This is a genomic window from Rhodanobacter sp. FW104-R8 (assembly GCF_001617365.1).
Lineage (GTDB): Bacteria > Pseudomonadota > Gammaproteobacteria > Xanthomonadales > Rhodanobacteraceae > Rhodanobacter.
This window is the reverse complement of the sequence record NZ_LVJR01000005.1, coordinates 1-54,691: the sequence shown is the minus strand read 5'-3', so window position 1 is coordinate 54,691 and position 54,691 is coordinate 1. Positions and strand designations below refer to the sequence as shown.

54 protein-coding genes, 1 tRNA gene and 1 other RNA gene (1 of these 56 cut by a window edge) are annotated in these 54,691 nt (G+C 69.4%); 35 read left to right on the top strand and 21 right to left on the bottom strand.

All coding sequences use genetic code 11. The annotated features are described in order from the left end of the window. From rplM to RHOFW104R8_RS00855, 4 genes are all read left to right on the top strand, one after another. On the top strand, positions 1–283 hold the 3' portion of the coding sequence (gene rplM / locus RHOFW104R8_RS00870; protein ID WP_068092522.1) for a 50S ribosomal protein L13. The gene continues 146 nt to the left of window position 1, outside the view; only the last 283 of its 429 coding nucleotides appear in the window; its start codon lies beyond the left edge, outside the window; its stop codon occupies positions 281–283. Between the two features lie 9 nt (positions 284–292). Beyond that, a complete protein-coding gene (gene rpsI, locus RHOFW104R8_RS00865; protein WP_068092527.1) occupies positions 293–685 on the top strand; it encodes a 30S ribosomal protein S9 in 393 nt (130 codons plus the stop codon). A 12-nt stretch (positions 686–697) separates the two neighbouring features. Further along, a tRNA-Gln gene (locus tag RHOFW104R8_RS00860) sits at positions 698–772 on the top strand. Positions 773–968: 196 nt separating this feature from the next. Further along, positions 969–2,864, top strand: coding sequence for a chloride channel protein (locus RHOFW104R8_RS00855; RefSeq protein ID WP_068092529.1), 1,896 nt, complete (start codon positions 969–971; stop codon positions 2,862–2,864). 65 nt (positions 2,865–2,929) lie between these two features. Here the strand turns inward: RHOFW104R8_RS00855 and rpiA are convergent, their stop codons facing one another. From rpiA to RHOFW104R8_RS00825, 6 genes are all read right to left on the bottom strand, one after another. Further along, complete coding sequence (gene rpiA, locus RHOFW104R8_RS00850; protein ID WP_068092530.1) at positions 2,930–3,571, bottom strand: ribose-5-phosphate isomerase RpiA; 642 nt, start codon at positions 3,569–3,571, stop codon at positions 2,930–2,932. Positions 3,572–3,605: 34 nt separating this feature from the next. Beyond that, positions 3,606–4,043 carry an EVE domain-containing protein gene (locus RHOFW104R8_RS00845; RefSeq protein ID WP_201028688.1) on the bottom strand — a complete coding sequence of 146 codons (438 nt, stop codon included), beginning with the start codon at positions 4,041–4,043 and terminating at the stop codon, positions 3,606–3,608. An 11-nt stretch (positions 4,044–4,054) separates the two neighbouring features. Beyond that, the gene (locus RHOFW104R8_RS00840) at positions 4,055–4,675 is read right to left on the bottom strand and encodes a 5-formyltetrahydrofolate cyclo-ligase (RefSeq protein WP_068092536.1); all 621 of its coding nucleotides are present in this window, start codon (positions 4,673–4,675) and stop codon (positions 4,055–4,057) included. A 67-nt stretch (positions 4,676–4,742) separates the two neighbouring features. Then, positions 4,743–4,929: non-coding RNA, 6S RNA (gene ssrS, locus RHOFW104R8_RS00835), on the bottom strand. A gap of 74 nt (positions 4,930–5,003) precedes the next feature. Next, entirely contained in the window at positions 5,004–5,312 is a 309-nt protein-coding gene (locus tag RHOFW104R8_RS00830; RefSeq protein ID WP_068092540.1) for a cell division protein ZapA, read from the bottom strand. An 8-nt stretch (positions 5,313–5,320) separates the two neighbouring features. Next, on the bottom strand, positions 5,321–5,560 hold the full coding sequence (locus RHOFW104R8_RS00825; RefSeq protein ID WP_068092543.1) for a TIGR02449 family protein: 240 nt from the start codon (positions 5,558–5,560) through the stop codon (positions 5,321–5,323). 98 nt (positions 5,561–5,658) lie between these two features. On the opposite strand from RHOFW104R8_RS00825, the gene RHOFW104R8_RS00820 reads away from it, so the two are divergent. Beyond that, positions 5,659–6,222, top strand: a complete 564-nt coding sequence (locus tag RHOFW104R8_RS00820; protein ID WP_068092546.1) for a UPF0149 family protein — start codon at positions 5,659–5,661, stop codon at positions 6,220–6,222. Then, positions 6,219–7,559 (top strand): aminopeptidase P N-terminal domain-containing protein, encoded by a 1,341-nt coding sequence (locus tag RHOFW104R8_RS00815; protein ID WP_068092706.1) that lies wholly within the window; start codon positions 6,219–6,221, stop codon positions 7,557–7,559. Before RHOFW104R8_RS00820 ends, RHOFW104R8_RS00815 begins: the two co-directional genes overlap by 4 nt. Positions 7,560–7,569: 10 nt before the next feature. On the opposite strand, the gene cydX is transcribed toward RHOFW104R8_RS00815, so the two are convergent. From cydX to rph, 10 genes are all read right to left on the bottom strand, one after another. Then, positions 7,570–7,710: a cytochrome bd-I oxidase subunit CydX gene (gene cydX / locus RHOFW104R8_RS00810; protein WP_063089446.1), complete on the bottom strand. Its 141-nt coding sequence runs from the start codon at positions 7,708–7,710 to the stop codon at positions 7,570–7,572. Positions 7,711–7,829: 119 nt separating this feature from the next. Then, positions 7,830–8,960: a cytochrome d ubiquinol oxidase subunit II gene (gene cydB, locus RHOFW104R8_RS00805; protein ID WP_068092548.1), complete on the bottom strand. Its 1,131-nt coding sequence runs from the start codon at positions 8,958–8,960 to the stop codon at positions 7,830–7,832. 10 nt (positions 8,961–8,970) lie between these two features. Beyond that, positions 8,971–10,542, bottom strand: a complete 1,572-nt coding sequence (locus tag RHOFW104R8_RS00800; protein ID WP_068092550.1) for a cytochrome ubiquinol oxidase subunit I — start codon at positions 10,540–10,542, stop codon at positions 8,971–8,973. Beyond that, entirely contained in the window at positions 10,539–10,769 is a 231-nt protein-coding gene (cydP, locus tag RHOFW104R8_RS00795) for a cytochrome oxidase putative small subunit CydP (RefSeq protein WP_068092552.1), read from the bottom strand. The genes RHOFW104R8_RS00800 and cydP overlap by 4 nt, the downstream gene beginning before the upstream one ends. Positions 10,770–10,977: 208 nt before the next feature. Beyond that, entirely contained in the window at positions 10,978–12,294 is a 1,317-nt protein-coding gene (gene pepQ, locus RHOFW104R8_RS00790) for a Xaa-Pro dipeptidase (RefSeq protein WP_068092559.1), read from the bottom strand. Between the two features lie 176 nt (positions 12,295–12,470). Next, the gene (locus RHOFW104R8_RS00785; protein ID WP_068092561.1) at positions 12,471–12,821 is read right to left on the bottom strand and encodes a PilZ domain-containing protein; all 351 of its coding nucleotides are present in this window, start codon (positions 12,819–12,821) and stop codon (positions 12,471–12,473) included. After that, positions 12,818–15,109, bottom strand: a complete 2,292-nt coding sequence (locus RHOFW104R8_RS00780; RefSeq protein WP_068092564.1) for a DUF1631 family protein — start codon at positions 15,107–15,109, stop codon at positions 12,818–12,820. The genes RHOFW104R8_RS00785 and RHOFW104R8_RS00780 overlap by 4 nt, the downstream gene beginning before the upstream one ends. Before the next feature lie 90 nt (positions 15,110–15,199). Then, positions 15,200–16,396, bottom strand: a complete 1,197-nt coding sequence (hemW, locus tag RHOFW104R8_RS00775) for a radical SAM family heme chaperone HemW (protein ID WP_068092567.1) — start codon at positions 16,394–16,396, stop codon at positions 15,200–15,202. Then, complete coding sequence (rdgB, locus tag RHOFW104R8_RS00770) at positions 16,393–16,992, bottom strand: RdgB/HAM1 family non-canonical purine NTP pyrophosphatase (RefSeq protein ID WP_068092710.1); 600 nt, start codon at positions 16,990–16,992, stop codon at positions 16,393–16,395. Before rdgB ends, hemW begins: the two co-directional genes overlap by 4 nt. Positions 16,993–17,018: 26 nt before the next feature. After that, positions 17,019–17,747: a ribonuclease PH gene (rph, locus tag RHOFW104R8_RS00765; protein WP_068092572.1), complete on the bottom strand. Its 729-nt coding sequence runs from the start codon at positions 17,745–17,747 to the stop codon at positions 17,019–17,021. 92 nt (positions 17,748–17,839) lie between these two features. Between rph and RHOFW104R8_RS00760 the strand changes: the two genes are divergently transcribed. The 7 genes from RHOFW104R8_RS00760 (at position 17,840) to RHOFW104R8_RS00730 (ending at position 23,023) form a co-directional block, all read left to right on the top strand. Continuing rightward, positions 17,840–18,697: a YicC/YloC family endoribonuclease gene (locus RHOFW104R8_RS00760; protein WP_068092577.1), complete on the top strand. Its 858-nt coding sequence runs from the start codon at positions 17,840–17,842 to the stop codon at positions 18,695–18,697. Positions 18,698–18,778: 81 nt separating this feature from the next. Next, complete coding sequence (gene gmk / locus RHOFW104R8_RS00755) at positions 18,779–19,408, top strand: guanylate kinase (RefSeq protein ID WP_068092580.1); 630 nt, start codon at positions 18,779–18,781, stop codon at positions 19,406–19,408. Positions 19,409–19,486: 78 nt separating this feature from the next. Further along, a complete protein-coding gene (locus RHOFW104R8_RS00750; protein ID WP_068092584.1) occupies positions 19,487–20,323 on the top strand; it encodes an ABC transporter ATP-binding protein in 837 nt (278 codons plus the stop codon). After that, the gene (mlaE, locus tag RHOFW104R8_RS00745) at positions 20,320–21,096 is read left to right on the top strand and encodes a lipid asymmetry maintenance ABC transporter permease subunit MlaE (RefSeq protein WP_068092586.1); all 777 of its coding nucleotides are present in this window, start codon (positions 20,320–20,322) and stop codon (positions 21,094–21,096) included. Before RHOFW104R8_RS00750 ends, mlaE begins: the two co-directional genes overlap by 4 nt. Before the next feature lie 48 nt (positions 21,097–21,144). After that, positions 21,145–21,996 carry an outer membrane lipid asymmetry maintenance protein MlaD gene (gene mlaD, locus RHOFW104R8_RS00740; protein WP_068092588.1) on the top strand — a complete coding sequence of 284 codons (852 nt, stop codon included), beginning with the start codon at positions 21,145–21,147 and terminating at the stop codon, positions 21,994–21,996. 50 nt (positions 21,997–22,046) lie between these two features. Then, entirely contained in the window at positions 22,047–22,718 is a 672-nt protein-coding gene (locus tag RHOFW104R8_RS00735) for a phospholipid-binding protein MlaC (RefSeq protein WP_068092590.1), read from the top strand. Next, the gene (locus RHOFW104R8_RS00730) at positions 22,715–23,023 is read left to right on the top strand and encodes a lipid asymmetry maintenance protein MlaB (RefSeq protein ID WP_068092593.1); all 309 of its coding nucleotides are present in this window, start codon (positions 22,715–22,717) and stop codon (positions 23,021–23,023) included. The genes RHOFW104R8_RS00735 and RHOFW104R8_RS00730 overlap by 4 nt, the downstream gene beginning before the upstream one ends. 80 nt (positions 23,024–23,103) lie before the next feature. Here the strand turns inward: RHOFW104R8_RS00730 and RHOFW104R8_RS00725 are convergent, their stop codons facing one another. Beyond that, the gene (locus RHOFW104R8_RS00725) at positions 23,104–23,934 is read right to left on the bottom strand and encodes a VacJ family lipoprotein (RefSeq protein ID WP_068092595.1); all 831 of its coding nucleotides are present in this window, start codon (positions 23,932–23,934) and stop codon (positions 23,104–23,106) included. A 199-nt stretch (positions 23,935–24,133) separates the two neighbouring features. Here RHOFW104R8_RS00725 and rpoZ point away from each other — a divergent pair, with 199 nt between their 5' ends. The 4 genes from rpoZ (at position 24,134) to recG (ending at position 29,432) form a co-directional block, all read left to right on the top strand. After that, positions 24,134–24,424, top strand: a complete 291-nt coding sequence (gene rpoZ, locus RHOFW104R8_RS00720; protein ID WP_068092597.1) for a DNA-directed RNA polymerase subunit omega — start codon at positions 24,134–24,136, stop codon at positions 24,422–24,424. Between the two features lie 127 nt (positions 24,425–24,551). Continuing rightward, complete coding sequence (locus RHOFW104R8_RS00715) at positions 24,552–26,717, top strand: bifunctional (p)ppGpp synthetase/guanosine-3',5'-bis(diphosphate) 3'-pyrophosphohydrolase (RefSeq protein WP_068092600.1); 2,166 nt, start codon at positions 24,552–24,554, stop codon at positions 26,715–26,717. A gap of 134 nt (positions 26,718–26,851) precedes the next feature. Continuing rightward, on the top strand, positions 26,852–27,235 hold the full coding sequence (locus RHOFW104R8_RS00710; protein ID WP_068092601.1) for a RidA family protein: 384 nt from the start codon (positions 26,852–26,854) through the stop codon (positions 27,233–27,235). Positions 27,236–27,317: 82 nt separating this feature from the next. Further along, on the top strand, positions 27,318–29,432 hold the full coding sequence (recG, locus tag RHOFW104R8_RS00705) for an ATP-dependent DNA helicase RecG (protein WP_068092604.1): 2,115 nt from the start codon (positions 27,318–27,320) through the stop codon (positions 29,430–29,432). Between the two features lie 9 nt (positions 29,433–29,441). On the opposite strand, the gene RHOFW104R8_RS17195 is transcribed toward recG, so the two are convergent. Continuing rightward, positions 29,442–29,696: a hypothetical protein gene (locus RHOFW104R8_RS17195; RefSeq protein ID WP_153021675.1), complete on the bottom strand. Its 255-nt coding sequence runs from the start codon at positions 29,694–29,696 to the stop codon at positions 29,442–29,444. A gap of 38 nt (positions 29,697–29,734) precedes the next feature. Between RHOFW104R8_RS17195 and RHOFW104R8_RS00700 the strand changes: the two genes are divergently transcribed. The 3 genes from RHOFW104R8_RS00700 (at position 29,735) to RHOFW104R8_RS00690 (ending at position 32,574) form a co-directional block, all read left to right on the top strand. Then, positions 29,735–30,670, top strand: a complete 936-nt coding sequence (locus RHOFW104R8_RS00700; protein WP_068092608.1) for a nucleoside hydrolase — start codon at positions 29,735–29,737, stop codon at positions 30,668–30,670. An 80-nt stretch (positions 30,671–30,750) separates the two neighbouring features. Further along, positions 30,751–31,005 carry a type B 50S ribosomal protein L31 gene (locus tag RHOFW104R8_RS00695; protein ID WP_068092612.1) on the top strand — a complete coding sequence of 85 codons (255 nt, stop codon included), beginning with the start codon at positions 30,751–30,753 and terminating at the stop codon, positions 31,003–31,005. A gap of 273 nt (positions 31,006–31,278) precedes the next feature. Continuing rightward, positions 31,279–32,574: a citrate synthase gene (locus tag RHOFW104R8_RS00690; RefSeq protein ID WP_068092616.1), complete on the top strand. Its 1,296-nt coding sequence runs from the start codon at positions 31,279–31,281 to the stop codon at positions 32,572–32,574. A gap of 78 nt (positions 32,575–32,652) precedes the next feature. Here the strand turns inward: RHOFW104R8_RS00690 and RHOFW104R8_RS00685 are convergent, their stop codons facing one another. Next, entirely contained in the window at positions 32,653–33,324 is a 672-nt protein-coding gene (locus tag RHOFW104R8_RS00685; protein ID WP_068092618.1) for a hypothetical protein, read from the bottom strand. A gap of 59 nt (positions 33,325–33,383) precedes the next feature. Next, the gene (locus RHOFW104R8_RS00680) at positions 33,384–35,912 is read right to left on the bottom strand and encodes a penicillin-binding protein 1A (RefSeq protein ID WP_068092621.1); all 2,529 of its coding nucleotides are present in this window, start codon (positions 35,910–35,912) and stop codon (positions 33,384–33,386) included. A 289-nt stretch (positions 35,913–36,201) separates the two neighbouring features. Between RHOFW104R8_RS00680 and RHOFW104R8_RS00675 the strand changes: the two genes are divergently transcribed. The 11 genes from RHOFW104R8_RS00675 (at position 36,202) to RHOFW104R8_RS00625 (ending at position 48,548) form a co-directional block, all read left to right on the top strand. Further along, complete coding sequence (locus tag RHOFW104R8_RS00675; RefSeq protein WP_201028757.1) at positions 36,202–37,227, top strand: pilus assembly protein PilM; 1,026 nt, start codon at positions 36,202–36,204, stop codon at positions 37,225–37,227. Further along, complete coding sequence (locus RHOFW104R8_RS00670) at positions 37,227–37,967, top strand: PilN domain-containing protein (RefSeq protein WP_068092626.1); 741 nt, start codon at positions 37,227–37,229, stop codon at positions 37,965–37,967. The genes RHOFW104R8_RS00675 and RHOFW104R8_RS00670 overlap by 1 nt, the downstream gene beginning before the upstream one ends. Beyond that, a complete protein-coding gene (locus tag RHOFW104R8_RS00665) occupies positions 37,964–38,617 on the top strand; it encodes a type 4a pilus biogenesis protein PilO (protein ID WP_068092630.1) in 654 nt (217 codons plus the stop codon). The genes RHOFW104R8_RS00670 and RHOFW104R8_RS00665 overlap by 4 nt, the downstream gene beginning before the upstream one ends. Further along, positions 38,617–39,162, top strand: coding sequence for a pilus assembly protein PilP (locus RHOFW104R8_RS00660; RefSeq protein ID WP_068092634.1), 546 nt, complete (start codon positions 38,617–38,619; stop codon positions 39,160–39,162). Before RHOFW104R8_RS00665 ends, RHOFW104R8_RS00660 begins: the two co-directional genes overlap by 1 nt. 56 nt (positions 39,163–39,218) lie before the next feature. Then, positions 39,219–41,366, top strand: coding sequence for a type IV pilus secretin PilQ (gene pilQ, locus RHOFW104R8_RS00655; RefSeq protein WP_068092638.1), 2,148 nt, complete (start codon positions 39,219–39,221; stop codon positions 41,364–41,366). Positions 41,367–41,546: 180 nt separating this feature from the next. After that, a complete protein-coding gene (locus RHOFW104R8_RS00650; RefSeq protein WP_068092641.1) occupies positions 41,547–42,542 on the top strand; it encodes a MoxR family ATPase in 996 nt (331 codons plus the stop codon). Then, the gene (locus RHOFW104R8_RS00645; protein WP_068092644.1) at positions 42,539–43,474 is read left to right on the top strand and encodes a DUF58 domain-containing protein; all 936 of its coding nucleotides are present in this window, start codon (positions 42,539–42,541) and stop codon (positions 43,472–43,474) included. Before RHOFW104R8_RS00650 ends, RHOFW104R8_RS00645 begins: the two co-directional genes overlap by 4 nt. Beyond that, the gene (locus RHOFW104R8_RS00640) at positions 43,471–43,989 is read left to right on the top strand and encodes a DUF4381 domain-containing protein (protein WP_068092646.1); all 519 of its coding nucleotides are present in this window, start codon (positions 43,471–43,473) and stop codon (positions 43,987–43,989) included. Before RHOFW104R8_RS00645 ends, RHOFW104R8_RS00640 begins: the two co-directional genes overlap by 4 nt. Next, the gene (locus RHOFW104R8_RS00635; protein WP_068092649.1) at positions 43,982–44,965 is read left to right on the top strand and encodes a VWA domain-containing protein; all 984 of its coding nucleotides are present in this window, start codon (positions 43,982–43,984) and stop codon (positions 44,963–44,965) included. Before RHOFW104R8_RS00640 ends, RHOFW104R8_RS00635 begins: the two co-directional genes overlap by 8 nt. Continuing rightward, positions 44,962–46,848: a tetratricopeptide repeat protein gene (locus RHOFW104R8_RS00630; protein ID WP_068092652.1), complete on the top strand. Its 1,887-nt coding sequence runs from the start codon at positions 44,962–44,964 to the stop codon at positions 46,846–46,848. Before RHOFW104R8_RS00635 ends, RHOFW104R8_RS00630 begins: the two co-directional genes overlap by 4 nt. A 32-nt stretch (positions 46,849–46,880) precedes the next feature. After that, positions 46,881–48,548: a BatD family protein gene (locus RHOFW104R8_RS00625; RefSeq protein ID WP_068092656.1), complete on the top strand. Its 1,668-nt coding sequence runs from the start codon at positions 46,881–46,883 to the stop codon at positions 48,546–48,548. Between the two features lie 78 nt (positions 48,549–48,626). On the opposite strand, the gene RHOFW104R8_RS00620 is transcribed toward RHOFW104R8_RS00625, so the two are convergent. Next, positions 48,627–49,145, bottom strand: coding sequence for an O-acetyl-ADP-ribose deacetylase (locus RHOFW104R8_RS00620; protein WP_068092657.1), 519 nt, complete (start codon positions 49,143–49,145; stop codon positions 48,627–48,629). 72 nt (positions 49,146–49,217) lie between these two features. Here RHOFW104R8_RS00620 and RHOFW104R8_RS00615 point away from each other — a divergent pair, with 72 nt between their 5' ends. The 4 genes from RHOFW104R8_RS00615 (at position 49,218) to RHOFW104R8_RS00600 (ending at position 54,573) form a co-directional block, all read left to right on the top strand. Next, positions 49,218–49,673, top strand: a complete 456-nt coding sequence (locus tag RHOFW104R8_RS00615) for a MarR family winged helix-turn-helix transcriptional regulator (RefSeq protein ID WP_068092660.1) — start codon at positions 49,218–49,220, stop codon at positions 49,671–49,673. 224 nt (positions 49,674–49,897) lie between these two features. Continuing rightward, the gene (locus tag RHOFW104R8_RS00610; protein ID WP_068092713.1) at positions 49,898–51,019 is read left to right on the top strand and encodes an efflux RND transporter periplasmic adaptor subunit; all 1,122 of its coding nucleotides are present in this window, start codon (positions 49,898–49,900) and stop codon (positions 51,017–51,019) included. Further along, positions 51,016–54,150 carry an efflux RND transporter permease subunit gene (locus tag RHOFW104R8_RS00605; protein ID WP_068092664.1) on the top strand — a complete coding sequence of 1,045 codons (3,135 nt, stop codon included), beginning with the start codon at positions 51,016–51,018 and terminating at the stop codon, positions 54,148–54,150. Before RHOFW104R8_RS00610 ends, RHOFW104R8_RS00605 begins: the two co-directional genes overlap by 4 nt. A 30-nt stretch (positions 54,151–54,180) precedes the next feature. Further along, complete coding sequence (locus RHOFW104R8_RS00600; RefSeq protein ID WP_068092665.1) at positions 54,181–54,573, top strand: hypothetical protein; 393 nt, start codon at positions 54,181–54,183, stop codon at positions 54,571–54,573. The last annotated feature ends 118 nt before the right edge of the window (positions 54,574–54,691 follow it).

The following is a 54,691-nucleotide window of genomic DNA, read 5'->3' as shown; positions in this document are numbered from 1 at the left end:
CACCGGCGATTATATCGTGGTGGTCAACGCGCAGAAGGTGGCGGTCACCGGCGCCAAGCTGGACGACAAGATGTACCACCGCTTCACCGGCTACGTGGGCAACCTGAAGACCACCAGCCTGAAGGACCTGCTGGCGACCTACCCGGAGCGCGTGATCGAGATCGCCGTCAAGGGCATGCTGCCGAAGAACCCGCTGGGCCGCGAGATGTACCGCAAGCTCAAGGTCTATGGTGGCGCCGAGCATCCGCATACCGCACAGCAGCCGCAGGCGCTGGAAATCTAAGGAACCCTCATGACGATCCAGCAGAATTACGGCACCGGCCGCCGCAAGACCTCCGCCGCTCGCGTGTTCCTGCGCAAGGGCAAGGGCGAAATCGTGGTCAACGGCAAGTCGCTCGAGCAGTTCTTCGGCCGCGAGACCTCGTGCATGATCGTGCGCCAGCCGCTCGAACTGACCCAGAGCACCGACAAGTTCGACATCAAGGTGACGGTCGCCGGCGGCGGTATCACCGGCCAGGCCGGCGCGATCCGCCTGGGCATCGCCCGCGCGCTGATCGAGTACGACGAAAGCCTGAAGTCGCCGCTGCGCAAGGCCGGCTTCGTGACCCGCGACGCCCGCGAGGTCGAGCGCAAGAAGGTCGGTCTGCACAAGGCACGTCGCGCCACGCAGTTCTCGAAGCGCTAAACTGAGCTTCCTAGCCCCGTCGCCAAGCGGTAAGGCACCTGACTCTGACTCAGGCATTCGGTGGTTCGAATCCATCCGGGGCTGCCAATCCAGACGCTGATGCCGCCGCAACTGCGGCGCTTCGGCACCAAAGCCCGCCTCATGGCGGGCTTTTTCGTTGCCTGCGGCCGGCACTGTCGTCGCGGATGGCGCATGAAATTACGAGTCAATTCATGGACTTCCGCCCTTCGGTTTTGCGCCGCCGCAGCGTAAAATTTGCGGCTTTGTCCCCGCGGGCTGATCCATGACTGCAAGCGAAAACGAGCCGGGTCGTCCGGCCGTGCAAACCGAAGGCAGCACCGACGCCCTGCCGCTTGCGCCGACGATGGGCATGAGCCTGGACGCGGCGAAGATGCCGCGCCGATCGACCCTGGTCGACCGGCGCGTCCTGCGGATCACCGCGGTGTCGATCGTGCTGGGCGTGCTGGCGGCGCTGATCGCCAAATTGCTGACCGCGCTGATCGGCGTGGTGACGAACCTGGCGTTCTACGGCCGCTGGTCCACCGCGTTTTCGTCGCCCGCCGACGCGGTGCCGCATCTGGGCTGGTGGGTGGTGCTGGTGCCGGTGGCCGGCGGGTTGATCGTCGGCGTGATGGCGCGCTGGGGCTCGCGCGCGATCCGTGGCCACGGCATTCCCGAGGCGATGGAGCAGGTGCTGCTGAACGAATCGAAGATCCCACCGCGGATCACGTTCCTGAAGCCGATCTCCTCGGCGATCGCGATCGGCACCGGCGGCCCGTTCGGCGCCGAGGGCCCGATCATCGCCACCGGCGGCGCGCTGGGCTCGTTCATCGGCCAGGTGCTCAAGGTCACCGGCAGCGAGCGCAAGGTGCTGCTGGCGGCGGGCGCGGCGGCCGGCATGGCGGCGGTGTTCTCCGCGCCGATCGCGGCGGTGGTGCTGGCGGTGGAACTGCTGCTGTTCGAACTGCGCCCGCGCTCGCTGATCCCGGTGGCGCTGGCCTGCGTCGCGGCCACCGGCATGCGTTACCTGCTGCAGGGCACCACCCCGGTGTTCCAGATGCCGGTGCTGGCCGCGCCCGGCGCGATGGCGCTGTTCCTGTACGTGCTGATCGGCGCACTGATCGGCGTGGTCAGCGTGTGGACCACGCGGCTCGTGTACGGCATCGAGGACTGGTTCGAGAAGCTGCCGATCCACTGGATGTGGTGGCCGGCGCTCGGCGGCGTGGTGGTCGGCGTGGTGGGCTACTTCGCGCCGCTGACGCTGGGCGTGGGCTATACCAACATCGAGAACATCCTCAACGGCCGGCTGACCCTGGCCGCGCTGGCGTTCCTGTGCGTGATGAAGTTCCTGTCCTGGTCGATCGCGCTGGGCAGCGGCACCTCCGGTGGCACGCTGGCGCCGCTGTTCACCATCGGCGGCGCGCTGGGCGCGTCGATCGGCATCGGCATCGCCGCGCTGGCGCCGCAGATCGGCATGGATCCGCGCATCGCCGCGCTGGTCGGCATGGCGGCGATCTTCGCCGGCGCCTCGCGCGCGCTGCTCACCGCGGTGGTGTTCGCGTTCGAGACCACCGGCCAGCCGGTCGGCCTGCTGCCGCTGCTGGGCGGCTGCACCGCGGCCTACCTGATCTCGGCGCTGATGATGCGCAACACCATCATGACCGAGAAGATCGTGCGCCGCGGCGTGCGCGTGCCGTCTGAATACGTGGCCGATTACCTCGACCAGGTCGGCGTGGACGAGGCCTGTTCGCGCAACGTGGTGACCCTCAAGGCCAGCCAGACGCTGGCCGAGGTACGCCGCTGGCTGGCCGAGGAGTTGCCGCAGGCGCAGCACCAGGGTTATCCGGTGGTGGACGAGCGCGGCCACGTGCAGGGCGTGCTGACCCGGCGCAGCCTGCTCGATCCGCAGTGGCACTACACGCTGACCTTGAGCGAACTCGTCACGCGGCCGCCGATCGCGGTCAGCGAAAGCCATTCGCTGCGCGAGGCGGCCGACCACATGGTCGCCGAGAGCGTGGGCCGGCTGGTGGTGGTGAGCAAGGACGACCCGCACAAGCTGGTCGGCATCATCACCCGCGGCGACATCCTCGCGGCGCACGCACGGCGCCTGCGCGAGGCGCGCCATTCCGCGCGGTACCTGCGTTTTCGCGACGGGCTGAAGCCGCGGCCGGCGCCATAAGGCGGCCGGCGCCGAAACAAAAAACGGCCCGTGCGGGCCGTTTTCATGGACGACGGCGCGGCGGATCACATCTCCCTGTCGCCGACCAGCACCACGTCGGCCGGCCGCCGCGCGAACAGGCCGACCGTGACGATGCCGGGCAGCTGGTTCAGCTCGCTTTCCAGCGCGGCCGGATCGGCGATCTGCCAGCCGTGCACGTCGATGATCCAGTTGCCGTTGTCGGTGACCACGCCGTCGCGCCACACCGGGTGGCCGCCGCGCTTGACGATTTCGCGGCCGATCAGGCTACGCGCCATCGGGATCACCTCGATCGGTACCGGGAACTTGCCGAGCAGCTCGACCCGCTTGCTGGCATCGATGATGCAGACGAACTTCTCGCTGGCCGCTGCCACGATCTTCTCGCGGGTCAGCGCGGCGCCGCCGCCCTTGATCAGGCGCTTGTACGGGTCGCATTCGTCGGCGCCGTCGACGTAGAGCGCCAACGGGCCGGTGGCGTTGAGGTCGAGCACCGGGATGCCCAGCTTCTTCAGCTGCGCGGTGGACTGTTCCGAGCTGGACACCGCGCCCTGGATGCGCTGCTTCAGGTCGGCCAGCGCGTCGATGAAGAACGCCACGGTGGAGCCGGTGCCGACGCCGACGACGGCACCGTCCTCGACGTAGCGGATCGCGGCTTCGCCAGCCAGCTTCTTCTCGTTTGCGTTGCTCATCGGTGGATTCCGGTGGAGGGTGGTCGGGCGGCGCTCATTCCAGCGCCAGGATGTACTTCCAGTGGGCGGCATCGACCGGCATCACCGACAGCCGGTTGCCCTTGCGCAGCAGCGGCATCTCGGCCAGCGCGGGATCGTTCTTCAGTTCGTCCAGGCTGATCGTGCGCTTGAGTTTCTTCACGAACTTCACGTCGACCAGCATCCAGCGCGGGTTGTCGCGCGAGCTGCCCGGGTCGAAATACTTGCTCTTCGGGTCGAACTGGCTGGGATCGGGGTAGGCGTCCGTGGCCACCTCGGCGATGCCGACGATGCCGGGCACGGCGCAGTTGGAGTGGTAGAAGAACACCTTGTCGCCAGGACGCATGCCGTCGCGCATGAAGTTGCGCGCCTGGTAGTTGCGCACGCCGTCCCAGGCTTCCCGCTTCTTGCGCTTCAGGTCGTCGATCGAGAACGCGTCCGGTTCGGACTTCATCAGCCAGTGGTTCACGCGGCGGTCTCCGGATGGGGGGCGGGCGCGTGGCAGTCGATCAGTTCGCGCTCGGTGGCGATGAAGTCGAGCGGGACGTCCCAGTGCTCCTCGTCAACCTCGGGCAATTCCTGGAACGCGTAGCCGATGCCGACCAGCAGCGGTTCGGTCGGGCGCACCTGCTCGTTGAGGAAGGCGAAGCTGCGGTCGTAGTAGCCGCCGCCGTGGCCGAGACGGTTGCCGCGGCGGTCGAAGCCCAGCAGCGGCACCAATACCAGGTCGAGCTGGAACGGCTCCAGCAGTTCGGTCGGCGCGACCGGCTCGGGGATGCCGTAGCGGTTCGGCTGCACCGCGTCGCCGGACTGCCAGGGCGCGAAGCGCAGGTGCTTGTTCTGGCCGATCACCGGCAGCAGGAACTGCTGGCCGCGACCAGCCAGCGGCGCGATCGCCAGGTTCAGCGGCAGCTCGCCGTGGCTGGCCCAGTAGCCGGCCACGCGCGTGTCGGTGAGGTACTCGGGCAACTGCTCGAGGCTGCGGCGCAGGCCCTGGGCGGCGGCGATGCGCTCGGTCGGCGGCAGGGCGCGGCGTTGATCGGCCAGGCGCTGGCGAAGCTCGCGTCGTCGGGCGAGGGCGTCCACGTTTCGCGCAGCTCCGTCGTGGTGCGCCCCGTTCGTCACGTGACGAACGGGGCGGCGGGAAGAGGTGGCGTCAACCGCGATGCCGCTGCCCACCGAACGACCTTGATCCACGATGGATCAGGTGGGAGGACTACATGGCCTCAAGGCTTTCCGCGCGCGGCGGACATGCACAACAGCCGATGTGAAGCCGACCCGGGGCCGTATTTAGGAACAAGGCAAATGTAAGAGTGTGCTGGCGCACATCGCAGAAAACGCCGTGGACGATTTTAGGCGCTTGTTCCGGAATGTGCCACTGCCGACGCCGGCCGGGTTCATGCGGGCGCAGCGGTCAGCGCCGGGTCGGCTCGCCGTCGAGCGCGGCATCAAGTTTGCTTCGCAGCGCGGCGAGGCCGTCGCTGAGGCGGCGTTCCTGGTTGTCGTGCTGCTTGCGCAGGCTGAGGAATTCGTGCGCCACGCTGATCGCGGTGAGCACCGCCAGCCGCTCGAAACTCGGCGCCTTCGCGTTCGCGCGCAGCTCGCGCATCTTGCGGTCGAGGAAGCCGGCGGCCTCGAGCAGCCCCTCGCGCTCTTCCGGCGCGCAGGCGATCAGGAATTCTCGGTCGATCAGTCGCAGCGCGACCGGTTCACTGCTGGACATGGTTTCTATCAGCCGTTGCTTTCAAGCGATTTGAGCCGCTGGATCATCGCCTCGACGCGGCTGCGTGCCTGTTCGTTGCGTGCCAGCAGGCCGGCGCGTTCGCCGGACAACTGTTCCTGGCTTTGGCGCAGGCTGCGATTTTCCTCGGTGAGACGACGCACCGTGTCGAGCAGCCGGTCAAGCTGCTGCGCCAGGGCGGCCAACTCTTGATGGACCGGATCGGTCTGGACGGACTCGGGCGTGCTCATGTCCAAAACTATAACAGGACGCCAGCGGAAATCAGCCGGGTCGGTGACGGGGTCGGTGCTGCATTAAACTGGCGGCCATTTCCTGATGGAGCAACGCCATGACGGCACCGGGGCTGGTGGGCCACGACGACATCGACGCGCTGGCCGGGCGCCTGCGCCTGGGCACCACGGCCAGCGAATTGCACGGCTCGCTGTGCGGCTACCTGGCCGGCGGCGGCTCGCTGCGCGGCACCACGGTGCTGGCCGCGTTGCAGCTCGACGGCGAGGCGACCGACGCCAGCGCGGATGACCTGGCCCTGCTGGACCGGCTGGCGCGGCAGAGCGAAACCGAGCTGGCCGATCCCGAGCTGGGCTTCGAGCCGTTGCTGCCGGAGGACGACCGTCCGCTGGCCGAACGCGTCGAGGCGATGGTCGACTGGTGCCGCGGCTTCCTCGGCGGTTTCGGCCTGGCCGGCACCGCGGCGCACGCGCAACTGTCGGACGAGGCGCAGGAAGTGCTGCGCGACCTCGGCACGGTGGCCGGCTCGTCGTTCGATTTCGGCGACGAGGCGGAGGACGAGGATGCGCTGATCGAGGTGCAGGAGTTCGTGCGCGTCGCCGCGATGCTGCTGTACACCGAATGCGCGGCGCCCGACCCGTCCGGCAGCGGCAGCGTGCATTGATCCCCCTTGCCTCGAAGCTGGCCGCGCTGGCGATCGGGCCGGACGAGTTCGCGCGGCGCCGCCGCCAGCTGATGCAGATGGCCGGCGAGGACGCCGTGGTGCTGGTCGCCGCCGCCCCCGAGCGCATGCGCAACGCCGACGCTGCATGGCCGTACCGGCAGGATTCGGATTTCCATTACCTGGCCGGTTTTCCCGAATCCGACGCGGTGCTGGCGCTGCTGCCGGGGCGCCGCCATGGCGAGGCGGTGCTGTTCTGCCGCGAACATGATCCGGCGCGCGAGCGTTGGCACGGCCCGTCGATCGGCACCGAACAGGCGGTGGCCGGCTACGGCATGGACGATGCGTTCCCGATCGAGGACATCGACGACATCCTGCCCGGCATGATCGAGGGCCGCGGCCGCGTGTACTGCCATTTCGGCCGCGAGCCGGATTTCGACGCGCGCCTGCTCGGCTGGATGCGCCGCCTGCGCCAGCTGCGCGGCGGCGGCGTGGTGCCGAAGGAATTCGTGGCGCTCGGCCACCTGCTGCACGACCTGCGCCTGTACAAGTCGCGCGCCGAGCTGAAGCTGATGCGCGCCTCCGCCGCGATCGCGGCAGACGCGCACCTGGCCGCCATGCAGATCGCCACGCCGGACCGCCACGAGTACGAGGTGGAGGCCGAGCTGCTGCGGGTGGTGCGCGGCAGCGGCGCGGTGCCGGCGTTTCCGCCGATCGTCGCCGGCGGCGCGAACGCTTGCGTGATGCATTATCAGAGCAACCGCGCGGCGCTGCGCGACGGCGAGCTGCTGCTGATCGATGCCGGCGCCGAACTGGACTGCTACGCATCCGACATCAGCCGCACGTTCCCGGTCAACGGCCGCTACAGCCGCGAGCAGCGCGCGTTGTACGAAGTGGTGCTGGCCGCCCAGCTGGCGGCGATCGACGAGGTGCGGCCGGGGCGGCCGTTCGGCGCCGCGCACACGGCGGCGGTGCGCGTGCTGGCCGAAGGCCTGTGCGAGCTGGGCCTGCTCAAGGGCAAGGCCGACGCGGCGATCGCCGACGGCAGCTACCAGCGCTATTTCCCGGCCAAGACCGGCCACTGGCTGGGGCTGGACGTGCACGACGTCGGCGACTACCGGGTCGACGGCGAATCGCGCCTGCTCGAGCCGGACATGGTGCTGACGGTGGAGCCGGGCCTGTACGTGCCGCCGGACGACCGCTCGGTGGCCGAGCGCTGGCGCGGCATCGGCATCCGCATCGAGGACGACGTGGCGGTGACCCGCGACGGCAACGAGGTGCTGACCGCCGCCGTGCCGAAGGAGGCCGAGGCGATCGAGGCGTTGCTGGCCGGACGCTAGGTCAGCGGCGCTAGGTCAGTTCGTCCGGCAGTTCGGAATCCTCGCGCAGTCGGTTCGCCTCGTCGGCGGCGTGCACCTCGTACCACATCGCATTGAGGATCGCGAAGGCGCAGGCCAGGCCCAGCCCGAGGATCCATGAGAAATACCACATGTCTGCTTACCTCGTATGCGCGTAAAACGCCGCGTGTCCCGTAGGAACGCACCCTGTGCGCGATGCTCTTCGCGCAATGAACATCAGGGCATCGCGCACGGGGTGCGCTCCTACAACATTCAATAACCGCCGTGCGCCTTGCGCACCTGCTCCAGCGTGATCCGCCCGCGCATCACCCGGTACACCCAGCCGGTGTAGAGGATCACGACCGGCAGCAGCGCGAGGGTGACCACCAGCATCAGTCGCAGCGTGCCGTGGCTCGACGAGGCGTCCCACACGGTGAGGCTGGAGCGCGGATCGAGGCTGGACGGCAGCAGGAACGGGAACAGCGCGAAGCCGGCCGAGGCGATCGTGCCGCCCACCATCAGGCTGCTCGCGATGAAGCCGGCCACGCTGCGCCGGCCGACCAGCGCCTGCACGCCGACCGCCGCGGCCAGCGCCAGCAGCGGCGCGGCCCAGAACCACGGGTACTGCATGTAGCCGGCAAACCAGCTGCCGCCCACCGCGACCTGCTTGTACAGCGGATTGGACACGCCCGCGGTTGCCGCCGGGCCGCTGATCGCGTAGCCGGGGATGCCCCAGGCCAGCCACACGCCGGCCAGCACGTACAGCACGGCAAACGCCAGCGTCGTCCAGCGCGCGATCGCCACCGCGCGCGCGGCGATCGCGTGATCGGCCTTCAGCGCGGCGAAGCAGGCGCCGTGCGCCAGCAGCATGCCCAGCGAGACCAGCCCGCACAGCAGCGCGAACGGGTGCAGCAGGTCGAGGAAGCCGCCGTGCCAGCCCATGCGCAGGTCGTCGTCGAAGCGGAACGGCAGGCCCAGGAACAGGTTGCCGAACGCGACGCCGGCCACCAGCATCACCACCAGCCCGGAGCCGGTCAGCACCCAGTCCCACAGCGAGGCCCAGCGCGGATCGTGGATCTTGCCGCGGAAGTTGAAGCCGACCGGGCGCAGGATCAGCGCCAGCAGCACCAGCGCGATCGCCAGGTACATGCCGGAGAACGCCACCGCGTAGAGCATCGGCCATGCCGCGAAGGTGGCGCCGGCCGCCAGGATGAACCACACCTGGTTGCCCTCCCAGGTCGGCTCGATGCCTTCCAGCAGCACCTGCCGTTCCTCGTTGTCGCGGCCGAGCACTTTCAACAGGCCGGCGACGCCGAAGTCGAAGCCGTCCATGATCGCGAAACCGATCAGCAGCGTGCCGAGCAGGGCCCACCAGATCACCCGCAGCGTGGCGTAGTCGAGCATGGTGGTCTCCTCAGGGCCGGTCGGAGGGGATGGCGGCGATCGCCGGCGGCCAGATGCCCAGCCCGTCCGGCCCCTTGCGCGCGAACTTCAGCATCAGCACCACGTCGACCACCGCCAGCGCGGTGTAGAACAGCACGAAGCCGCCGAGCGAGGTGAGGATCTGGCCCGTGCTCACCGCCGACACGCCCAGCGCGGTGGGCAGCACGCCCTCGATCGCCCACGGCTGGCGGCCGTACTCGGCCACGATCCAGCCCAGTTCGATGGCGAGCCACGGCAGCGGCAGGCTCCACAGCGCCAGGCGCAGGTACCAGCGCTGGCTGTCCAGCGTGCGCGTGCTGGCCTTCCAGAACGAGAACGCGAACAGCGCGATGAAATAGAAACCGCAGGCCACCATGATGCGGAACGCCCAGAACAGCACCGGCACGTTCGGGATGGTGCTGTCGGCGGCCTTCTGGATGTCCGCCGGCGTGGCCCGGCGCGGATCGTCGACGTACTGCTTCAGCAGCAGCGCGTAGCCGAGGTCCCGGTCGTGGGCGGCCAGGGTGGCCTTCGCCTGCGCGTCGTCCTTGTCCCGGCGCAGCATCAGCATCGCGTCGTAGGCCTGGATGCCGTTGCCGATCCGTCCCTTCGCATCGTCCACCAGTTCGTTGATGCCCGGCATCGTCCGGTCGAGCGAGCGGGTGCCGATCAGCCCCATCACCCACGGGATCTTCAGCGCGTAATGGGTGGTGCGCCGCGCCACGTCGGGCAGGCCGAACAGGGTGAACGGGGCCGGCGCCGGCTCGGTCTCCCACATCGCCTCGATCGAGGCCATCTTCATCTTCTGGTTCAGCGACACGCTGTAGCCGGACTCGTCGCCCAGCACCACCACCGACAGCGCCGCCGCCAGCCCGAAGCTGGCCGCCACCGTCATCGAGCGCCGGGCGAAATCGATATTGCGCCCGCGCAGCAGGTACCACGCGCTGATCGACAGCACGAACATCGAGCCCAGCACGTAGCCGGCGCTCACCGTGTGCACGAACTTGTCCTGCGCCACCGGGTTGAACAGCACCGCGGAGAACGAGGTCACCTCCATGCGCATGGTCTGCGGGTTGAACGCGGCGCCGACCGGGTTCTGCATCCACGCGTTGGCGATCAGGATCCACAGCGCCGACAGGCTGGTGCCCAGCGCCAGGAACCAGGTCACCAGCAGGTGCTTGATGCGCGAGATGCGCTCCCAGCCCATGAAGAACACGCCGACCAGGGTGGCCTCCAGGAAGAACGCCATCAGCCCCTCGATCGCCAGCGGCGCGCCGAAGATGTCGCCCACGTAGTGCGAGTAGTACGCCCAGTTCATGCCGAACTGGAATTCCATGGTCACCCCGGTGGCCACGCCCATCGCGAAGTTGATGCCGAACAGCACGCCCCAGAACTGCACCATGCGCTTCCACACCTCGCGCCCGGTCATCACGTAGACGCTCTCCATGATGGCGAGGATCCACACCAGGCCCAGCGTCAGCGGCACGAACAGGAAGTGGTACAGCGCGGTCAGCGCGAACTGCAGGCGCGACAGCGTGACGACATCGGCGTCGATGATGATCATGGGCGGGCTTCCGGCGACGCGGGAACGGCGGGGGCCAGCCGCTGCGCTATGGCGCCCGGGCTGGTGTCGGGTTTCGCCTGCGGCGCGAACACCACCCACCAGATCAGGGTGAGCGCCGCGATCTTCAGCGCGATGATGCTGAACAGTTCGAGCGTCAGCCGCCGCAACGGGCGTGGCGGCGGTGCGGGGGTTTCGGGCGGAGCGCTGGAAATATCGGGGCCGGACATGCGACGGATCCGTGCATTGCCTGCCCGTCAGCATACGCCGTGCGGATGTGGGCGCAGCGTGGACGAATGTCGCAGCGGCGGCTCGCCGGGTTCGTGCGAGGCGGCCTCGGCCACGATGGCTCTTCGCTCCGTACCAGCAACGAAGCGAAAAGGGCATCGCGACTGAAGTCGCTCTCGCAAAAGTTGCCGAGTGCGGCTCCGGTGCGGCTCAAGTCAGCGCGAACGCGTCGCGCGTGAGGTTTTCCGGCGCGCCGTCGGTGCACACCACGTCGTCCTCGATGCGGATGCCGCCGTACTGGCGGAACGCGTCGACCTTTGCCCAGTCGATGTCGGCGGCGACCGGCTTGTCGCGCAGTTCGGCCAGCAGCATGTCGATGAAGTACAGGCCGGGCTCGATCGTCACCGCCATCCCCGGTTCCAGCACGCGGGTCATGCGCAGGTAGGGGTGGCCGTCCGGGCGCGCGATGCTGCCGCCGCGCTCGCTCTGCTGGAAGCCGGCGACGTCGTGCACCTGCAGGCCGATCGGGTGGCCGAGGCCGTGGGGGAAGAACGCCGAGGTAACGCCGGAAGCCACCGCGCTCTCCGCGCTCATGCGGACGAAACCGTGCTCGCGCAGCACGCCGGCCAGCACGTGGTGGGCGTGGATGTGCAGCTCGGGGTAGCTCTGCCCGGCACGCACCTTCGCCACGTAGCCGAGCTGCGCCGTTTCCATGCTATCGATCAAGGCCTGAAACTCGCGCGACTGCGGCGATGCATGGGTGCGGGTGATGTCGCTGGCGTAGCCGGCGGCGCTGGCGCCGGCGTCGATCAGGAACGAGCGGCTCTTCGCCGGCGGCGTGCGGTCGAAGTTCGTGTAGTGCAGCACCGCGCCGTGCTCGTTCAAGGCCACGATGCTGGCGTAGGGCAGTTCGGCGTCGATCTGCCTTGCCGCGGCGAGGTAGGCCAGGTGGATGCCGAGCTCGCTCTCGCCGGCGCGGAATGCGGCCTCGGCGGCGCGGTGCGCGCGGGCGCCGATGCGGCTGGCTTCGCGCATCAGCGCCAGTTCGTACGGGGTCTTGTACGAGCGGTACCAATGCAGATAGTCAAGTACCTGCTGCGGGTTGTTGATTTCCACGCCGTCGATGCCGGGGCAGGCTGGCGCGATTACCGCTCGCTTGCCGCCCGGCAGTTGCGCGACGGCTTCCGCCGCGCTGCGCACGATGACGATGTCGAAGTGCTCGACCCAGTAGCCGTGCGGCGCTTCCGGCACCACGTGCCAGTAGTCGCGCGGCTGCACGAACACCAGCTTCGGCTTCGCCCCCGGGGTGTAGGCGATCCAGCTGCCCGGCGTGTCGGTCAGCGGCAGCCAGTGCCTGAAGTGCGGGCTTGCGACGAACGGGCAATCCTGGTCGTCGAGGAACTTGCGCAGCGGCGCGCCGGCGGCGACCAGCAGATGGTCGAAACCGCCCAGCGCCAGAGCCTTGTCGGCGCGTTCGCGCAGGATGGCCAGGTGGTGCGGGTACAGCGAGGCGGGTTGGTCGTGCATGGTGACTCCTCGGCGGCGGGCCATCCTGTTGCCGGGTCGCATGCGCCTGTCGCGGCCGCTGGGGCCGCATGCGCGCAGGGCCGGTACAGCCCGTGGTGAACTGGGGAAGGGGAAGCAGGCGCCCATGATGGCGCGTACGTGCGGCGGCCGCCAGCGGGCAGCGCGCCGGCGCGGGGTCAGTCCTGCGCCAGCCAGCTCTCGATCCGGGCGGCGTCGGCGTCGGTGATCGCCACGATGCGGTAGCCGGCCCAGACCTGTCCTGAACTGGCGGCGGACTCGTGCCACTGTTCCTGGATGCCGACTTCGATCGGCTGCGACTGGGCCAGCATCCGCTCCGAACCGGGCAGCGTCATGCTGACCTGGTACAGCGCTTCGCTGCGCGGCGCCTGCGCGCCGATCAGCAGCATGCCGGTGCTGGAGAGGTTGCCCAGGTGGCCGATCGGCAGGCCACTGATCGCGTCGGTGACGATGGCGTTGACGGTGGTGCGCTTGCGCTCGGCGCGGCGCTGGTTGAAGGCGTCGTTCATCGGCGCGGGAGCTCCGTCGGGGCAGGAGGGCGCCGGGTGGCGGGCGGCTGGCGCAGGCTGCCGGTGAGGCTGCGCCAGGCGCGGTCGAGCAGGCTCTCCGACTGCGCGGGCACCTCGCAGGCGCGGCCGCTGGCCACTTCATGGGCCAGTTGGGCCAGGGTCATCTCCTCGCCGCGCTGGCCGCGCCGGCTGACCAGCAGGCAGCGCCCGGACATCGGCGAATGCCAGGCCAGCTTGCGCCGGGCGATCTGCCCGGTGACCGGGTCGACGAACTCGAACCAGCTGCCGAACGGCAGCTCGCGCAGGTGCTGTTCGATGCGCTGCTCGCGCGGGTCGGCCGCCGCGGCCGCCGGTGCTGCGCCCGCGGCGGCGGCGGCGACCGGCTCATGCCCGGCTTGCTGCTCGCCCAGCCGCTGGTGCTGCTTCAGGCGCAGCGCAAGATCCGTGGCGCTGGGCAGTTCCGCGGTAGGGTCGGGCTTGCCCGCGCCGAGCAGCCGCTGCGCCACCTGGACCGCTTCCTCGGCGTGCATGCCGATCTGCTGCAGGCCGGACTCCACGTCCACCTGCAGCCGCAGGCGGTCACCCGTCGGCAGGCGGCCGAGCAACTGGTCGGTGATCGCCAGTTGTGCGCGAAACGCCTCGCTGTCCTCGCCGTGCCGCAACAGGGTCAGCGCCAGCACGTCGGACCAGGCGCGATCGAGCAGGGCGCGCAGCAGGCCGCGCGGCGGCGACTGCGCGAAGCGTTCGGCCATCAGTTCGCCGGCGCGGTGGCGAGCCTGGTCCAGCCGCTCGCGCCCCTGCGCCGCCTCCACGTGGCGCCGTTCGGCGGCCTGTGCCTTGCGCGTGAGCAGGGCCAGGTGATGCTCGATGTCGGCCAGCAGCGTGGTGTACAGGCCCGCGCTGGGCGGCTCCCGGCTGGCGCGGGCCACCAGTTGCTCGAGCTTGGTCGCCAGCGGCCGGTTGCTCTCGTCGTCGCTGCCGTCGAGCCAGTCGTTCGCCGCGGCGGTCACGGTGTCGAGCAGCCGGCGCGCCGGATGTTCGCGTTGCTCGAAAAAGCCGCGGTCGGTCACCGCCATGCGCAGCACCGGCAGTTGCAGGTCGCCGAGCAATTGGTGGGCATTGCCGCCCTGCTGCAGTTGCTGGCCGAGCTGCTCGAACAGCCGCGCGACCAGTTCCACCTTGTCGCCCTGCTCGTCGCTCAACCGGGTGCGCGGCGCGTCGCCGGGTTTGCCGAAGTTGAGCTGGGCCAGCAGTTCCTCGCGCAGCCGCGCCGCGCTGCGCAGTTCGCGGCCGGCCTGGTCGGTGACCTGGGCCAGGTGCTGCTGCAGCGCGCCCAGCGCGGATTGCAGTTCCTGCTCGCTGGCGGCGCGGCCGGCCGCCGGGCCGCTGACGCCGCTCTGGCCGGCGCGTTGCCGCGCCAGCAGGTCGCGCAGGGATTCCAGCACCTCGATCGGGGCGCCGTGGCTGCCGGCCGAACCGGCGCCCGGCACCGTGCCGGTACTGCCGGTTGCCGGCTCGCCGGCGGCCTCAGCGCGGCCGGCGACCGGGCGCGTCCGCTTGCCGAGGTGCCGCGGGATCGGAATGCTGCGCAGTTGCGGCAGGATGCCGTCGCCCTGCAGGTGGGCGTTGATGGTGTCGTACAGCGGCGCCAGCGCCTGGATCACCCACTGGTCGAAATGCTGCAGCAGCAGCAGCTGGTGCTTCAGCGGCAGTTCCAGTTCGGCGCCGGCTTCGCTGCAGGCCTGCGCCAGCGCGTGCGGTCCCAGCGGCAGCGCCTGGCTTTCCAGCGGCGGCGCGCCGACCAGTACCGCCAGCCGGTGGCCCAGTTCGTACAGCACGCTGCTGTGGCGCACTTCGCCACGGGCGCCCAGTTGCTCCAGGGTCATCGACACTTCCTGCTCGCCGGGGTCGACCAGGGCCAGTGCCTGCCACGGTTTCACGCCGGTGGCGGCCGCGGCCGGCGCGGTCCTGACGCTGTCGATCCCGTTGAACTCGCCGGCGAGGCTTTCCATGAAACGCTGCACGAAGGTGGTGCGGCCCTGCAGCAGGCGTTGCCGGCTGGCAAAGCAAGTCTGTTGCTCGCCGTCGTGGTGAGCTCGCTCGGCCAGCGCAAAAAGCTGCTTTTCGAATTCGCCCAGGCAACGGCGCAGCGGCTCCTGCAACCCCTCCATGCAGAGGCGGTAGCTGGCTTCCAGCAGGCGCTGCGCCCGCGCCGGCCAGCGCGCGTTCCCAATGCGTCCGCCCTGCTGCGGCGCAGACGATTGACGCCGATCGTGCCCGACATCCATGCATCAACCTGTGAATTCCCCCGGTGCGGCAAGTCTATGCCGGTTGCCGTGGCTATGCCATCCGGGTGCCGGGTGGCCGGGACGCGGCTTTCAGTCCAGAAAAACGCCGATCACATCGTTGAGGAATCGCTGGCCCAGCGCGGTGGTGTGCAGGCGTTGCGGATCGTCGTGCAGCCAGCCGCGGCGGCGCGCCGCCGCCAGCGCGGCGGCGATGCGTTCCGGCGGCAGCCCGGTACGTTCGGCAAACGCGGCCATCGGCACGCCATCGACCAGGCGCAGTGCGTTGAGCATGTACTCGAACGGCAATTCGTCCGCGCCGACCACGTGGTCGCCGCCGATCCGGGCGGGGCCGCCGTTCGCTTCCAGGTAGGCGCGCGGGTGGCGGCTCTTCCAGCGACGGTGCACCTGGCCGCTGGCCGCGTCGCTGAGCTTGCCGTGCGCACCGGCGCCGATGCCGAGGTAGTCGCCGAACTGCCAGTAGTTGAGGTTGTGCACGCAGCGCCGGCCCGGTTGCGCGTACGCGGAAATCTCGTACTGGCCGTAGCCGGCGGCGGCAAGGCGCGCCTCGCAGGCTTCCTGCATCGCCCAGGCATGGTCGTCGTCGGGCAGCGGCGGCGGGTTGGCGGCGAACGCGGTGTTCGGCTCCAGCGTCAGCTGGTAGTGCGAGATGTGGGTGGGCGCCAGCGCGACGGCGCGCTCCACGTCGGCCAGCGCACCGTCCAGGTTCTGCTGCGGCAGCGCGTACATCAGGTCGAGGTTGATGTTTTCGTAGCCGGCATCCTGCGCCGATTTCACCGCCGCCTCGGCCTCGCCGGCCGAGTGGATGCGGCCGAGCCGGCGCAGCTTGTCGTCGTCGAAGCTCTGCACGCCGAACGAGATGCGGTTGACACCGGCGGCCAGGTAGCCGTCGAAGCGGCCGTGCTCGACCGTGCCGGGGTTGGTCTCCAGGGTGATCTCGGCGTCGTCGGCCAGCGGCAGCCGCTCGCGCACGCCGTCGAGCAGGCGCGCGATCAGCTCCGGCGCGAACAGGCTCGGCGTGCCGCCACCGAAGAACACGCTGATTAAGGGCCGGCTGCTTACAGGCCGGCTGATCCCCGGGCGGCCTTCCAGCGCGGCGGCGAAATCGGCGCGGTCGGCGTCGAGGTCGGCCAGCAGGTGGTCGATGTAGGCGGCGTAGGGCGGCGGCTCGCTGCGCAGGCCGTGCGAGTTGAAGTCGCAGTACGGGCACTTCTTCACGCACCACGGCATGTGGATGTACAGCGACAGCGGCGGCGCGGTCAGGCTCATGGGCGGCGTTCGGCCAGCCTCGCGTGCAGCTGCATCAGCGCCTGGCCGCGGTGGCTGAGGCGATTCTTCAGCGTCGGTTCGAGTTCGGCCGCGCTGAGCGTCTGGCCGCGCGGCAGGAACAGCGGGTCGTAGCCGAAACCCTTCTCGCCGCGCGGCGCGTCGAGCACACGGCCGTGCCAGCGGCCTTCGGCGATCAGCGGGGCCGGGTCGTCGGCATCCTGCAGCAACGCCAGCGTGCAGATGAAGAACGCGCCGCGCTGCGCCGCCGGCACGCCGTCCAGCGTGTGCAGCAATTTCAAGTTGTTCGCCGCGCTGTCGCCGTGACCACCGGCGTAGCGCGCCGAATACAGGCCGGGCGCGCCGTGCAGGTGTTCCACGCACAGCCCGGAGTCGTCGGCCAGCGCGGGCAGGCCGCTGGCGCGGGCGGCGTGGCGCGCCTTGAGCAGCGCGTTCTCGACGAAGCTGAGGCCGGTTTCCTCGGCGTCCGCGATGCCCAGGCTCGATTGCGCAACTACCTCGAATCCGCAGTCGGCGAGCAGCGCGTTGAACTCCGCGAGCTTGCCGCGGTTGCTGCTGGCCAGGACTACGCGTTGCATCATCTGCCGATTCCCGATTCCCGGCCTTACAGCGCCAGCGCCGTGCGCTGCGCCGCAACCAGCTCGCCGATGCCTTTCTCGGCCAGCGCCAGCAGCGCGTCCATCTCGTTGCGGCGGAACGCGTGGCCTTCGGCGGTGCCCTGCACCTCGATGAAGCCGCCGCCGTCGTTCATCACCACGTTCATGTCGGTGTCGCAGTCGGAGTCCTCGGCGTAGTCGAGGTCGAGCACCGGCACGCCCTTGTAGATGCCCACGGAGACCGCGGCGACCGCACCCACCACCGGGTTGCGCTTGAGGTTCTCGCGCTTCATCAGCAGGTTCACTGCGTCGACCAGGGCCACGTAGGCGCCGGTGATCGCTGCGGTGCGGGTGCCGCCGTCGGCCTGCAGCACGTCGCAGTCCAACGTGACCACGCGCTCGCCCAGCGCCTGGCGGTTGACGCAGGCACGCAGGCTGCGGCCGATCAGCCGCTGGATTTCCATGGTGCGCCCGCCCTGGCCGCCGCGGGTGGCCTCGCGCTGGGTGCGCGTGTTGGTGGCGCGCGGCAGCATGCCGTATTCGGCGGTGACCCAGCCCTCGCCCTTGCCGCGCAGCCAGGCCGGTGCGCGATCCTCGATGCTGGCGGTGCACAGCACGCGGGTGTCGCCGAAGCTCACCAGCACCGAGCCCTCGGCGTGGCGGGTGTAGTGGCGTTCGATGCTGACGCTGCGCAGCTGGTCGCTGGCGCGGCCACTGGGGCGGGTGACGGAATTCATGGGGCGGGTCCTGGGGTCGCTTGGCCGGATTGGGCAAGGCGGGACGGGAGAGTTTACCATTGCGCCCTTGTCCCCACCTCCGGAAGGCGCCGATGATCCGCAGCATGACGGCTTACGCCAGTGCCGAAACCACCGGCCCCGCCGGTACGCTCAGTTGCGAGCTGCGTACGGTCAACCACCGCTATCTCGAACTGAGCCCGCGGCTGCCGGACGAGTTGCGCAGCCTCGAGCCGCAGTTGCGCGAGCGCGTGGCGGCAAAGCTGTCGCGCGGCAAGCTCGATCTGACCGTGCGCCGCAGCGACTCGCGCAGCGAAACGCTGCAGGTCAACAATGCGCTTTTGTCGCGGTTGTCCGAGCTGTCGCTGGACATGGAAGCGCGTTTCCCGAGGATGCGCGTGGAGTTCACCGAGTTGCTGCGCTTCCCCGGCGTGCTGCAGCAGGCCGAGACCGACCCGGAAGCGCAGCAGGCCGCGCTGTTCGAGGTGCTCGACCGCGCACTGGACGCGCTCACCGCCACCCGCGAGCGCGAGGGCGAGAAGCTGGGTGGGATCCTGCGCGACAAGCTGGATGCGATCGAACGCGTGGTGGCCGACGTGCGCGGCTGGATGCCGGAGATCCGCGCCGCGCTGCGCACCCGGCTGGAAACGCGGCTGGCCGAGCTGAAGCAGCCCGTCGAGCCGGGGCGGCTGGAACAGGAGCTGGTGCTGCAGATCACCCGTACCGACGTGGACGAGGAGCTGGACCGGCTCAGCACCCACATCGGCGAGACGCGCCGCGTGCTGGGGCTGACGGAGCCGGTCGGCCGCCGGCTGGATTTCCTGATGCAGGAGTTCAATCGCGAGGCGAACACGCTGGGCTCGAAGTCGGTCGACGCGCGCAGCACCAACGCGGCGGTCGAGCTGAAGGTGCTGATCGAGCAGATGCGCGAGCAGGTGCAGAACATCGAATGACCTGGAATCCACGCGAGCCCCGGCCCCTCTCCCCACCCCTCTCCCCGTTGGGGAGAGGGAGCGAACCCGCTGCGCATCATCATGAATATTGAAGCGGGCACCCTGTTCGTGGTCGCGGCGCCTTCCGGTGCCGGCAAGTCCACCCTGGTCAACGCGCTGCTCGAGCGCGACGGCACGATCTCGCTGTCGGTGTCGCACACCACGCGGCCGCCGCGGCCGGGCGAGCAGTACGGGCGGCATTACTACTTCCTCGAGCGCGCGGAGTTCGAGCGCGAGGTCGCCGAGGGCATCTTTCTGGAACATGCCGAGGTGCACGGCAATTTGTATGGCACCTCGCGCACCACGGTGCAGGAACTGCTTGGGCAGGGCCGCGACGTGCTGCTGGAGATCGACTGGCAGGGCGCGCGGCAGATCCGCCGCAGCATGCCCGACTGTGTCAGCGTGTTCATCCTGCCGCCGTCGCGGGCGGAACTCGAGCGGCGCCTGCGCGGTCGTGGTTCGGACAGCGCCGAGGTGATCGAGCGCCGGTTGCGCAATTCGCGCGGCGAGATCGCCCACGCGCACGAGTTCGACTACATCCTGGTCAACGACGTGTTCGACGAGGCGCTGGCCGGGCTGCAGGCGATCGTGCGGGCGGTGCGCCTGCGCAGCGCGCTGCAGTGGCGGCGACACGAGGCGCTCATCGCCGAGCTGCTGGCCGCCGGGGCCTGAGAGCCCGTTCCCTCCGTCACATGGTCTTCGAACCGCGCTTCCGCTACCTTGTCCTCCTCCCCATCGTTTCTGCCGCCCATGACCCAACCCGTTCGCGCCACGCCTGACGACGCCACCCTGGTGCGGGTCCGTGGGCTGACCACGGTGCTCGGCGGCAAGACCATCTTCGACGCGCTGGATCTCGACATCCCGCGCGGCAAGATCACCTCGATCATGGGCCCCAGCGGCACCGGCAAGACCACGCTCCTCAAGCACATCACCGGGCAGATGCGCGCCGACGCCGGCAGCATCCACGTCGACGGCCAGGATGTCGCCGGCCTGTCGCGCGAGCAGCTGTACAAGCTGCGCGAAGGCGTGGGTTACCTGTTCCAGAATTCCGCGCTGCTGACCGACTTCGACGTGTTCGAGAACGTGGCCTTTCCGCTGCGCCAGCACACGAAGCTGCCGGAAGTGCTGATCCGCGACCTGGTGCTGATGAAGCTACAGGCGGTGGGCCTGCGCGGCGCGGCGCGGCTGATGCCGAACGAGCTTTCCGGCGGCATGGCGCGGCGGGTGGCGCTGGCGCGGGCGATCGTGTTCGATCCGCAGCTGATCCTGTACGACGAGCCCTTCGTGGGGCTCGATCCGGTGGCGCTGAACCAGGTGTTGAAGCTGATCCTGACGCTGAACCAGACGCTCGGCATCACCAGCGTGCTGGTATCGCACGAGCTGGCCGCGGTGCAGCAGATCGCCGACCACGTGATCCTGCTGGCCAAGGGCAAGGTGGTGGCGCAGGGCGATCCGAAGACCATCGCCGACGACGGCTCGCCGTGGACGCGGCAGTTCTTCGGCGGCGAGGCGGACGGGCCGATCCCGTTCCGCTATCCGGCCGGCGACTACGCCGCCGAACTGGGTTTTGCCGGAGCGGCGAAATGAACGTACGCGCGCCGCAACCCAACAACGTGGTGAGCCAGTCGCTGGCGCAGATCGGCAACTGCGGACTGTTCCTGTTGACCCTGCTGGCGGCGATCCCGCGCAGCTTCCGCTATGTGCGCGAGACGATCCGCCAGCTGTGGTTCGTCGGTGCGATGAGCCTCACCATCATCATGGTCTGCGGCCTGTTCGTCGGCATGGTGCTGATGCTGCAGCTGTACCACGTGCTGTCGATCTTCGGCGGCACCTCGGCCAGCGGCATGGTGGTGGCGCTGTCGGTGTACCGCGAGCTGGGGCCGGTGGTCACCGCGCTGCTGTTTGCCGGCCGCGCCGGCACCGCGGTCACCGCCGAGATCGGCCTGATGCGCGCCACCGACCAGATCGACGCGATGGAGATGATGGCGGTGGACCCGATCGCCTACGTGGCCACGCCACGCTTCCTCGCCGGGCTGATCGCGATGCCGCTGCTGTGCTGCGTGTTCTGCGCCATGGCGATCTTCGGCGGCCACCTGGTCGGCGTGACCTGGCTGGGCGTGGACAACGGCACGTTCTGGTCGAACATGACGGCGCAGGTCGACGTGCACACCGACATCGTCAACGGCGTGCTGTTGAAGAGTCTGGCATTCGGCGCGGTGGTGTCGCTGATCGCGGTGTTCCAGGGCTTCACCACGCCGCCGACCAGCGAAGGCGTGGCCTACGCCACCACCCGTACCGTGGTCGCCTCGTCGATCGCGATCCTGGCGCTGGACTTCGTCCTCACCGCGTTTCTCATGTGAATGTGCTGATGTGACCGCCATGACCCATCGTTTTCCGAGGATTCTGCCGTGAGCCAACCGAGAAGTTCCTACGCCGTCGGTACCGGCCTGTTCATCGTGCTCGGCTTCGCCGCACTGGCCTACCTGGCCACCCAGACCAGCTCGGTGGCGAACGTGCACCAGGGCGACAGCTACGTCGTCGATGCGCAGTTCACCAACATCGGCCAGCTGAAGGAGCGCGCACCGGTGAAGATCGCCGGCGTACGGGTCGGCCAGGTGCAGTCGATCACGCTGAGGGCGGATCACGACGTGGCCGACGTGAAGCTGTCGATCGACAAGGGCTACGACCACATCCCGCTCGACTCGGTGGCCACGATCTTCACCAGCGGCCTGCTCGGCGACCAGTACGTGGGCATCGAGTACGGCAGCTCGAAGCAAGCGGTGGCCGCCGGCGGCACGCTGGCGCGAACCAAGTCCACGCAGCCGCTGGAGGAGATGCTGGGCAAGTTCTTCGGCGCCGGCGGCGTGGTCGACAATGTCGGCGGCAGCTACGCGGTGAAGGCGGGCTTCTCCAACGTGGGCACGCTCTCGGCCGGTGCGCCGGTGAAGATGGCCGGCGTGGTGATCGGCAGCGTGCAGTCGGTACACGCCGATCCGGTCAAGCTGAACGCCCAGGTGGTGCTGTCGATCGACAAGCGCTACAACGCGATCCCCGACGATTCGTCCGCCGCGGTGTTCACCAGCGGTTTGATCGGCAGCCAGTATGTTGCGATCCAGCCGGGCGGTTCCCCCGAGATGCTCAAGGACGGTGACGAGATGATCCTCACCCAGTCCGCAATGCAACTGGAGGACCTGATCGGCAAGTTCCTGGTCAATGGTTCGCCCAGCGACAAGAAAGACGCCGGCAACGGCAGCAAATAGCCCGCCATCCCCACCGGCTCGCCGAGCCGGTTCCGCTGAAGGAGTTACCCATGTTGCGCAGACTGGCTCTTGCCACCGCCATCGCGTTCGGCAGCGTCATCGCCGCCCCGGTTCTTGCCCAGGCAGCCACGGCGGCGCCCGCCGCCGCGCGGGCACCGGTGCAGGTCGTGCAAGGCATCGCCGACCAGCTGGCTTCGGCGATCGAGGGGCATCGCGACGAGCTGAAGAAAAACCAGGAAAAACTGATCAGCGTGATCGACGAGGCGTTCCTGCCGCACTTCGACGTCGACTATGCCTCGATCCTGGTGCTCGGCCAGCATGCCCGCGAAACCACCCCGGAGCAGCGCGAGCGCTTCGCCCACGCGTTCTACAACTCGATCACCCACCGCTATGCCGAGGGCCTGCTCAACTACACCCGCGGCCGGGTCAAGGTGCTGCCGTTCAACGGCGACCTCAACGACAAGCGCACCGTGGTGCGCACCCAGGTGGTGCTGGACGACGGCAAGCTGGTATCGGTCGACTACGCGTTCCGCAAGAGCCGCAGCGGCGACTGGAAGGCCTACGACGTGATCATCGAGGGCATCTCCTACGTCACCAACTACCGCAACCAGGTGGACGCGGAAATCCGCAAGGCCGGCATCGAGAAGCTGATCACGAACCTGGAAACCCAGGGCTCGAAGGCGCTGGAGACGATGGACAAGGACAGCAAGAGCGCGTCATGACGGACCAGGCCGCGCGGGGGTTCCAGCTCGATACCGCCACGCCCGCCACCTTGGGCGTGGGCGGCGAGCTGAGTTTCGACACGGCCGCCGCCGCGCTGCAGGCGATCCAGTCCGCACTGGCGGACGGCTCGGCGTCGCGGCTGGACCTGGCCGGCGTGCTCCGCAGCGACAGTGCGGGGCTCGCCTGCATCCTGGCGGTCATGGCCGGGGCCGCCCGGCGCGGACGGCCCTTGCAGGTCGTCCACATGCCGGCCGGCATGCAGGCGCTGGCGCAGGTCTGCGAGGTCGACCGCCTGATCGCCTGACCCGTGCGGGCGGCAACGGCGGGTACGAAAAAGGGGCCACAGGCCCCTTTTTCATATCCATGGCCGTGCCCCGGATGCTCCTAGGGCTGCTTGGTTGCCTGGCCCGGATGCTTGTTTTCCCACTGGTGCTGCTGTTCCAGCAGCTGCTCCGGGTCGAAATTCTGATCGTTCAGGCCCTGCATCTGCTGGATGACTTCGAGCGGCGGGTTGCCATCGTAGATCTTGTACAGGCGCTGCTGCCGGTAGGCGTCGCGGATGAATACGTAAGGATCGTAGGCGGATTGCAGGAAGCTTTCCGCATCGATCGCGCGCGAACGCAGGGTCACCAGGTAGATCGCCGTCGGCAGGTACTGCAGGCCGTTGTAGTGGTGGTTGTGGGCGTACAGGGTCAGCGGGTCGAAGAAATAGCTGTCGACCGGGGCCTGCCAGATGTCGCGCACGGTACTCGGGCCCAGGAACGGGACCACCAAGTAATCGCCTTCCGGCGCACCCCAGCGCGCCAGGGTGATGCCGAAGTCGTTGGATTCCAGCGGCAGGCCGAGCTGGCTGGCCGGATCGAAGAAGCCGCCGATGCCGAGCGTGAGGTTGACCAGGAAGCGGCCGGTGCTCTGCAGCGCCTGCTTCGGCCGCGCCTGCAGCAGGTCGTTGGCAACCGTGATCGGCATGCGGATGTTAGTGAAGAAGTCGCTGAACGAACGGCGCACCGGCGGATTGGTCACCTTGCGGTAGCCCATGGCGACCGGGCGCACCACCGCCTTGTCCAGCGTGTCGTTGAATTTGTACGCGCTGCGGTTGTACTTCTCCAGCGGATCGTCGGTGCGCGGCTTGGCGATCGTGCAGCCGGCCAGCAACGCCAGCGCAAGCACCGGCAACCAGCGGCGCAACAGGGGGAATCGAAGCTGTGGGGTCATTGGCGCAGAGAATTCGCGTCGGGGGGAGACAGTTAAGTGTACTGTCTGGTTTTATATCCTGCACGGCTTTCGGCGTGCTTTCCCGGGCACTGCCGGTTCGTGGCCAGCCCGCCATCATACGCGCGTGCTCATTGCCAGCAAAGCACCTGCTGGCTACACTGCAAGACCACATAAGTCATTTATTCCCTGAGGATTTCACATGGCACGCATTACCGTCGAAGACTGCCTCGAGGTGATCGACAACCGTTTCGAGCTGGTGCTGATGGCGACCAAGCGCGCACGCCAGCTGGAAAAGGGCGCCGAGCCGGCGGTCAATCCCGATCACGACAAGCCGACCGTGCTGGCGCTGCGCGAAATCGCCGCCCGCCGCATCGACCAGGCTACCATCGACCAGATCGACAAGGCCGAGCGCGAGCGCGCCGAGCGCGAGGCGCTGGAGTGGGCCGCGGCCGAGGTGGACGACGACCTTTCCAAGGGCGGCGACGACTGATGGATGGCGGCCGCTGTAGCACGCGCATCCGCCGCGCCGGCGCGTCCGGCGCGACGGCCTGCGCGCGCCTTGCAGCCGCATGCCCTGCCTGCCGCGAGGTAGGCGCCTGAGCAGGCGCCGGCAACCGATGACTGCGGCCACCCCCACCGCCACGGTCGACCTGTCCGCGCTGCCGCCGTACGTGCTGGCCCTGAAGGAACGCATCGCCTACCTGCCCGAGGCGCAGGTCGAGCGCGTGCTGCGCGCGTTCCAGCTTGGCGCGCAGGCGCACGCCGGGCAGGAGCGCAAGAGCGGCGAGCCTTACATCACCCATCCGGTGGCGGTGGCCGGCATCCTGGCCGAGCTGGGGCTGGACGCCGAGACGATCATCGCGGCGATCCTGCACGACACCCTGGAGGACACCGAACTCAGCCGCGAGACCATCGCCGAGGAGTTCGGCGAGGTGGTGGCCGAGCTGGTCGACGGCGTCACCAAGCTGGACAAGATGCGCTTCGGCAGCCGCCAGGAAGCCGACGCGGAAAGCTTTCGCAAGATGCTGCTGGCGATGGCGCGCGACATCCGGGTGATCTTGATCAAGCTGGCCGACCGGCTGCACAACATGCGCACGCTGGGCGCCAAGGATGCGGATTCGCGCCACCGCATCGCGCGCGAGACGCTGGAGATCTTCGCGCCGATCGCCCAGCGCCTGGGCATGAACAAGTTCAAGGCGGAGCTGCAGGACCTGGGCTTCCGCGCGCTGTACCCGGACCGCTACCGGGTGATCAGCGAGCGCATCCGCGCCGCGCTCGGCAACCGTCGCGAGGCGATGGGCAAGATCGAGGCGGCGCTGTCCGCGCGGCTCGCCGCCGAGCACCTGCCGGCGATGGTGGTGGGCCGGATCAAGTCGCCGTGGAGCATCTATTCGAAGATGCGCGGGGACCACAAGAGCTTCGCCCAGCTGATGGACGTCTACGGCTTCCGCGTGGTGGTCGACAGCGCGATGAGCTGCTACATGGCGCTGGGCGTGGTGCACGCGCTGTACAAGCCGGTCGACCGCCGCTTCAAGGATTTCATCGCGATTCCCAAGGCGAACGGCTACCAGTCGCTGCACACCGTGCTGCTGGGGCCGTTTGGCGCGCCGATCGAGGTGCAGATCCGTACCGCCGAGATGGACTCGGTGGCCGAGCGCGGCGTCGCCGCGCACTGGGCCTACAAGACCGACTCGGGCCCGGCCAACAGTGCGCAGGCACGGGCGCGCGAGTGGCTGTCCTCGCTGGTCGACAGCTCGGCGAATACGGTGTCCTCGTCGGAGTTCATCGAGAACGTCAAGATCGACCTGTTCCCCGACGAGGTCTACCTGTTCACCCCGCGCGGCGACATCCTGTCGCTGCCGCGCAACGCTACCGCACTGGACTTCGCCTACGCGGTGCACACCGACGTGGGCGACCACGCGGTGGCGGCGCGGGTCGACAAGAAGCTGCTGCCGCTGCGCACGAAGCTGGAGTCGGGCCAGCTGGTGGAGATCATCACCGCGCCGTCGGCGGTGCCGAACCCGGCCTGGCTGGAGGTGGTGGTCACCGGCAAGGCGCGCACCGCGATCCGCCAGTACCTGAAACACCTGCAGCACGAGGATGCGGTCGACTTCGGCCACCGCATGCTCGACCGCGCGCTGGACGCGCAGGGCAGCAGCCTGGACGGCATCCCGCCGGCGGTGCTGGACCGTTTCCTGGAAACCTCCAAGCTGAAGCGGCTGGAGGAATTGCTGTCCGACATCGCGCTGGGCAACCGCATGCCCGACGTGGTCGCCAGCCAGTTGCTCGCCTCGCGCGGCAGGAAGGCCGGCAAGCCGCAGGCATCCGCGCACGCGCACGAGAAGATCCGCATCACCGGCGCCGAGCGCGGCGTGCTCAGCTTCGCCAATTGCTGCCATCCGCTGCCGGGCGACGAGATCATCGGCTACCTGTCCTCGGGCAAGGGCATCGTGGTGCACCGCGAGGAGTGCCCGAACGTGATCGAGCTGCGCAAGTCGCCCGAGCGCTGCGTGGCGATCGAATGGGACCGCGACGTGCAGGGCGACTACCGCGCCGAACTGCGCATCGAGGTGATCAACCGCCCCGGCGTGCTGGCCACCGTGGCCGCCGCGATCGCCGCCGCCGACTCGAACATCGAGAACGTGGAATACGTCGAGCGCGACGCCGCCGCGGCCACCTTGCTGTTCGCGCTGGAAGTGAAGAACCGCAAGCACCTGGCCGACGTGATCCGCCGCGTGCGCCGCACCGGCGTGGTGAGCGGGGCGTATCGTTATCCTTTGTGATTCGGGATTGGGGACCGGGATTCGTGCATAGCCTCGACGTGCCGGAATATGTGCACGCGAGCCGTGACACGGTAATCTTCCCGAATCCCGAATCCCGAATCCCGAATCCCGAATCCCGAATCCCGAGGCCATCCATGTCCCGCAGCATCATCTCCACCGAACAGGCGCCGGCCGCGATCGGCCCGTACTCTCAGGCCGTGCGTGCCGGCAATACCGTGTACTTCTCCGGCCAGATCCCGCTGGATCCGGCCACCGGTACGCTGGTCGATGGCGACATCACGGCGCAGACGCGGCGTGTGTTCGACAACCTCACCGCAGTGGCGGCGGCGGCCGGCGGCTCGCTGGCGCAGGTCGTGCGCGTGGGCATCTACGTCACCGACCTGGCGAACTTCGCCGCGGTCAATGCGGTGATGGCCGAGTACTTCCGGCAGCCGTACCCGGCGCGTTCCACCATCGAAGTGTCCGGCCTGCCGAAGGCGGCGCAGGTCGAGGTCGACGCGGTGATGGTGCTGGACTGAGTTCCATGAGCGCCGCGCGCCGACACCGGCTGTCGGCGGGCGGCTTACGACAGGAGACGGTGCTCGGTTAGGCTTGCAGGCCATGGCCACCCGCACCATCCGTCCTTCTCCCGCCATTGACGTCGACCCGGGCCTCACTCCGGCCGGCGCGCTGCCGGGCGTCGGCCCGGCGCTGGTCGCGGCGCTCGCCCGGCTGGGGCTGGAGCGGGTGCAGGACCTGTGGTTCCACCTGCCGCTGCGCTACGAGGACAAGACCCGGATCACCGCGATCGCCGACCTGCGGGTGGGCGAGCGGGCGCAGGTCGAAGGCGTGGTCGAGGCGGTCGAGCGCGGCTTCCGCTATCGGCCTCAGCTGAAGGTAGCGATCGGCGACGCCAGCCGGCAGACCCTGCTGCTGCGCTTCTTCCATTTCAACCGCGCGCAGGCCGAGCAACTGCTGCCGGGCACGCGGCTGCTCTGCTACGGCGAAGTGCGCCACGGCGCGCAGGGCCTGGAGATGGTGCATCCGAACTACCAGCGCCTGGACGGGGATGCGGCGGCCGCGGTCGACGAGTTGCTCAGCCCGGTCTATCCGACCACCGAAGGCCTGGGCCCGAAGCGGCTGGCCGGGGTGATCGGCAAGGCGCTGGCGCTGCTGCCGCCGGCCGCGCAACTGGAGCTGATTCCCCCGGAGTGGTGTGCCCGGCACGGGCTCACCTCGCTGCGCGACGCGCTGCTGTACGTGCACCGTCCGCCGCCGGACGCCCACCTGGGCCAGCTGATGCTGGGGCGGCATCCGGCGCAGCAGCGGCTGGCCTTCGAGGAACTGCTGACCCAACACCTCAGCCTGAAGCGCATGCGTGCGGCGGTGCGGCGGCGGCGTGCGCCGGCGCTGGGCGGTACCGACGAACTGCGCCGGCGGCTGCTGGCCGGGTTGCCGTTCGAGCTGACTGCGGCGCAGCGGCGCGTCGTCGCCGAGGTCGTGCGCGACCTCGCCGGAGTGCGGCCGATGCTGCGGCTGGTGCAGGGCGACGTCGGCAGCGGCAAGACCGTGGTGGCCGCGCTGGCGGCGCTGGCGGCGGTGGAATCCGGGTACCAGGTCGCGCTGATGGCACCGACCGAGCTGCTGGCCGAGCAGCATCTGCGCAACTTCCGCCACTGGCTGCAGCCGCTGGGCATCGAAGTGGAGTGGCTGGCCAGCAAGGTCACCGGCAAGGCGCGCAAACAGGCGCTGGCGCGGGTGGCCGCAGGCGCGCCGGTGGTGATCGGCACGCACGCGCTGATGCAGGAGGGCGTGGCGTTCGCGCGGCTCGGCCTGGTGATCGTCGACGAGCAGCACCGTTTCGGCGTGCAGCAACGATTGGCCCTGCGCGACAAGGGCAAGGATGGGCAGCTCGTTCCGCACCAGCTGGTGCTGACCGCCACGCCGATCCCGCGCACGCTGGCGATGAGCGCATACGCCGACCTGGACGTCTCGTCGGTCGACGAACTGCCGCCCGGACGCACGCCGGTGCAGACCATCGCGATCTCGAACGCGCGGCGCGCCGAGGTGATCGAGCGCATCCACGCCGCCTGCGGCGAGGGCCGCCAGGTGTACTGGGTGTGCACGCTGATCGAGGAGTCCGAGCAGTTGCGCGCGCAGGCGGCCGAGGTGGCGCATGCGGAATTGTCCGCCGCGCTGGCCGGTTACCGGGTCGGCCTGATCCACGGCCGCATGAAGCCGAAGGAAAAGCAGGCGGTGATGGATGCGTTCGAGGCCGGCGAACTGGCCGTGCTGGTGGCCACCACGGTGATCGAGGTGGGCGTGGACGTGCCGAACGCCAGCCTGATGGTGGTCGAGAACAGCGAACGGCTGGGCCTGGCCCAGCTGCACCAGTTGCGCGGCCGGGTCGGTCGCGGCGCGGTGGCCTCCAATTGCGTGCTGCTGTACCAGCCGCCGCTGGGCCAGCTGGCGCGCGAGCGGCTGCAGGTGATGCGCGACACCAACGACGGCTTCCGCATCGCCGAGAAGGACCTTGAACTGCGCGGCCCGGGCGAGGTGCTGGGCACCCGCCAGACCGGCCAGCTCAGCTTCCGCATCGCCGATCTCGCCCGCGACGCCCACCTGTTGCCGGCGGTGCAGCAGGTCGGCGAGCACATGCTGGCGGAGCACCCGCGGCAGACCTCACAATTGATCGAGCGCTGGATCGGCGGCGCAGCACGCTACGCACATGCGTGATTTTTGCGATCATCCCTGATTGCGAAAAAATCGCCCGGAGCGATTTTTGACATCGCGCCAGCGATGGCCCGAACGGCGGCCGCCAAGGATGGTGGTCGCAAGATCAAACGGGCGGCCATCCTTGGCCGCACTTTTCAATGTTTTTGCAATCATCCCTGATTGGATTGCGAAAAAATCGCCCGGAGCGATTTTTGACATCGCGTCAGCGATGGCCCGAAGGGCGGCCGCCAAGGATGGTGGTGGCAAGATCAAACGGGCGGCCATCCTTGGCCGCACTTTTCAATTCTTGAAATTATCCATCCATGAACAAGCCGCAGCTCCTGATCGACACCGACCCCGGCGTGGACGACGCACTGGCGATCCTGATGGCCTACGCGCACGCCGACATCGCCGGCCTCAGCATCGCCGCCGGCAACGTGGGCCTCGGTCATACCGTGCGCAATGCTCGCACCCTGGTCGACCTGGTCGGCGCGGCGACCCCGGTGTTCGCCGGCTGCGCCACGCCGCTGGTGCGCGCGCCGGACGAGGACGCCGCCTTCGTGCATGGCCAGGACGGTTTCGGCGACGTCGGCTTCCCCGCGCCCGCGGCTGCGCTGGCCGACGAACCGGCCGCGCTGGCCCTGCTGCGGCTGACCCGCGAGCGGCCGGGCGAACTGACCCTGGTGGCACTGGGGCCGCTGACCAACCTGGCACTCGCGTTGCGGCTCGATCCGGCCTTGTCCGAACGGGTGGCGCGGCTGGTGGTGATGGGCGGTGCCGTGACCGGCCACGGCAACACCGGCAGGGTGCCGGCGGAGTTCAACGTCGGCTTCGATCCGGAGGCGGCGCACGTGGTGTTCGAGGCCTTCCCCACGTTCGACCTGGTCGACTGGGAGGCCACCCTGCGGCACGCGTTCGACGATGCCGAATTCGACGGCTGGCTGGCGGCCGGCGACCGGCGTGCGGACTTCTTCGGGCGCATCGTGGCCACGGCCCGCCGCTACAACGCGAAGCACGGCCGCCACGGGCTGGTCGCCGCCGATGCGCTGGCGATGGCGGTGGCGCTGGATCCCGCGATCGTCACCCGCCGCGAGACCCGCGCCGTGGCGGTGGAGCTGGACGGCCGGCTAACCCGCGGCGCCACCGTGGTCGACTGGAAGGGCCGGCTGGGCCGGCCGGCCCGGGCGAACATCGTGCTGGAGGTGGACCAGGCCCGCTTCGCCGCGATGGTGCGGCGCGCGCTGGGCGCGGCGGGTTGAGCGCGTGGGCCATCGACTTGCGGCCATGACCGCTTGCCCGTTACAATGCCGCTCTTTTCACCACCGCTTTAGAGCCAGCCATGAAGCCTGACATCCATCCGAAGTACGTCCCGGTGGTGTTCCAGGACCTGTCGTCCGACTTCGCGTTCCTGACCAAGTCGACCATGTCCAGCAAGGAAACCATCAAGTGGGAGGACGGCAACGAGTACCCGCTGATCAAGGTGGATATCTCCAGCCATTCGCACCCGTTCTATACCGGCAAGCAGAAGACGCTGGACGTCGGCGGTCGCGTCGACAAGTTCCGCCGCCGCTACGCGGGTTCCGCCAAGGAATAATCGACGTCGGCGGCCCTGGCCTGCGATGGCCGGCCGGATCCGATTCCAGACACGGGGCGAGCGCAGGCTTGCCCCGTGTTTTTTCGTGCCCGGCCTACGACCATTCGCCATCGAATGTGTCGGCGGCCTTGTGCGATAATGTCCGGCGAACCGGCGCCAAGGCGTCCGTTGCGTCGCACGCTTTCCCCGGCATGCGGCACCAGGCATTCCCCCGTCGGACGGCACCGACCCTGTGGTCGCCACCGATGGCGACCCACATGTAAGGAGGTTTCCGTGTCCGACCCCAAGATCGTCAAACTGGTGGATGAGTCGAGCAAGCGCAGCAGCGAGCTGCCGCTGGTCAGCGGCACGCTGGGGCCGGCATGCATCGACATCGGCACGCTGTACAAGGATACCGGCCACTTCACCTACGACCCTGGCTACGGCTCGACCGCCAGCACCAAGAGCGCGATCACCTACATCGACGGCGACCAGGGCGTGCTGCTGTACCGTGGTTATCCGATCGAGCAGCTGGCCGAGAAGTCCAGCTTCCTCGAGGTGGCCTACCTGCTGCTCAACGGCGAGCTGCCGAAGCCGGCCGAGTTCGCCGCGTTCGAACACGACGTCTCGCATCACACGATGATGCACGAGTCGCTGAAGAACTTCTTCCAGGGCTTCCACCACGACGCTCACCCGATGGCGATGCTGGCTGCCGCGGTGGCCTCGCTGTCGGCGTTCTACCACGACGATCTCAACGTCGAGGATCCGGCCGACCGCAAGATGGCCGCGATCCGCCTGATCGCGAAGATGCCGACGATCGCCGCCGCCTGCTACCGCTACTCGATCGGCTGGCCGTTCCGTTATCCGCGCAACAACCTGGAATACGTCGACCGCTTCCTGCACATGATGTTCGAGGTGCCGAGCGAGCCGCTGCAGATGACCCCGGTCGCCGCCAAGGCGCTGGACCTGCTGTTCATCCTGCATGCCGACCACGAGCAGAACGCCTCCACCTCCACCGTGCGCCTGGTCGGCTCCACCGGGGCGAACCCGTACGCGTCGATCGCCGCCGGCATCACCGCGCTGTGGGGCCCCGCGCACGGCGGCGCCAACGAGGCGGTGCTCAAGCAGCTGCAGGAGATCGGTTCGCCGGACAAGGTCGAGACCGCGGTGCTGCGCGCGAAGGACAAGAACGACAGCTTCCGCCTGATGGGCTTCGGCCACCGCGTATACAAGAACTTCGACCCGCGCGCGAAGATCATCCGCGAGATGTGCCACAAGGTGCTGGCCGAGCTGGGCGTCAACGACCCGCTGCTGGACGTGGCGATGAAGCTGGAAGAGGCGGCGCTGAAGGACGAGTACTTCGTCGAGCGCAAGCTGTACCCGAACGTGGACTTCTACTCCGGCATCATCTACAAGGCGCTGGGCATCCCCACCGAGATGTTCACCGTGATGTTCGCCATCGCGCGTACCGCCGGCTGGATCGCGCACTGGATCGAGCAGCACGAAACCCCCGGGTCGCGCATCGGCCGCCCGCGCCAGGTCTACACCGGCGCCAACGTGCGCGATTACGTGCCGACGGCCAAGCGCTGAGCGCCGGCCTGCCCTGAGGCGAAAAAAACGCCCCGGCTTCGGCCGGGGCGTTTTTTCGTGGGGCGGATCGAAGCGGGCTCAGCGCAGCGCAGCACTCAGCCGCCGCTCGAAGTCGGTGGCGGATTCCTCGTCCAGCAGGGCTTCCACCTGCGACAGCGAGGCGCGGCGCATCGGCCTGTCGTCGGCGCGGTCCAGCGGGGCCCGGCGCAGCGCGTCGCGCGGCAGCACGGTCAGGTCGAACGGCAGCTCGTCGGCGGCGAACAGCAGCACCGGGTATTCGGGCTGCTCGTCGCGGCCGTAGCGCAGCCGGCGCACCTGGGTCTCGATCGGCACGCCGCGCTCGCGCAGGTACAGCACGACCGCCTCCGGATCGTCGCTGTACACGTGCAGGCAGACCGCCGAATGCGCATCGGCGGTGCCGTCCAGCACCGCGCCGACCAGCCGCGGCTCGAACGGGGCGAGGAAGCGCATCGCCTCGACCGCCGCCTCGCGCCGCTGGCGCAGCAGCTGCGGCTGGCTGTCGGCGAGGAACAGCCGCTGGTGCTCGCGCAACGCCTGCTCGATCTCCAGGTTGCGCGGCAGCGCCTGCGCATCGAGGATGCCCAGCCGCTCGGCGGCCTTCAGCTTGGCGTGATGGAAATCCCGGATGCCGTGCTCGCTCATCAGCCGTGCGGCTTCCTGGGCCACGCGCAGGCGGTTGCGCTGCGCGCGGTCATGCGCGTGGATGCGGTGGTGGTCGCCTCGGGACATAGCGCACTCCTCAACGATGGGTGAGCGACGGCCGGGGCGGATCTCGCCCCGGAGGGGCATCAGAAGATGTCGTAGGCGTGCTGCTGATCCTGCTCCTTCTGCTGGGCCGCCTGGCTGCGCAGCCGGTCGACGTCTTCCACCTTGAACATCTCGTTGATGCCGTCCGGATCGCCCGCCGCGGTGGGCAGGCCGCTGTTGCGGTTGATCAGTACCGTACTGATTCCCGGCGGCATCGGCAACGTGCTCGACGGCAGGCCCTTCAGCACCGCGCCGGTGTACTCCATCCAGATCGGCAGCGCCGCCTTGGCGCCGAACTCGCCGCGCCCGAGCGAACCGTAATCGTCGAAGCCCACCCAGACCGCGGTCGACAGGTCGCCGTTGAAGCCGACGAACCAGGCGTCGCGATGGTCGTTGGTGGAGCCGGTCTTGCCGGCCAGGTCGTCGCGGCCCAGCGCGCGCGCGGCCGAGCCGGTTCCGCGCAGGATCACGTCCTTCATCAGCGAGGTGACCAGGTAGTCGTTGCGCGTGTCGATTACTCGCGGCGCGAGCACCGGCGGCGCGTTTCCGCCGTGCACGTCGGCCGGCAGCACCGCCTCGCCGACGCCGTCGACGCTGCTGGATTCGGCGGGCTCGCCGGCGCTGCCGGCATGGGCCAGGTTGTTGGCAGGGGTGGGCGTCATGTCCGCCGGCGGCGGCCCGGGCGGGCGCGTGTCGAGCAGGCGCTCCTGGCAGTTGCGGCAGGCGCGCGCGGGGTTGGCCACGTATACCGCCTTGCCGCTGCGGTCGTCGATCTGGTGAATGAAGTACGGCGTGACCAGGTAGCCGCCGTTGGCGAATACGGCGTAGCCGCGCGCCATGCTCATCGGCGACACCGAGGCGGTGCCCAGCGCCATCGACAGGTTGGCCGGGATCGCGTCCTGCGAGAAGCCGAAGCGGGTGGCGTATTCGCGCATGTAGCGCACGCCGACGGCGTCGAGCAGGCGTACCGAGACCAGGTTCTTCGACTGCACCAGCGCCTCGCGCAGGCGCATCGGCCCGGCGAACTTGTCGTCGTCGTTGGACGGTGTCCAGATGCCGTTCGGGCGCGAGGGGTCGGGCAGGGCGAGCGGCGCGTCGTTGATGATCGAGGCCGGCGTGAAGCCGCGCTCGAACGCGCCCGAATACAGGTACGGCTTGAAGCTGGAGCCGGGCTGGCGCGCCGCCATCACGGCCCGGTTGAACTTGCTGCGCACGAAGTTGAAGCCGCCGACCAGCGCCTGGATCGAGCCGTCCTCCGGATTGATCGAGGTCAGCGCCGCCTGCGCCGCGGGGACCTGCGCCAGCTGCCATTCGCCCTTGCCGTCGCGCGACAGCCGGATGATGTCGCCGCGCTTGAGCACCGCGTCGACCTTGGTCGGCGCGGCGCCCACGCGATCCTCGTTGATGTGCGGCCGCGCCCACTGCATCGCGGGCAGGTCGAGGATCACGCTCTCGCGGCTGGACAGGTAGACCGTGGCCTGCTTCGTGTTGCTGGCGGTGACCAGGCCCGGCTGCATGCCGGAGACGCTGCCGTAGCCGGACAGGACGCGGTCGAAATCCGCCTCGCCCGCGTCGGCGGGCAGGTCCTGATGGGCCTCCGGCCCGCGCCAGCCGTGCCGGCGGTCGTAGGCGACCAGCCCGTTGCGCACGGCTTCCAGGGCAGCCTGCTGGCGCCCGCTCGGCACGGTGGTCCAGACCACGTAGCCCTCGGTGAGCGCATCGTTGCCGAAGCGGTCGAGCACCTGCCGCCGCACCATTTCCGCGAGGTAGGGCGCGTCCACCTCGATCGGCTGCTCGTGCGGATAGGCGCGGTTCGGCTCGGCGATCGCCTGCTCGTAGACCGCCTTGGTGACGTAGTCGTGCCGCAGCATCTCGCCCAGCACCCAGTTGCGCCGTGCGAGTGCGCGCTTCGGGCTGTTGATCGGGTTGACCGCCGAGGGCAGCTGGAAGGTCGAGGCGATCATCGCGCATTCGGCCACGCTCAGCTGGTCCAGCGTCTTGCCATAGTAGTACTCGGCCGCCGCGGCCACGCCGTAGGAGCGGTGGCCGAGGAACATCTTGTTGAGGTACAGCTCGAGGATCTGGTCCTTGCTCAGCTCATGCTCGATGCGCAGCGCGATGAAGATCTCGGTGAGCTTGCGCGAGTAGAGCTTCTCCGGACTGAGGAAGAAGTTGCGGGCGACCTGCTGGGTGATGGTGGAGCCGCCGGGACCCTTGTCGCCGCCGGTGACGACGACGTGCCAGCCGGCGCGCGCGATGCCGTGCCAGTCCACGCCCGGGTGGTGGTAGAAGTCCGCATCCTCGGCCGACAGCACGGCGTGCTTGAGCCGGTCCGGTACGTGCTCGATGCCCACCGGGATGCGCCGGGTCTCGCCGAAGGTGGCGATCAGCTTGCCGTCGGCGCTGAGCACCCGCAGAGGTACCTGCATCGGATAGTTCTTCAACTCGGCTACCGAGGGGAGCCGGGGGGCAATCAGCCAGTACGCCACACCGACCGCAAGAACTGCCAGGAGCAAGCCGGAAAACGCCAGGATCAGGACCCAGCGCAACAAACGTCGGAAAATTTGCATGGTGTGGGGGATAGCGAGACCTGAGTCAAAACATGGCGGAGTATAGATGTAGCAGTATTTGCCGCACTGAGGCGTGATCCGCCAAAGCAAGGGTCGGGCCAGCGCAGGGCCGATGGCGCAAATGTGGCCGACATCACGCCAATTACTTGAGAAAGTTCCTGTAGGCCGTTGCCATTGCGTCAATTTTTAGATTTAATGCCATTGCGCACCCCGCCAGGATCCTGGTCATGGGCGTCAGCGGCAAGGGGGAAACACCGTGGGGCTCTTTACACCGAAGAAGCCGGCGCTGATGGGTGTCGACATTAGTTCGACTGCCGTCAAGCTGCTGCAGCTCAGTCAGGCGGGCGGCCGTTATCGCGTGGAGCATTACGCGGTCGAACCGCTGCCGCCCAATGCCGTGGTCGAGAAGAACATCGTCGAGGTCGAGGCGGTCGGTGACGCGATCCGCCGCGCGCTGGCGCGCTCGGGATCCAAGCTCAAGCATGCGGCGGCAGCGGTGGCCGGGTCGGCCGTGATCACCCGCGTCATCCCGATGAGCGCCGATCTTTCCGAGGACGACCTGGAAGGCCAGATCCAGGTCGAGGCGAACCAGTACATCCCGTACCCGATCGACGAGATCAGCCTCGATTTCGAGGTGCTCGGCCCGGTGCGCGACAGCCCCGACATGAACAACGTGCTGCTGGCCGCCTCGCGCACCGAGAACGTCGACATGCGCGTGGCCGCGCTGGACCTGGGCGGACTCGCCGCCTCGGTGGTCGACGTCGAGGCGTTCGCGATGGAGAACGCCTTCGCGATGATCGCCGACCAGCTCAACGTGGGCCGCGACGCGCTGGTGGCGGTGGTCGACATCGGCGCCACCATGACCACGCTGTCGGTGCTGCGCAACCAGCGCACGATCTACTCGCGCGAACAGGTCTTCGGCGGCAAGCAGCTCACCGACGAGATCATGCGCCGCTTCGGGCTCTCCTACGAGGAGGCCGGCCGCGCCAAGCGCAAGGGCGGCCTGCCCGAGTCCTACGAGACCGAGGCGCTGGAGCCGTTCAAGGAATCGCTGATCCAGCAGATCAGCCGCCTGCTGCAGTTCTTCTTCGCCGGCAGCGAATTCAGCAAGGTTGACCAGGTGGTACTGGCCGGTGGTTGTGCCTCGATCGAGGGGCTCGGCCCGATGCTGGAGGAGCAGCTCGGCGTGTCCTGCATCGTCGCCAATCCGCTGGCCCGCATGTCGCTGTCGCCACGGGTACAGGCACAGTCGCTGGCGCAGGACGCCCCCGCATTGATGATTGCGGTCGGCCTCGCCTTGAGGAGCTTCGACTGATGGCACACGTCAATCTACTTCCGTGGCGCGCCGAGCGCCGCAAGCAGCGCGAGCGCGAGTTCTACATGCAGCTCGCCGCCGCCTTCGTGGTGGGCCTTGGCGTGCTGCTGCTGTGGATCTTCTGGATGGACCAGCGCATCGACAACCAGAACGAGCGCAACACGTACCTGCAGACCGAGATCAAGCAGCTCGACGTGCGCATCGCGAAGATCAAGGATCTGGAAAAGGTGCGCGAGCACCTGCTGGCGCGCAAGCAGATCATCGAGCAGCTGCAGGCCGACCGCTCGCAGATGGTGCACCTGTTCGACGAGCTGGTGAAGACGATCCCGGCCAGCGCCCGGCTGAGCGGACTGAAGCAGAACGGCCAGTCGATGTCGCTCGACGGCGTGGCCCAGTCCAACGCCAGCGTCGCCGAATACATGCGCAACATCGAGGGCTCACCGTGGATGGGGCATGCCGACCTGCGCAAGACCGAAAACACCCATAACGGCAGCCGCATGCCGTACGTGTTCGGCCTGAACGTATTGCTGAACAAGCCGAAGGCCGACGAGAACGACGCCGGCAAGACCCCGGTGCTGCCGGCCGGCAGCAGTTCCGGCGCGGCTCCCGCGGTGCCGGCCTCGGTCGCCGCAGCGGCGAAGGCCGTCGTCGCGCCGGCGAAGCCGGCCACGACGGCGGCGCCCGCGACGGAAGCCAAGCCGGTGAGTGCGGCCGCCGCCAAGGGAGGTGCCGGATCATGAGTTTCCTCCACGATATCCGGAACCTCGACCGCAACAACGTCGGCGGCTGGCCGCAATCGGTCAAGATCTTCTTCACCGCGCTGCTGCTCGGCGCCGTGCTGCTGGTCGGCTGGTATTTCTTCGTCAGCGGCCAGCAGGACAGCCTGAAGGCCCTGGCCGGCAAGGAAGACCAGCTCAAGCAGGAGTTCTCCACCAAGCAGGCGAAGTCGGTCAACCTCGAAGCGCTGCAGCAGCAGCTCGACGAGATGCAGGACATGCTGCGCCAGCTGCTGCGCCAGCTGCCCAGCAAGACCGAGATGCCCGAGCTGCTGATCGACATCTCGCAGACCGCGCAGGCGGCTGGCCTGGAGAGCGACCTGTTCCAGCCCGGTCCGGAGACGCCGAAGGACTTCTACGCGGAGAAGCCGATCGCGTTGCGCTTCACCGGCACCTACCACCAGTTCGGCACGTTCATCAGCGGCGTGGCGTCGCTGCCGCGGGTGGTGATCCTGACCCTGCACGATGTCTCGCTGACACCGAAGTCGCCGGGCAAGGACGGTACCGCGAGCGGCCAACTGGTACTGCAGGGCACCGTGAAGACCTACCGCTACCTGGATGACGAAGAGAGCGCCGCCGCGAGCAAGGGCAAGAAGGCCGGGGGGGCGAAGTGATGAAGAAGTCTGCTGCCATCAAACCCGCCCGGATCCTGCGACTGGCGCTGCTGCTGGGTGCCGCGCTGGTGCTGGCCGGCTGCACCCGCGGCATGTCCGACCTGCGCGCCTGGGTGGCGCAGGAAAAGGCCAAGAAGGGCGCGCCGATCCAGCCGCTGCCGGTGATCAAGACCTTCGAGACCTTCACCTACAACGACCAGGACCGGCGTGATCCGTTCAGCCCGAGCACGGCCGAACTGGACAACAACAGCAACGCCGCCAGCGGCCCGCGTCCGGATGCCAACCGGGCCAAGCAGCCGCTGGAACTGTTCGCGCTGGACAGCCTGAAGATGGTCGGCACCGTCGGTACCGGTGCGGGCATGGAAGTGCTGGTCAAGGATCCGGGTGGCGTGATCCACCGTGTCCATGTCAACGAGTACATGGGCCAGAACTACGGGCACATCACGGCAATCAGCGAAGACCACATCGACCTGGTCGAGCTGGTGTCCAACGGTAATGGTGGCTGGATGGAACGTCCCGCCAGCATCGCGCTCGACGCGAAATAGGAAACACAGGGGCTGATGCAATGACCAACCATATCCAATCCGTCCGGGGCCGTGTCATGCGCCATGCGTGCCGTTACTTGTCGATGTGCCTGCTGATCGTCGGCGCCGCCTGGGCCAGCGTCGCGGTGGCCGCCACCACCACGCTGAAGAACATCAGCTACGACGCGCTGCCCGGCGGCGGCGTCGAGTTGCGCATGGACTTCGGCGGCGGCCCGGTGCCGCAGCCGAAGATCTTCACCACGAACAACCCGCCGCGCATCGCGGTCGATTTCTCCGACACCGACAACGCGGCGCCGCGGCACCTGGACATCGGCAAGGGCTCGACCTCCGGCGTGTCCGCGGTGTCGGCCGGCGGCCGCACCCGCGTGGTGGTCGAGCTGATGCGCGAGTCGAGCTACCGCTCGCGGGTCGACGGCAACAGCCTGGTGCTGACGGTCGACAACGGCAGCGCGAGCCAGGCCGTCACCACCGCGTCCACGATCGATCCGACCAAGGCGCTGCCTTCGGCCTCGAACGGCCCGGCCATCTCCAACATCGACTTCCGTCGCGGTCCGAACGGCGAAGGCCGCGTGCTGATCGACTTCAGCGGCAGCGGCGCGAACGCCGACATGACCCGCAAGGGCGACAAGGTGCTGGTCACCATCGACCATGCGAGCCTGCCGGCCAACCTGGCCCAGCGCCTGGATACGATGGACTTCGCCACGCCGGTGCAGTCCATCGTCACCCGCGCCGGCGCCGGCGGCGGCGCGCGCATGGAAATCGCGGTCAAGGGCAACGTCGAGACCTCCGCCTACCAGACCGCCAACCAGTACGTGGTGGAAGTGGCGCCGAAGAGGGCCGAGGACAAGCCGGCCGATCGCCTGGCTCGGCTCACCCAGGAGCCGAACTACAACGGCAAGCGCGTCACCTTCAACTTCCAGGACATCCCGGTGCGCTCGGCGCTGCAGCTGATCGCCGACATCTCCGGCCTCAACCTGGTCGCTTCCGACAGCGTCGGCGGCAGCGTCACGCTGCGCCTGGTCAACGTGCCGTGGGATCAGGCGCTGGACGTGATCCTGCGCGCCAAGAGCCTGGACAAGCGCCGCAACGGCAACGTGGTGTGGGTCGCGCCGCAGGCCGAGCTGGCCAAGTACGAGCAGGACGTGGCCGACGCCAAGCTGAAGGCGCAGGACACCGCCGAACTGGTCACCGACTACGTGCCGATCAGCTACGGCAAGGCGGCGGACATCGCCAAGCTGCTGACCAGCGGCAGCATGCAGGGCGGCGGTGGCGCCGGCGGCGGCGCCAGCACCCAACGCGGCTTCCTGTCGCCGCGCGGCAGCGTGTCGTTCGACACGCGCACCAATACGCTGCTGCTCAACGACACGCCGGAGAAGATCAAGCAGCTGCGTGAACTGATCGCCGTGCTGGACAAGCCGGTGCAGCAGGTGCTGATCGAGTCGCGCATCGTGGTCGCCTCCGACGACTTCACCCGCGAGCTGGGCACGAAGTTCGGCGTCACCGGCCGGGTGAACAACACCCAGTTCCAGAACGCCGCCGCGGCGACGCCGGCCCTGACCGCGGGCCTCGGCGGCGGCAACGTGACCAGCGGCGGCCTCAACGTGAACCTGCCGGTCAGCCCGGCGGCCGGAACCTTCGGCCTGGCCATCCTCGGCGCCAACTACGCGATCGACCTGGAGCTCTCCGCCGCGCAGACCGAGGGTCGCGGCGAGGTGATCTCCAGCCCGCGGGTGATCACCGCGAACCAGCAGGAAGCCGTGATCCGCCAGGGCCAGGAAATCGGCTACGTCACGTTCCAGAACAGCGCGGGCAGCGGCGCCGGCAGCGGCACCGCCACGGTGCAGTTCAAGGACGCCGTACTGGAACTGAAGGTGACCCCGACGATCACCGCTGACAACCGCGTCTACCTGATGATCAACGTCAAGAAGGATGCGCTCGCCGGCTACGTCGACGCACCGGGCAGCGGCAAGATCCCGACCATCGACACCCGCGAGATCAACACCTCGGTGCTGGTCGACAACGGGCAGACGGTAGTGCTGGGCGGCATCTACGAGATCAACAAGGCCAACACGATGACCAAGGTGCCCGGCCTGGGCGACATCCCCGGCGTCGGCGTGCTGTTCCGCAAGACCTCGCGGACGAACACCAAGGCCGAGCTGTTGATCTTCGTGACGCCGCGCATCCTCAGCGCCTCGTTGCAATAGGCCTGGCGCGCATGCATCGAAAGAGGCGGCTTCGGCCGCCTCTTTTTTTGCGTCGTCCGGCGGGGCGGTGCCGGGCGGACTAAACTTCCGGCGCCGGCGATGGTCTTTAGCTCGCCGCCCGACCCCGCGCCTGCCTGCTCTGCACGCCGGGCCGTTGTCACGCCAAGCACGGAACCCTACATGGACATGCCCGAAACCCACCCGCCGACCCGCCTGCAGCAGTCGTTCGTGCAGCTGCGCGGCGACCTGCAGCAGTGCATCATCGGCCAGCCGCACCTGATCGACTGCCTACTGGTGGCCTTGCTGGCCGACGGCCACCTGCTGGTCGAGGGCGCCCCCGGCCTGGCCAAGACCACCGCGGTGAAGGCGCTGGCGGCGCGGGTCGAGGCGGATTTCCACCGCGTGCAGTTCACCCCCGACCTGCTGCCGGCCGACCTCACCGGCACCGACGTGTTCCGTCCGCAGTCGGGCAGCTTCGAGTTCGAGCGCGGCCCGCTGTTCCACAACATCATCCTCGCCGACGAGATCAACCGTGCGCCGGCCAAGGTGCAGTCGGCGCTGCTGGAGGCGATGGCCGAGCAACAGATCACCGTCGGCCGCCGCACCTGGCCGCTGCCCGAACTGTTCATGGTGATGGCCACGCAGAACCCGATCGAGCAGGAGGGCACGTTCACCCTGCCGGAAGCCCAGCTCGACCGTTTCCTGATGCACGTGACGATCGGCTATCCGGATGCCGCCGCCGAGCTGGCGATCCTCAAGCTGGCGCGCGAGCAGGCCAGCCGTCGCGCCCATCCGGTTGCCGCGCCGCCGGCCCTGCTGAGCCAGGCCGACGTGTTCGCCGCGCGCGACGCGGCGATGGCGGTGCACATGGCGCCGGCGCTGGAGGAATACCTGACCCAGCTGGTGCTGGCCACCCGCGATGCCGGCCGCTACGGGCCCGAGCTGAAGCGCTGGATCGCCTGGGGCGGCAGCCCGCGCGCCACCATCGCGCTGGACCGCTGCTCGCGTGCGCAGGCGTGGCTGGCCGGCCGCGATTACGTGCTGCCGGAAGACGTGCACGCGATCGCCCACGAGGTGCTGCGCCATCGCGTGCTGCTCAGCTACGAGGCGGAAGCCGAGGGCGTGCGTCCGGACCAGGTGATAGCCCGCCTGCTGGATCTCGTGCCGCTGCCATGAACGTTGCCGCGTCACACCGTGCGGAGGGCGATGGCCGCAGCCGGGTCGCCTTGTCCGAGCTGCTGGCGCTGCGCGCGCGGGTCGGTCGCGCGCGCATGGCGCCGCTGCTCAGCCGCGCCGCGCGCAGCGGCCAGCAGTCCAGCCGTCTGTACGGCCGCGGCATGGACTACGCCGAGTCGCGCGTCTACCAGGCCGGCGACGACGTGCGCCGGCTCGACTGGCGGCTCACCGCGCGCAGCGGCAAGCTGCATACCAAGCTGTTCCAGGAGGACCGCGAAGGCTGCCTGCTGATCCTGCTCGACACCCACGCCAGCATGCGCTTCGGTACCCGCGTGCGCTTCAAGTCGGTGCAGGCGGCGCGCGCCGCCGCCGCCGCCGCGTGGTACGCGGTGCGCGCCGGCGAGCGGGTCGGGGTGATGGCGTTCGGCCACGGCGACCCACTGCTGCGGCCCCAGGCCGGGCCGCGCGGCGCGCTGGCGGTGTGCGGCGCGCTGGCCGAATGGGATGCGCAGCCGGTGTCCGACCGGGTCGAGCCGTTGTCCGACGCCCTGGCCCGCGCCAGCCGTGTGCTGCACGGCGCCAGCCGCGTGCTGCTGGTCAGCGACGGCTTCAGCGGCGACGCGCTGGCCCGGCAGCGCCTGCTCGACCTGGGCCGGCACGCCGGCGTCAGCGTGCTGGTGGTGGCCGATCCGCTCGAACTGGCGCCGGCGCCGCCGGGGCGCTACCCGTTCGAACACGCCGGCGAGCGCTGCGAAGTACTGCTGCAGTCCGAACGCCAACGCAGCGACTTCCGGCAGGCGCTGGGCGCCGGCCCGGCGCGGCTGGGCGAGCTGGCGCAATCGCTGGGCCTGCGCTGGAACAGCATCGACACCGCTGCCGATGCGTTCGATGCGGTCAGCAGCCTGCTCGGTGCGCGGAGAACAGCGCGATGATGCCGCCGCCCGTGCCATCGCCCGGCCCGCAGCTGCGCGACATCCACCTGCCGCCCGCGCCGTCCTGGTGGCCGCCGGCACCGGGCTGGTGGATGCTGGCGGTGCTGCTGCTGGCATTGTCGTTGCTCGGCATCGGGTGGTGGCGCCGGCGGCGCCGTGTGCTGTACCGGCACCGACAGGTGCTGGATGAACTCGAGCGGATCGCCGGGCAGCACCGGCGCGATGGCGATGGGCCCGCGTTGGCGAGCGAGCTGCACCAGTTGCTGCGTCGTGTGGCGCGCCAGCACGACGCGCAGGCTGCGCGGCAACGCGGCGACGCCTGGCGGCAGACGCTGGCGCGGGTGCCGATCGACGCCGCCACGCTGCAGCAACTGCTGGCGCTGGACCAGCGGATCTATCGACTCCCCGCATCGTTCGACCATGCAGCCAGCGTGGCGGCCGTGCGGACGTGGCTGCGGCTGGCGTTGAAACCAGCGAGCTGGAAACCGTCCGCGACGGAGCATGCCGATGCCTGAGTTCGCCTGGCCGTGGGTGATCGTGCTGCTGCCGCTGCCGTGGCTGCTGCGGCGCTGGCTGCGCCCGGCCGCGCCGGGGCAGGCGCTGCGCCTGCCGCAGCCTGGCGTGCGGCTGGCCGTCGTCGCCGGCAACCGCGCGCATGGCGCCACGCCGTGGCTGCTGGCGCTGGCCTGGCTGTGTCTGCTGGCCGCGGCGGCGCGACCGCAATGGATCGGCCCGCTGCAGACGCAGCAGCGCAGCGGGCGCGGGCTGATGCTGGCGGTGGACCTGTCCGGCAGCATGCGCACCGAGGACATGCAGCTGGCCGGGCAACCGGTCAGCCGCTTCGGCGCGGTGGAGGCGATCGCCGGCGACTTCATCGATCGCCGCGGCGGCGACGAGATGGGCCTGGTCCTGTTCGGCAGCCAGGCCTTCCTGGTGACGCCGCTGACCTACGATCTCGGCGCCGTGCGCGCGCAGCTGCAGGGCGCGGCGGTGGGGCTGGCCGGCACCGAGACGGCGATCGGCGACGCCATTGCGGTGGCGGTGAAGCGGCTGGCCGCGCTGCCCGAGCAGGCGCGCGTGCTGGTGCTGCTCACCGATGGCGTCAACAATGCCGGCAGCATCTCGCCGCGCGATGCGGCGCGCGCGGCGAAGGCCGCCGGCGTGCGCATCTACACCATCGGCATCGGCGCCACGCGCATGCGCATCCCCGGTTTCTTCGGCAGCCAGCTGGTCAATCCTTCTGCCGACCTCGATGCCGGCATGCTCACCGACATCGCCACGCAGACCGGCGGGCGCTTCTTCCGCGCCACCGACAGCGGCGAGCTGGCCGAGGCCTACCGCGCGATCGACGCGCTGGAACCGATGCCGCAGCGCGGCCCCAGTCTGCGCCCGCGCCACGAGCTGTTCCGCTGGCCGCTGCTCGCGGCGATCGCGCTGCTGCTGGCGATCGTGCCGCGCCGCTTCGCGCGCGCGCGGGGGCTGTCGGCATGAGCGAGCTGCTGCAGCAGTTCCATTTCCTGCGGCCGTGGTGGCTGGCCGCCTTGCTCGCGCTGCCGCTGCTGGGCTGGCTGGGCACGCGGCGCAGCACGGCGCAGCTCGAATTGTCGCGGCTGGTCGACGCCGAGCTGCTGCCGCACCTGCTGAGCGGTCGGGAGGGCAGGCGCAGCCTGCCGCTCTGGCTGTTCGCGCTGGGCTGGACGCTGTGCGCGCTGGCCCTGGCCGGGCCGGCCTGGAGCCGCGTCGAGCAGCCGCTGTACGCCAGTCGTGCCGTGCAGGTGGTGGCGATCTCGCTGTCGCAGCACATGCTGGCGCGCGACGTGACGCCGAGCCGGCTCGATCGTGCGCGCTACAAGGCGCGCGACCTGCTGCACGCCAACCAGGACGGCCTCAACGCCCTGGTCGGCTACGCCGGCGAAGCGTTCGTGGTGGCGCCACTGACTGCTGATGCGAACAGCCTCGATGACCTGCTCGACGCGATGGCGCCGGACACCATGCCGGTGGATGGCGACAACGCGGCGGCGGCGATCGAGCGCGGTGCGGCGCTGGTCCGTGACGGCAAGGCCGGCGGCGGTTCGCTGGTGCTGATCACCGACCAGGCCGATGCGGCCGCCGATGCGGCCGCGCGCAAGGCACGTGCGGCCGGCGTGCAGGTCTCCGTGCTCGGCGTGGGCACGCCGCAGGGCGGCCCGGTACCCATGCCCGACGGCGGCTTCCTGCGCGATGCGCAGGGCGGCATGCTGCTGGCCCGCCGCGACGATGCGGCGCTGGCGGCGCTGGCGGCGGCCGGCGGCGGTCGCTACGTGGCGATGACGACGGATCGGGGCGATATCGACGCGCTGCACGCGCAACTGCGCAACGCGAAGGCGACCCTGGCGGACGGCCAGCATGGCGACCAGTGGCAGGATCGCGGCGCCTGGCTGCTGCTGCCGCTGCTGCCGCTGGTGGCGCTGGCGTTCCGCCGCGGCTGGCTGCTGTCGCTGCCATGGGTGCTGCTGCCGCTGCTGCCGGGCACGGCGTCGGCCACCACATGGCAGGACCTGTGGCAGCGTCCCGACCAGCAGGCTGCGCAGGCATTGCGCCACGGCCATGCGAAGCGCGCGCAGCAGCTTGCGCGCGATCCCGCCTGGCGCGGCGCCGCCGCGTATCGCGCCGGCGACTACGCCGCGGCGGCGCAGGCACTGCCGCAGGCGCTCGGCAGCGATGCGGCGTACAACCTGGGCAACACGCTGGCGAAACAGGGCGCGTACCCGCAGGCGATCGCCGCCTACGACCGCGCGTTGCGACTCGACCCGGCCAATGCCGACGCCAGGGCGAACCGCCAGGCGCTCGAGGACTGGCTGCGCCGGCAGCACCCGCAGCCGTCGGACCAGAAGCAGCACGAGGGCCACGACGGCCAGAAGAACGCGTCGTCGCCGGGCGAGCAGGGCAAGGCCGGCAAGCAGGATGCGAAGAACCCGTCATCCGCAGCGGAGAACGCCGAGCCGTCCGGCCAGTCGGGCCAGGACGGCAAGTCGCAGTCGCAGGATCCCTCCGGCAAGGATGAATCGCGGCAGGGCAAGTCGGAGTCGGGCGGCGCCGACCAGCCCGCGCCGCAGACCGCGCAGCAGCAGGCCGAGCAGCGGGCGCAGGCGGAGCAGGCCCGGCAGGCGCTGAAGCGGCAGATGGACGCGGCGCTGGCCAGGCCGGGCGAGCGCCCGTCGGAGCACCAGCTCGGTGCGCCGGCCGAGGACGATCCGCAGGCGAAGCTGCCGGCCGACCTGCGCCACGCCCTGCAGCGCGTGCCGGACGATCCCGGCGCCCTGCTGCGGCGCAAGTTCGAACTGGAATACCAGCAGCGCCACGGCGGCGCACCGAGCGAGGATCAACAGCCGTGAAGCTTCGACATGTCGTGTGCAGCTGTCTGCTGATGCTGGCCTGGATTCCCGCGCTGGCCGGCGCCGCCGAGGTCACGGCCACGCTGGATCGCGACCACGTGCAGCTGGGCGAGACGGTGACGCTGAACGTGCGCGTGGACGGCGACACCGGCGGCGTCGCCACGCCCGACCTGCGCGCCCTGGCGCCGGATTTCCAGGTGCTGAGCACCTCGCAGAACAGCAGCCTCAGCGTGATCAACGGCAGGGCCAGCTCCGCGCTGGTCTTCGGCGTGGCGCTGCGCCCGCGCCACACCGGTACGCTGCAGATCCCCGCGCTGAGCGTGGCCGGTGGCCGCACTGCGCCGCTGCAGCTCGAGGTGGCCGCGCCGGATCCGGCTGCGGCCGCGGCGACGCACCAGGATGTCTTCATGGAGTCGCAGGTCGAGCCGGCGCAAGGCTACGTCGGCCAGCAGCTGACGTATGCGGTGCGGCTGTACTACGCCGGTCGCATCGGCGGCGACGCGCCGGACATGCCGCAGATCGATGGCGTGGAGGTCAGCCCGCTCGGCAAGGGCCTCAACTACGACACTGTGCGCGGCGGCCGCAGCTATCACGTGCTGGAGCTGCGCTACGCGCTGATCCCCCAGCATGCCGGCAGGATCGAGATCCCCGCAATGGATTTCCAGGGCGAGGCGGCCGATCCGCGTGACCCGAGCAGCTTCTTCGGCGCCACCGTTCCGGTCAGCGCCAGCGCGCCGGCGCAGACGATCGAGGTGAAACCGGCGCCGGCCGGCTGGGGCGCCAGCGCGTGGCTGCCGGCGCGCCAGCTGAGCCTGGGCCTGGACGGCTGGCCCACCGCGCAGGATGCGCCGCCGCGGGTCGGCCAGCCGCTCAACCTCACCATGGACCTGCAGGCCACCGGCCTGTCGTACGAGGCGCTGCCGGCGCTGAGCCTGCCGCCGCTGGATGGCGCCACCGTGTACCCGGACAAGCCGGTCGCCGGCAACCGCCAGGACGGCCAGTGGATCACCGGCCGGCGCCAGCAGGCGTTCGCGATCGTGCCCGAGCGCGCCGGCACGCTGACCATCCCCGCCACCACGCTGAAGTGGTGGAACGTGCTGACCGACCGGATGGAGGTGGCGCAGATCCCCGCGCACACCGTCACCGTGCTGCCGGCGGTCGGTACCGCCGCCGCATCGCCCGCCGCGACGGTCCCGGCCGCACACGGCGAGGTTCCGGCGTTGACCGCGACGGCCGCGATGCCGGCCACGCCATGGCGCCGGATCGCGCTGGCCAGTTTCGGCCTGTGGCTGCTCAGTGTGCTGGCCTGGTGGTGGTGGCGTCGCCGGCGCGCATCGCCGATGCCGGTGCCGGTAGCGGCGCGCCCTTCGGCGCGCAGCGGCCGGCTGGCCTTCCTCGCCGCGGCACGCGGCAACGACCCCGCCGCGCAGGTACGCACCCTGCTGGCCTGGGCGCGTGCGGAGCGGCCGATGATCCAGCATCTGGGTGAACTGTCGGCAGCACTCGACGACGCGGCGCAGCGCGGTGCGATCGCCGCCCTGCAGCAACGCCACTACGCCGGAACGCCGTTGCCGGACAGTGGGGCGAATACCGGGACGAACCTGGCGCAGGCCTTCAAGCGCGGCTTCGCCTGGCGTGCCGCGGAGGCGACCGGCGAGGACACTGGGCTACCGCCGCTGTATCCGTTCAAGCTGCATTGAACGGCTCGCGCCGTAGGGCGGGCACTGCCCGCCGCTCTGCGCCCGCTCGGTGGGAAAAGCCGGCGGGCTGTACCCGCCCTACGGCGCCAGCGCGCGCTGGAACACCGCGCGCATGGCATCGCTGAAGCAGCACAGCGTCACCTCGATGCTGTCCTCGCGGGCCAGCTCGTCGCGCAGGGTGGCTGTGGCCACGGCGGCGGCCTGCTCGGCGGGGTAGCCGTAGACGCCGCAGCTGATCGCCGGGAACGCGATGCTGCCCAGCCGGCGTTCGCGCAGCAGGCGCAGCGCGTTGCGATGGCAGCGCGCCAGCAGTTCGGCCTCGCCGTCGTCGCCGCCGCGCCAGACCGGCCCCACCGTGTGGATCACCCAGCGTGCGGGCAGCGCGAAGCCGGGCGTGATGCGCGCCTCGCCGGTGAGGCAGCGCACGCCGGGGGCGGATTCGGGCAACGCCCGGCAGGCCTGCAGCAGGGCCGGCCCGGCCGCGCGGTGGATCGCGCCGTCCACGCCGCCGCCGCCGAGCAAGCCGGGATTGGCCGCATTGACGATGGCGTCCACGGACAGGCGGGTGATGTCGGCGTGGATGATCCGGATAGGCATGGCTTCGCGGGAGCTGACGGCTTGGCTTATGCTTCGGGCGGGCATTCGGGCGCGGCGGAGTGGCAACGGACCATGGCGAAAACGGAAGACATCTCCTTCGGCTACCTGCTCAGCGACGTGACCTTGCTGTTCCGCAAGCACTTCGACCGGCGCGCGGTGAAATTCGGGCTGACCCGCGCGCAATGGCGCGCGACCAAGGTGTTGTACCACCGCGAGGGCCTGCGGCAAACCGAGCTGGCCGAGTTCCTGGAAATGGAGCCGATCGCGGTGGGCCGGGTGATCGACCGGCTGCAGGCGGCCGGCTTCGTCGAGCGCCGGCCCGACCCGAAGGACCGCCGCGCCTGGCGGCTGTACGTCACCGAGCAGGCGCGGGTGATCGTGGGCGACATGGAGCTCATCGCGCGCGAGCTGCGCAAGGACGCCACCCTCGGCATCGGCCACGACGAACTGCAGCAGGCGCTGGCGGTGATCGGCCGGATCAAGGACAACCTGCAGGCGCTGGAGCAGGGCGACAGCGGCAGTCCCTGATCCGTGCCCGTGGCGTGCCGGCCAGTGCCATTGGTCGGGGTCATCCGCGGCACGATCCGCAGCATAGTAGGGGGCCGGCGTGGCCTGCGGCGGGTCAACCCGCGGCCGCCGCGCGCGTTGTAACAAAACTGATGCATCGTCGTCGGCGCCCGTGGCGCCTCTTGCCGCACCAGAACCCCGCCATTGCCACCGTGCGTGGCGCGAAGATCGAGAAGCCCCCGCGCATGTCCCGGAAAAAAATCGTCCTGGTGCTGGCCGTCCTGCTGGCGGTCGCCCTGGCCCTGCACTTCGGCCGCGGCACCGGCGCCAGCGGCAAGGCCGCCAGGGCGCCAGCGGCGGTGCCGGTCGAGGTGGCCAGCGCCACCCGGGGCGACGTCGAGCTTTCGCTGAAGCTGGTCGGCCGGGTCGAGGCCTGGTCGACGGTGAGCCTGCGCGCGCGGGTTTCCGGCCAGCTCCAGTCGCTGTCGTTCACGCCCGGCGCGCTGGTGCGCAAGGGCAGCGTGCTGGCGCAGATCGACCCGCGGTTGCTGCAAGCGCAGCTGGACCAGGCGCGCGGCAGCGTGGCGCGCGACCAGGCGCTGCTGCAGAAGGCGCAGGCCGACCAGCGGCGCTACGCCGACATGCTGGCCAGGGGCTTCGTCTCGAAGGCGGACTACGACCTGTACCAGGCCAACCTGGCGGTGGCCCGCGCCACCCTGCAGAGCGACCGGGCGGCGCAGGAGCTGGCGCAGACCCAGCTCGACTACGCGTGCATCGTCGCCCCGTTCGACGGCATCGCCGGCGCGCCGCTGGCATGGCCGGGCGCGCAGATCAGCGCCGACAGCACCGACATCGTGGTGCTCAACCAGGTCGAGCCGGTGCGCGTGGCGTTCAACATCCCCGAGGACAGCCTGCCCGCCGTGCGCGCCGCGCAGCGGCAGGGTGCGCTCGCCGTGCAGGTGGCGGTTTCCGGCGACCGCGCGGCACCACTCACCGGCACGCTGGAATTCATCGACAACGCGGTGGACGCCGCCACCGGCACCATCGTGCTGAAGGCGCGCTTCGACAACGCCGGGCACCGGCTCACCCCGGGCCAGTTCGTGCAGGTGGTGCTGCCCACCACGCGCCTCGCCGACGCGGTCAGCGTGCCGGTGCATGCGCTGCAGAGTTCCAGTGGCGGCAATTTCGTGTTCGTGCTCGGCGCCGACGGCAAGGTGCAGCAGCGCTACGTTACCCCCGGCCCGACCAGCGCCGGACGCACGGTGATCGACAAGGGCCTGCAGGCCGGCGAGCAGGTGGTGACCGAAGGCCAGATGCTGCTGGTCGACGGCAGCGCCGTCGCCGTCAGGCAGGCTCCGCGCCGATGAACATCCCCGAGCTCTGCATCCGCCGCCCGGTGATGACCACGCTGCTGATGACGGCGCTGCTGGTGTTCGGCCTCGCCGCCTATCCGCAGCTGCCGGTGAACGAGCTGCCGAACGTCGACTTTCCCACCATCAGCATCAGCGCGAATCTCCCGGGCGCCTCGCCGGAGACGATGGCCTCGGCGGTGGCCACGCCGCTGGAGGGCCGGCTGTCGACGATCGCCGGGATCAGCTCGATGAGCTCGACCAGCGCGCTGGGCTCCACCTCGATCACGCTGAGCTTCGCGCTGGACCGCAACATCGACGCGGCGGCGCAGGATGTGCAGTCGGCGATCTCCTCGGCGCTGCGCCAGCTGCCGAAGGAGATGACCACGCCACCCACGTTCCGCAAGGTGAACCCGGCCGACGCGGCGATCCTGTACCTGGCGATGAGCTCGTCGACGCTGCCGCTGACCCAGGTCGACGAGTACGCCGAGACCGAGCTGGCGCAGCAGCTGTCGATGATCGAGGGCGTGGCCCAGGTGAACGTGTACGGCTCGCAGAAATACGCGGTGCGGATCGGCGTGGACCCGAACCGGCTGGCCGCCGCCGGCATCGGCATCGACCGGGTGCAGAACGCGATCGCCGAGGCCAACGTCAACCAGTCCACCGGCTCGCTGTACGGCAAGCGCCAGCAGCTGCCGATCCGCAGCGACGGCCAGCTGCTTCGCGCGGCCGCCTACAACGACGTGGTGGTGGCGTACCGCAACGGCGCGCCGGTGCACGTGGGCGACATCGGCCGGGCGCGCGACAGCGTGCAGGACGACCAGCGCAGCAGTTCGTACAACGGCAAGCAGGCGATCGTGCTGGCGATCCAGCGCCAGCCCGGCGCGAACACGGTGGCCACGGTGGACCGGATCATGGCGGTGCTGCCCAACTTCCGCGCCGGGCTGCCGCCGTCGATCACGCTGGACACGCTGTACGACCGCTCGCAGTCGATCCGCGACTCGGTCGACGACGTGCAGTTCACCCTGCTGCTGGCCGGCGCGCTGGTGGTGTTCGTGATCTACCTGTTCCTCGGCAACCTGTCCGCGACGCTGATCCCGGCGGTGGCGCTGCCGATCTCGGTGCTGGGCACGTTCGGCGTGATGTACGCGCTGGGCTACAGCCTGGACAATCTCTCGCTGCTGGCGCTGACCCTCGCGGTCGGCTTCGTGGTGGACGACGCGATCGTGATGCTGGAGAACATCGTGCGCCACATGGAAGCGGGCGTGCCGCCGTACCAGGCGGCGCTCAAGGGCGCCGGCGAGGTCGGCTTCACCATCTTCTCGATGACGCTGTCGCTGATCGCGGTGTTCATCCCGGTGATGTTCATGGGCGGCATCGTGGGCCGGCTGTTCCACGAGTTCGCGGTGGTGATCAGCGTGGCGATCCTGATCTCCGGCATCGTCGCGATCACGCTGACGCCGATGCTCTGCAGCCGCTTCGTCAAGGCGCACGACCACGACGGCCCTGACCAGAGCAGGAAGAACTGGCTGATCGCCGGCTTCGACCGCGGCTTCGGCGCCGTGCAGCGCGGCTACGCGAGCAGCCTGCGCTGGTGCATGGAGCGTCCGCGCCTGGTGCTGGCCGGTTTCGGCCTGAGCCTGCTGGCCACCGCGCTGCTGTTCTACGTGGTGCCGAAGGATTTCATCCCGGCCGGCGACAACGGCCAGCTGCGCGTCAACACGGAAGGGCCGGAGGACGTGTCGTTCGACGGCATGCTGGCGCGCCAGCAGCGGCTGGTCGACATCGTGGCTAAAGATCCGAACATCGCCGGCTACATGTCCACCGTGGGCGCCGGCGGCGCGCGCAGCACGATCAACAATGGCTCGATCCTGCTGCTGCTGAAGCCGGCACATGAACGCAAGCTCAGTCCGGACGGCATCATCCAGGAGTTGCGGCCGAAGCTGGCGACGGTGGCGGGTATCCGCAGCTACATCCAGAACGCACCGGCGATCCAGATCGGCGGGAGGCAGTCCAAGGCGCAGTACCAGTACACGCTGCAGTCGGTGAGCCTTGACCAGTTGTACGAGTGGAGCGGCAAGGTGACCCGGGCGTTCGCCGCGTTGCCGGGCTTCGAGGATGTCACCAACGACCTGGACCTCAACAGCCCCTCGATCATGGTCAAGGTGGACCGCGCCAAGCTGGCGCCGCTCGGCCTCACCATGGCGCAGGTGCAGGCCGCGCTGGGCATCGGCTTCGGCCAGAACCAGGTCTCCACCATCTACGGCTCGGCCACGCAGTACTGGGTGATCCTGCAGGTCGAGCGCAGGCTGCAGGACGACCCGGCGGTGCTGTCGCAGCTGTACGTCACCTCGAACAGCGGCAGCCTGGTGCCGCTCAGCGCGGTGGCCGGTTTCTCGCGCGAGCCGCAGGCGCTGACCGTGAACCACCAGGGCCAGTTGCCGGCGGTAACGGTGTCGTTCAATCTGGCGCCCGGCGTGTCGCTCAGCGATGCGGTGACCAGCATCAACGGCGCGATGGACACGATGGGCCTGCCGGCGACCATCAGCGGCAGCGTGCAGGGCACCGCGCAGGCGTTCCAGCAGTCCATGCAGGGCATGGGCATGCTGTTGCTGCTGGCGGTGTTCGTGATCTACCTGGTGCTGGGCATCCTGTACGAGAGCTTCATCCACCCGCTGACGATCCTGTCCGGCCTGCCGGCGGCGGCGGTGGGCGCGCTGCTGACCTTGGCGATCTTCCACGCCTCGCTGGACCTGTTCGCCTTCGTCGGCATCGTGATGCTGATCGGCATCGTCAAGAAGAACGCGATCATGCTGATCGATTTCGCGCTGGAGCGGCAGCGCGAGGAAGGCATGTCGCCGGCGCAGGCGATCGCCGATGCCTGCCGCGTGCGCTTCCGCCCGATCATGATGACCACCATGGCCGCCTTCGCCGGCACCCTGCCGATCGCGCTGGGCATCGGCGCCGGCGCCGAGGTGCGCCGTTCGCTGGGCCTGGCCGTGGTCGGCGGCCTGGTGTTCTCCCAGGTGCTCACGCTGTACCTGACGCCGGTGATCTACCTCGCCATGGACCGGCTGCAGCGGCGCTTCCAGCGGTCGGGCAGGGCGCTGCCGGTGCAGTACTTGCCGCGTCCGCCCGACGGCGGCTAGGCTGGCCGCTCCGTCGTCGAGGGAGCGGACATGCGCAGCCTGGTATCGGTCGTCAGCGTATTCGTCACCGTCGCCGGGATGGCCATCGGCGCCGCTGCCTGCGCCGGCACGCCAGCGCAAATGGATGCCGCGGCGCTGCAGGCCTGGGCCGGCAGGCCATGGGACAAGGCCGCGCTGATGAACAGCACGGTGGAGGCGGGCCGCTACCGCGGCGTGCCGGTGGTCGCCGAATTCCCCTGCGCCGACGTCTGCCCGCAGTACACCGTGCGCATCATCCACTACCGGCTGCCGCCGGACGCTTCCTGCGCCAGCGTGGGCGGCGTGGAGAAGGAAGTGCTGGTGCCGGTCGCGATCGCCGTGATGCCGAAGACGTTCTGCATCCCCGAGCCGCTGGTGGCGTCGGGGTCGTATTACGCGAAGTAGCGCTTGGTTCCTCCCCCTGCTTGCAGGGGGAGGTAGGAGGGGGTGACCTTGCCCTCGAATTCCGCACCCCATAACCGAGGTCATGAGCTGGCTTGTTTGGCCTGATCGGTCAGCCAGT

Bases quoted from the DNA above. Each gene is read 5' to 3' on its own strand.
- RHOFW104R8_RS00845 (WP_201028688.1), bottom strand. From the start codon at position 4,043: ATGAAGTCCGAACCGGACGCGTTCTCGATCGACGACCTGAAGCGCAAG.
- RHOFW104R8_RS00680 (WP_068092621.1), bottom strand. From the start codon at position 35,912: ATGCAAATTTTCCGACGTTTGTTGCGCTGGGTCCTGATCCTGGCGTTT.
- RHOFW104R8_RS00760 (WP_068092577.1), top strand. From the start codon at position 17,840: ATGATCCGCAGCATGACGGCTTACGCCAGTGCCGAAACCACCGGCCCC.
- RHOFW104R8_RS00635 (WP_068092649.1), top strand. From the start codon at position 43,982: ATGCCTGAGTTCGCCTGGCCGTGGGTGATCGTGCTGCTGCCGCTGCCG.
- RHOFW104R8_RS00610 (WP_068092713.1), top strand. From the start codon at position 49,898: ATGTCCCGGAAAAAAATCGTCCTGGTGCTGGCCGTCCTGCTGGCGGTC.
- RHOFW104R8_RS00785 (WP_068092561.1), bottom strand. From the start codon at position 12,821: ATGAACGACGCCTTCAACCAGCGCCGCGCCGAGCGCAAGCGCACCACC.
- RHOFW104R8_RS00600 (WP_068092665.1), top strand. From the start codon at position 54,181: ATGCGCAGCCTGGTATCGGTCGTCAGCGTATTCGTCACCGTCGCCGGG.
- RHOFW104R8_RS00650 (WP_068092641.1), top strand. From the start codon at position 41,547: ATGGACATGCCCGAAACCCACCCGCCGACCCGCCTGCAGCAGTCGTTC.
- RHOFW104R8_RS00645 (WP_068092644.1), top strand. From the start codon at position 42,539: ATGAACGTTGCCGCGTCACACCGTGCGGAGGGCGATGGCCGCAGCCGG.
- RHOFW104R8_RS00825 (WP_068092543.1), bottom strand. From the start codon at position 5,560: ATGAGCACGCCCGAGTCCGTCCAGACCGATCCGGTCCATCAAGAGTTG.
- RHOFW104R8_RS00715 (WP_068092600.1), top strand. From the start codon at position 24,552: ATGACTGCGGCCACCCCCACCGCCACGGTCGACCTGTCCGCGCTGCCG.
- RHOFW104R8_RS00625 (WP_068092656.1), top strand. From the start codon at position 46,881: ATGCTGGCCTGGATTCCCGCGCTGGCCGGCGCCGCCGAGGTCACGGCC.
- hemW (WP_068092567.1), bottom strand. From the start codon at position 16,396: ATGAGCCTGACCGCGCCGCCGCTGTCGCTGTACATCCACATGCCGTGG.
- RHOFW104R8_RS00615 (WP_068092660.1), top strand. From the start codon at position 49,218: ATGGCGAAAACGGAAGACATCTCCTTCGGCTACCTGCTCAGCGACGTG.
- RHOFW104R8_RS00780 (WP_068092564.1), bottom strand. From the start codon at position 15,109: ATGGATGTCGGGCACGATCGGCGTCAATCGTCTGCGCCGCAGCAGGGC.
- cydP (WP_068092552.1), bottom strand. From the start codon at position 10,769: ATGTCCGGCCCCGATATTTCCAGCGCTCCGCCCGAAACCCCCGCACCG.
- pilQ (WP_068092638.1), top strand. From the start codon at position 39,219: ATGCGCCATGCGTGCCGTTACTTGTCGATGTGCCTGCTGATCGTCGGC.
- rpsI (WP_068092527.1), top strand. From the start codon at position 293: ATGACGATCCAGCAGAATTACGGCACCGGCCGCCGCAAGACCTCCGCC.
- rpiA (WP_068092530.1), bottom strand. From the start codon at position 3,571: ATGAGCAACGCAAACGAGAAGAAGCTGGCTGGCGAAGCCGCGATCCGC.
- RHOFW104R8_RS00750 (WP_068092584.1), top strand. From the start codon at position 19,487: ATGACCCAACCCGTTCGCGCCACGCCTGACGACGCCACCCTGGTGCGG.
- RHOFW104R8_RS17195 (WP_153021675.1), bottom strand. From the start codon at position 29,696: ATGGCCGCCCGTTTGATCTTGCCACCACCATCCTTGGCGGCCGCCCTT.
- RHOFW104R8_RS00670 (WP_068092626.1), top strand. From the start codon at position 37,227: ATGGCACACGTCAATCTACTTCCGTGGCGCGCCGAGCGCCGCAAGCAG.
- rpoZ (WP_068092597.1), top strand. From the start codon at position 24,134: ATGGCACGCATTACCGTCGAAGACTGCCTCGAGGTGATCGACAACCGT.
- cydX (WP_063089446.1), bottom strand. From the start codon at position 7,710: ATGTGGTATTTCTCATGGATCCTCGGGCTGGGCCTGGCCTGCGCCTTC.
- RHOFW104R8_RS00695 (WP_068092612.1), top strand. From the start codon at position 30,751: ATGAAGCCTGACATCCATCCGAAGTACGTCCCGGTGGTGTTCCAGGAC.
- pepQ (WP_068092559.1), bottom strand. From the start codon at position 12,294: ATGCACGACCAACCCGCCTCGCTGTACCCGCACCACCTGGCCATCCTG.
- rph (WP_068092572.1), bottom strand. From the start codon at position 17,747: ATGAATTCCGTCACCCGCCCCAGTGGCCGCGCCAGCGACCAGCTGCGC.
- RHOFW104R8_RS00800 (WP_068092550.1), bottom strand. From the start codon at position 10,542: ATGATCATCATCGACGCCGATGTCGTCACGCTGTCGCGCCTGCAGTTC.
- RHOFW104R8_RS00665 (WP_068092630.1), top strand. From the start codon at position 37,964: ATGAGTTTCCTCCACGATATCCGGAACCTCGACCGCAACAACGTCGGC.
- cydB (WP_068092548.1), bottom strand. From the start codon at position 8,960: ATGCTCGACTACGCCACGCTGCGGGTGATCTGGTGGGCCCTGCTCGGC.
- rdgB (WP_068092710.1), bottom strand. From the start codon at position 16,992: ATGCAACGCGTAGTCCTGGCCAGCAGCAACCGCGGCAAGCTCGCGGAG.
- RHOFW104R8_RS00730 (WP_068092593.1), top strand. From the start codon at position 22,715: ATGACGGACCAGGCCGCGCGGGGGTTCCAGCTCGATACCGCCACGCCC.
- RHOFW104R8_RS00620 (WP_068092657.1), bottom strand. From the start codon at position 49,145: ATGCCTATCCGGATCATCCACGCCGACATCACCCGCCTGTCCGTGGAC.
- RHOFW104R8_RS00820 (WP_068092546.1), top strand. From the start codon at position 5,659: ATGACGGCACCGGGGCTGGTGGGCCACGACGACATCGACGCGCTGGCC.
- RHOFW104R8_RS00685 (WP_068092618.1), bottom strand. From the start codon at position 33,324: ATGTCCCGAGGCGACCACCACCGCATCCACGCGCATGACCGCGCGCAG.
- RHOFW104R8_RS00630 (WP_068092652.1), top strand. From the start codon at position 44,962: ATGAGCGAGCTGCTGCAGCAGTTCCATTTCCTGCGGCCGTGGTGGCTG.
- RHOFW104R8_RS00660 (WP_068092634.1), top strand. From the start codon at position 38,617: ATGAAGAAGTCTGCTGCCATCAAACCCGCCCGGATCCTGCGACTGGCG.
- recG (WP_068092604.1), top strand. From the start codon at position 27,318: ATGGCCACCCGCACCATCCGTCCTTCTCCCGCCATTGACGTCGACCCG.
- RHOFW104R8_RS00855 (WP_068092529.1), top strand. From the start codon at position 969: ATGACTGCAAGCGAAAACGAGCCGGGTCGTCCGGCCGTGCAAACCGAA.
- gmk (WP_068092580.1), top strand. From the start codon at position 18,779: ATGAATATTGAAGCGGGCACCCTGTTCGTGGTCGCGGCGCCTTCCGGT.
- RHOFW104R8_RS00605 (WP_068092664.1), top strand. From the start codon at position 51,016: ATGAACATCCCCGAGCTCTGCATCCGCCGCCCGGTGATGACCACGCTG.
- mlaE (WP_068092586.1), top strand. From the start codon at position 20,320: ATGAACGTACGCGCGCCGCAACCCAACAACGTGGTGAGCCAGTCGCTG.
- RHOFW104R8_RS00830 (WP_068092540.1), bottom strand. From the start codon at position 5,312: ATGTCCAGCAGTGAACCGGTCGCGCTGCGACTGATCGACCGAGAATTC.
- RHOFW104R8_RS00700 (WP_068092608.1), top strand. From the start codon at position 29,735: ATGAACAAGCCGCAGCTCCTGATCGACACCGACCCCGGCGTGGACGAC.
- RHOFW104R8_RS00675 (WP_201028757.1), top strand. From the start codon at position 36,202: ATGGGTGTCGACATTAGTTCGACTGCCGTCAAGCTGCTGCAGCTCAGT.
- RHOFW104R8_RS00735 (WP_068092590.1), top strand. From the start codon at position 22,047: ATGTTGCGCAGACTGGCTCTTGCCACCGCCATCGCGTTCGGCAGCGTC.
- RHOFW104R8_RS00710 (WP_068092601.1), top strand. From the start codon at position 26,852: ATGTCCCGCAGCATCATCTCCACCGAACAGGCGCCGGCCGCGATCGGC.
- RHOFW104R8_RS00725 (WP_068092595.1), bottom strand. From the start codon at position 23,934: ATGACCCCACAGCTTCGATTCCCCCTGTTGCGCCGCTGGTTGCCGGTG.
- RHOFW104R8_RS00640 (WP_068092646.1), top strand. From the start codon at position 43,471: ATGATGCCGCCGCCCGTGCCATCGCCCGGCCCGCAGCTGCGCGACATC.